Below are 57,671 nucleotides of genomic sequence, written 5' to 3'. Positions count from 1 at the left end.
ATTCTCACGCCTTCAGATTTAACAACACTAATAGCAGTTAGCCAAATAATCTTTATATCAAATAAGAAGGAAAAATTTTCCAAGTAATGATGATCGTACGCTACTTTCTCCTCATCCGAAATCAAATCCCGGCCTTTCACCTGTGCATAACCGGTCAAACCTGGCTTTAGCACATGAACCCCTGCTTTCTTACGCGCTGCAATCAGCTCGTATTGATTATATAAAGCAGGACGCGGACCAACAATCGTCATGTCTCCATTGATAATATTCAAAAGCTGAGGTAGCTCATCCAAAGACGTTTTACGCAAAAAGCGGCCAACTTTCGTAATATATATAGATGGATCACCAAGCTTGTCCGTTGACACATTCGGCGTATCCGTCCGCATCGTTCGGAATTTATATATCATAAAGTAACTTTCATTTTCGCCTGCACGTTTCTGTTTAAAAAAGACTGGTCCTTTTGAATCCATTTTGATCAATAGACAAAGGATGAGAAATAGCGGTGAAAAGATAATCAAAGCTCCAAGAGATAAAGCTAAATCTATTATTCTCTTAAAAAAGTTATACATATTGTGTGCACCTTATCCATGTTATTTATTTACGAAGCTCACTCCGCCGAATTGCTTCTTTTAAACCCCACACATGATAATTCAACTCGAAAGCAGAAAGCTCAGACTCATAAACTAGGTTACCAAAGACCTTATTGACAATTGATTGGTTCCTTAACACATTCGATAATATTATACCAGATAACTTATCTAATTTGATTTTTTTTCCATGGATTTCAGCAATTTCTTTTACCATTTCTGATGTACATATATATTCTCGATCTTGAGGATGAAAAACCCCTGATAACTCTCTTTTAATCAGAATTCTGATAAACTCGCATAGGTTATCAATGAAGATCATACTGCGTACATTTTGAATGTCCGGAAAAATTGGCGTTTTTCTTGCCAACTTACTAAGGAGTTGATAATTCCCTGGACAATCTGGACCATAAACCATTGGTGGACGCAAAATAACGACTTTAAAATGAGTATCTTGCATATCCAACAATGCATTCTCCGCAGCCTTCTTGCTTTCCCCATAAAATGTTTTAGGGGATAATGTCGTATCGGAGTCAATCACCGTCTTGCTTCCAACAGATCCCTCTTTACCAAAAACGGACATTGTGCTCAAAAATATAAACTGGCGCACACCCGCTGCCTTTGCTTTCTCAGCCAATTGAATTGAGAGCTCATAATTAGCTTGCATATAATCTTCCTTAGTGTAATTTCTTTCTTTCTTGTGAACTAAGGCTGCCGTATGCACTACACAATCGCAGTTCTCAAAATTTATTTCATTTAACGGCTTATTTCTTATTGAAACTTTTTCAATTTGAAAAGTTTTATCTTTAGTAGACAACCATTGATCCAATTTTTTAGAAATGTATCCCTTTTCTGAAGTAACAACAACCCTCATGATAATCGTCTTTCCTTTTCAACAGAATCGTTTTCTAAAAATTTTCGATAAATAAACTCATACTCTTTAAGAACGTTTGACATTAAATAAGGTTCAACCAATTCAATAGACTTTTTAGACATCTTATCTCTTAATTGATCATTTTGAAGAATTTTTATGAATGCATTTATTAAAGTCTCATCATTATTAAGCGGTACAACATAACCGTTCTCGTTATTTTTAATTAAATCTCTGGAACCTCTAATATCAGTTACTACACATGGGACTCCTTGGCTCATCGCTTCCATCAAGCTTTTTGGAAGTCCTTCCCGTTTAGAAAGTAAAGTGGCTACCTCAGACATAGACAAGATAAAATGCACATCGTTTCGATAACCCAGAAATTGAATGTTTTTTAACTTTTCATCTTCAACATAGGCTTTCAACTCTGATTCTTTATTTCCCTTACCAAGAATAAGTAGCATTACATTAGGACACTTTTTTAAAATGTTTTTCCAATTCCTCAATAAGTATTGATGGTTCTTATTATTATTTAATTCTGCAACAAAAGAAATTATTTTTTGATGAGGTTCAATATTTAATTCTTCTTTTATCTTCTGAACATTCAATTCATGATCAGTCAGAAGCTTACTGCCTACACCTACACCATGAACCATGAATAATTTGTCTTCTTTATATCCTAATTTTAATGCATTTGAATAATCTTCATTATTCATCACTAAAATTCCATCCGTCCATTTAACAGACATCTTTTCAGCATTATAATAAAGAAGCCAATTTAATTTAGAAGCCCCTTCATAAAAATGAAAACCATGTGCTGTGTAAAGCACTTTTTCTTTTTTTCTTTTTCTTAAAGCCATTCGAGTTAATAAGGCGGCAACCGGAGTATGAACATGAACAAGATCAAATGAGTATCCTTTAAATAATTTCTTTAATAATTTGAGTGCCCTCATATTATCAAGAGAGAGAGGAGAGCGGTCAAAGCTTATATCATGACAGCTCACACCTAAGTCGGATATCTCTTCTTTCCTTCCCATTGAGGGACTAGCCGCAGCATGGACAGAATAACCCATGTCCTGTAGCAGTTTTATAAAGGGCTTATGAAAAGCAGCTAAATGATCATATACTGAAGCAATAAACAATACGTTTTTCAATTATTACTTTCCCTTCTCATTGACAAATTTTTTCCGAAACCCTTCTGGATTTTTCTTCTGCCATCTCCACGAATCGCGACACATATCTTCTAATGTTTTCTTTGCTTTCCATCCAAGCTCAATTTCTGTTTTAGTCGTATCAGCATAACATTCCGCTATGTCACCTGGCCGCCGGTCTATAATCTCATATGGAACACTTATGCCTGTCGCGGATTCGAAAGTGTTAATGACTTCTAAAACACTGTATCCCCTTCCTGTACCCAAATTGTATGCTTCAATACCCGTTGATTCGTTTAATTTTTTCAATGCCCTAATATGACCATGAGCCAAATCAGTGACATGGATATAATCACGCACTCCTGTCCCATCTATTGTAGGATAATCACCACCAAATATAAGTAGCTTGTCACGCTTACCAATTGCTACTTGTGTAATATAAGGCATCAAATTGTTTGGAATGCCATTGGGATCTTCCCCAATTTCTCCACTCTCATGTGCACCAAGCGGGTTAAAATAACGAAGAAGGGAAATGCGCCAATTTGGATTCGCTGTGTGTATATCTTTTAAGATTTCTTCAATCATGAGCTTCGTCCGGCCATATGGATTCGTTGAATAAAGAGGTATGTTTTCGACAATCGGTACCTCATCGGGTACACCATATACTGTCGCCGATGAACTGAATACAAGCTTTACCACATTAAATTTTTCCATTACTTTACAGAGGGTTAACGTGCTGCCAATATTGTTTTCGTAATAATACAGTGGCTTCTCTACTGATTCTCCTACTGCTTTTAATCCTGCAAAATGAATAACCGAATCGAATTCATGATAAGAAAAAAGACGATCTAGTGCTTCCTCATCACGCAAATCTAGTTCTACAAACGAAACCGGACGACTCGCTAGCATTTCTATTCTTTTTAAAACTTCCGGACTGCTGTTTAAAAAATTGTCTGCAATCACAATTTCATACCCAGCTTCCAACAACAAAAGAGCCGTGTGACTTCCAATGAAGCCGGCTCCTCCTGTGACTAAAACTTTCACAATATCCCTCCTTTTCTTTGTTAGATATGGAAATAAAAAATTTTCTTAAAAGTTAGATCATTAAAAATTTAGTTATGGATATAACTTTTTATTTCTTTTTTTAGTTGCTCTCTAAGCTTCAAGTATTCATTCATTTTGATTCTGAGTGTAGTAATATATTTATCTTTATTTATTTCCATTGACTTAAATTTTTCAATCAGAAAATCCGAGCTTAAATTTTCAATAGAAATTTCATAGTCATCTAAACCTAACTCTTTCATAATCCCTTTACCTTTGTTACCGCCATAGGAAACGGCTATGGAAGGTACTTCAGAAGATAACGAAAATATTACTGAATGAAACCTTGTACCAACTACATAGTCCATTGAAGCATAGATTTTCTTGATCTCTTTTGCATTGAGAGCTAGGTCGGATATAATTGAAAAACTACCCTTATCATTAATTTGAGAAGCGATTAAATTAATTGCTTCATTATCATCCTCGTTATAACTGGGGCCCATCGTTTGAGCAATAAGAATTGGAAAATAACCTTTTTCCGTTAAATAATTTATAAATGTCACAAAGCTATCAATATAATTCTGATAAGCTTTTTTGGGGTTTGGATGTCCATCAAATCTATATGGCCTTACAGTAATCCCTACTTTTTTATTATACTTAAGTATATTTTTGTTCTCCAAATAATTATCAACTTCGAATGAATGGTCAGGTTCCATGAAAAAACCCAAATCAGGGTAAAATGGAATGTTATCACTTAGGAGGTCACTTAGCACTGTTTGTGAAATTTTTTCTCTAACTGTAATTACATCTACTTTACTTAAAACTCTTTTAACTAGTTTTGTAGCCCACTTATTTTTGAACGGTCCAAAAGAATTGGGCATAAAAATTACACTTATATTATGTTTTTTTGCTAACATTGCATAATATAATAAAAAAAACATAATGTATGGATCGGTAATAGATCCATAGCTATGAATAAACCCACCTCCTTTGAAAATAACAGCTTTTGATTCTTTAAATATAACGTATGTCTCCAAAAAATCTTTTGGAAGTATCTTTAAAGCCAATCTATTTAGCATTTTATTTTTCGATAATAATAACAATCTTGGAGCAGCATCAGCTATAGCCTGTATACCCCAAGATACATACTGATACTTTGAATAATACTGATTGTTTTTTTCCTTCTCACCTCTTCCCGGATGTTTAATTAGTGGTGAAACAAATTCATACCCCATTTTTCTAGATTGAAAGGATTGCTTTGTTTTCTCTTCTTCAGTTTCACCTGTGTTAATCAAGCGAAAGTCTGCTTCAGAATCAATTTCTTTAATGATTTTAATTGATTCCCATACAAGTGCCTGATCTCCTCTATTTAGATCAGTATTTGTTGGCACGATCATATAATTATTCAAAGTATTTACCTGCCTTAATTATGATTCAATTTTAATTTATACAATTAAGTATTTTATACTATTCGTTTTTAAAAGCCTTATTAGCAGGGAAGCCTATGCTATTGAAGATATTAATCCTTATAAGCCTATTTTCTCTGATAAACCTAAAAGTATATTTGAATAGTTTTGAACTAACTAAAAACTATAGGTACCTTTAAATTTCTCTCAATACTTAATTTAATAGTTATGATTAAATCCTTTATAAACATATTACTCTAAAATGCATATATTAAATTATAAGTTTAAAACACATAAAGCATTTTAATGATTAAAGAAACAGATTATTAATAGTCTAAGGGCATCATTCATAATTGAACAAAAAATATATTTAAATATTTTATACTGAAAGAGATACCCCTTCATTTTATATTAACTTAAGTTCTTAAATTCCAGAGTTTCAAGTTCTGAGGAAAGATCTACAATGTTTATACTTTAAAACTACTCAATATTTAAAGGTTTGATGATAGAAATAAAAAGAATGCAGCCTAAGCAATAATATTAAAAGTTGTTTAATATTATATTGTTGTTTAAAATACTTTTAATGTTGCTTATTAATAATTCCCCCCCACCATTCTCGGTTATCAATATACCATTCAATGGTTTGAGCAATCCCAGTGTCAAAGTTGTAGGTTGGCTTCCACCCTAATTGTTCTAACTTAGTCGGATCAATTGCATAACGTTTATCGTGACCTAAACGATCTGTTACAAACTCTATTAACTCTTCTGATTTTCCAAGTGTATTAATAATAGTTTTTACCACCTCTAGATTTGTCCGCTCGTTATGCCCACCCACATTGTATACTTCCCCATTTAATCCTTCATGCATAACTAAATCAATAGCAATACAATGATCCCATACATGCAGCCAGTCACGAATATTTTTCCCATCACCATATACTGGAACTTTTTGATTATTTAAAACTCTAGAAATCGTTAATGGAATTAGCTTTTCAGGAAAATGATACGGTCCATAGTTGTTTGAGCAGCGAGTTATATTGACTGGAAGATTGTATGTTTCGTGATAAGAACGAACTAATAAATCAGAAGAAGCTTTACTTGCACTATATGGACTGTTTGGTTGTAGCGGTGTATCTTCTGTAAAAAAAGTTGTCGGATCAAAATCCAATTCTCCATATACTTCATCAGTGGAGACATGAACAAACTTTTCAATGCCGAATTGGCGTGCAGCATCTAACAATACTTGTGTTCCCATCACATTTGTTTGAACAAATATGCTAGGGTCAGTAATCGAGCGGTCTACATGACTTTCCGCAGCAAAATGGACAACGAAATCAAATTTCTTTTTTTCAAAAAGATGATTGATCCCTTCACGATCTGCAATATCTCCTTTGGCAAAATAATAATTATGTTTTGTTTCTATTTCCCTATGCTTTGACAAATCACCTGCATATGTTAATAAATCTAAATTGTAAATATCATAATTTGGATACTTATCGACCATGTATTGCACAAAGTTACCGCCGATGAACCCTGCTCCACCTGTTACAAGCACTTTTTTATAAGTCATTTATTTCACCCCTTCTGATAATTCATTTACATACCTTTTTACAGCATCCTGCCAATCCGGTAAAGGGTTAAACCCGTTATCGATTAGCTTTTGTTTCGACATACGTGAATTTTTAGGACGGACTGCACGAGTTGGATATTCTTCCGTTGAGATGGCATTCACCTTTACATCTTTGCCCATTTTTTCAAATATCTCTTTAGCAAATTCCGCCCAACTGCAAAACCCCTCATTGGAAGCATGGTACACCCCGTATCTATCAGTTTGAATCATATCAATTAATAACCGAGCTAGATCAAATGTATATGTCGGAGAACCAACCTGATCTCCAACAATGTTCAATTCTTTCCTTGTTTCTGCCAATCGTAACATCGTCTTCACAAAGTTATTTCTATTTTTACCAAACACCCAAGAAATACGAACAATAAACCACTCAGTTAACAGTTGTTGGACAATTTCTTCCCCTTCATATTTTGTTTGGCCATAGTAACCAATCGGATTTGGAGTGTCTGTTTCTTTCAAAGGCTTTAATCCCTCTCCATTAAAAACATAATCTGTACTAATATACATGAACTTAGCTTGAATATTTTTCGCTGCTTGAGCTAAATAGGCTGTCCCCTTAACATTCACATCGTGGCATTTTTCTTTATCATCTTCTGCCTTGTCGACTGCTGTATAAGCAGCGCAATGAATAATAACGTCTGGACCCACACTCTTTATATACCGGTAAACGTCTTCTTCATTTGTAATGTCTAAATCCTGCGAACTAATCCCTTTTATATTCAATCCTATTTTTAATCCATATTCAACAACATCATACCCAAGCTGACCAGAATAGCCTGTAACCAAAATTTTCATAAATTTATTCTCCAAAGATGAAATTGTTTTCAGTATCTCTTAATAACGGAGCTTTCTCATCCTTTTCTGAAAGGACAGGCCCAATATCAATCGGCCATTCAATTCCAATATCAGGATCATTCCAAATAATTCCCCGGTCATTTTCAGGCGAATAAATCTCATCCACCTTATATTGAACTTCAACATTATCTGCCAAAGTCATAAAAGCATGCGCAAATCCTTTTGGAATCAATAATTGCTTTTTGTTTTCTTCACTTAGTTCAATACCGAACCACTTTCCAAATAAAGGACTGCCTTTGCGAATATCTACTGCTACATCAAAAATTGCCCCCTTTGTGCAGCGGACGAGTTTCGTTTGAGCTTTTGGATTTAATTGATAATGCAAGCCTCTTAATGTTCCTTTTTCCGCTGAAAATGATTGATTGTCCTGAACAAATCTCAAATCCATTCCATACTTCAAAAAATTTTTATCACTATACGTTTCCATAAACCAGCCCCGATGATCTCCAAATATAGTTGGCTCTAAAATAAGTACACCATTTAAATTGGTTTTTGTGACCTTCACCCTAGAATCTCCTCTTTTTTTAGTATTTGTTTATTTTGATTAGCTAGTCTGATTAGATATTGCCCATATTCATTCTTTTGCAGCGGCTCGGCTAATTTTAACAACTGTTCTTTGTTTATATAACCTTTTCTGTAAGCTATCTCTTCTAAGCAAGCAACTTTTAAGCTCTGGCGTTTTTCAACAGTTTCAATATATGTGGATGCTTCAAGTAAAGATTCATGAGTCCCTGTATCAAGCCAAGCAAATCCACGACCTAATAATTCAACATTAAGAAATCCCTCTTCTAAATAAGCTTTATTCACATCTGTAATTTCAAGTTCACCACGTATTGAGGGTTTTATTTGCTTAGCAATTTCTACGACTCGATTATCATAGAAGTATAATCCAGTTATAGCATATGTTGATTTCGGTTCTTTTGGCTTCTCCTCAATTGAAATAACTCTGCCCATTTGGTCGAACTCAACTACACCAAAACGCTCTGGGTCTTTAACATTATAACCAAATACGGTTGCACCATTATCTCTAGAAGCTGCACTTTCTAATAACTTTGTAAAACCATGCCCATAAAAAATGTTATCGCCTAAGATAAGCGCAACACTATCATTTCCTATAAATTCTTCACCTATAATAAAAGCATGAGCTAACCCATCTGGAGAAGGTTGAACAGCATAATTTAATTCTATTCCTAATTCAGCTCCATCTCCTAATAACTTTTTAAAAAGTGGAGTATCATTTGGTGTTGATATAATAAGTATTTCTTTAATTCCTGCTAGCATTAAAATTGACAATGGATAATAAATCATCGGTTTATCATAAACAGGAATTAATTGTTTAGAGATAGACCGTGTAATTGGATAAAGCCTCGTACCACTTCCTCCAGCTAAAATAATTCCTTTCATTATACAAATCTCCTCCTTATAAAATATGTGTTACTACCCAGACAAAAGATCTATATATTAACGTCTAAGTCATTTACACAAGACTTCAGTAAAAACTTTCAAATTAAAAAGATCTATCTTTTATAAAAAAGAATATCAATCTTAATATACTTATATTTAAAAATATATAAATATTTTACAATCACTTACTTAGTAAAGTTTATTTATTAGTGATGTATTCAACTAATATCAAACTGCTTCTCAATAACATAGTCCGGATCCATCTTTTGAATAGTGGATTTATTTGAAAACCTGTTTTAATTTCAATTTTAAAATAGTGATACAAATTTTATAAAAACTTAAATATCAATTAAAAATAGCTCAGTTGAATGCTTTCTACTGAGCTTACTTTTAATAACTCTTGTCTTTATGATACGCAAACCAAATTGACGCTTATTCTGTAAAGAACACCTATCAATACACAAATTTGCAAATGTAAATAATTAAAAAATATTAATTTACACTTACCCACTTTCAAGGAAATTTTTTATTTAAATATGCCTCTATCTTTCATTTCACTTAAAGAAACTTCATAATTATCTTCGATTTCATTTTGTGTTAAAGTCCATTCTACAAACTTCTTAATGCCCGTCCTGAAATCGACAGTTGGCTTGTATCCCAATAACTCCTTGGCTTTACTAATATCGGCAAAATTATGTCTAATGTCTCCAATTCTGTAGTTACCAGTCACTTCAACTTTAACTTTTTTCCCATAAGACTCTTGTAAAGCTTCTACAACTTCATTTACAGAAGTCATAACGCCACTTCCAACATTGAATGATTCATAAGCAACTTCCTCACTTTCAATTCCCGCAATTGTAGCATTGGCTACATCATCAATGTATACAAAGTCTCTGGATTCTTTTCCATCCTCAAAAATATTGATTTCTTTTCCATTTCTAATTCTTGTTGAGAATATTGAAAGAATACCTGTGTAGGGGTTTGATAATGACTGTCCCGGCCCGTAAACGTTTTGATAACGGTAAGATATTGCGGGAATTCCTAAAGCTTGACAAGTAACCATCACTAGCTGTTCTTGGACTTGTTTAGTGATTCCATAAATCGAAGTTGGATGAATTAAAGTATCTTCTTTAGTAGGGCATATTTCAACATCTTGACAGCAAATTGGGCATTCTACCTCATATTCTCCTTTTGACATATTTTCATTAGTTCTTGATATAGGATAGACGACACCATGATTTTTGCATATGTACATCCCTTCACCATAAATAGCTCTAGACGCTGCGACAATTACTCTTTTTATAGAATGATCTTTATTTGTCAATATATCCATAAGTTTGGCGGTACTTCCAATATTAACTTCACAGTAATGATGAATTTCATACATAGATTGACCTGTTCCAGTCTCTGCTGCTAAATGAATTATAGCATCCTGTCCACCAAGTGCTTTCATCCAATCTTCAGTATTTCGTACATCTCCCTTAATAAACTCCACTTTTCCTAATAATTCTTTTGGAAGAGAAGCATTCTTGCCATGTATTTGTGGCGAGAGATTATCTAGAATTCGTACTTTATATCCTTTATCAACTAATTTAAGTGCAATGTTTGATCCAATAAATCCAGCCCCGCCCGTTATCAAAATACTTTCAATAGAATTGTTCTTTGCCTTATTTAACATGTAATTTATAGCTCCTTTATGGAAAAATCTAATTTGAATTTTAAAACTAAAAATACAATAAACAGATTAATTAATGTGTTATACATTATCTAATATGTCTTCTTTTAAAATTAACCTTTCCAAATCCCTTTGAAAATTATTCTCTAGCAATCTTAACCTCTTTGCAGCATAATTTGGTTGGGTAATGTCTATACTTAATATCGCTTTTGCTATACTACCTGAATCATCATTACAGAAATACAATAAATCTTTTACTTTACTTTCTGTTATACATTTATTCTTACTTGAAACTACAAATAGTGAATGTCCTAAATATGCTAAAATTTTTGATGGAAACGCTGATGTCGAAATATCATTTGAGTTATCCATTAAGCTTATACCTATATGAAATTTTTTTAAAAATTTTGTATATTCATCCCCCGTTTTAGTACCATAAAACTTCACTTTTTCAATACCAGCTGTGGAATTTACATTCGATATTAAATCATGCATCTTTTTTATATTTGATTCTTTGCCAAACCCCAATATATGTAACGAGTAATTATCAGGCAACAGAGACATAGCAGAAATCACTTTAAAAGCACCACGTTCTTCGTTAATAATCCCTGTATACACGACCCCTATTTGTTTAAGATTTTTTGGCACGTTTTTCTTCTCATCAAATATAGAATAATTCCCATAAGAAACTGCAAATGGTTTACCTAATGCATATTTATCAGGTAATATATCATTTACAAAAAGATACTTATCTGCTATAGAAATGGATTTTTCCTCTTTCTTCAATTTTCCAACATTAATTTTTTTATTATTCGCTAGAGAATAGATTTCCTCCACTTGAATTATCAGTTTAAACTTAATAATCTTTTTTAATAAACTTATAATAGGATAAAGTGGTAAAGCATGATATACAATGACTGTGTCTTCCTTTTTTAAATTTCTTAGCCCCCACATAAAAAGGAATATTACAGAAATTTTTCCCGGAAACAACCTTCTTTTAAAAATCTTTATATTTAGAACAGGTAAATAGTAAAATTTTTCCTTTTCATCTACTTTTATTTTCTCCTCAGGATACCAACCGGCTTTAGGAGGAATTGTTATTGAAATTACTTTCACAGAATATCCTATATTTTTAAGAGATTTAATAATAAAATCCATCTTCATAGATCCAGCAAGATTACTGGTATATTTTTTTCTTTTAACAGATTTTTCTCCATTATAAAACCCTATATAGTAAATGCTTTTCACATCCATTTATCATCACGTATAATATTTAAAAATATTATACTTGCTCCCTTCTGGAATTTTTTTTATGCTTTTTTACTAACGTACAGTGTCAACTTCTTTCACTTATTTTCTTAATAGGAATTCCTACATTGACAGAATAAGGTTCTGTAAATCCTTTAACTAAGCTCATAGCACCTATAATTGATCCATCGCTTATATAAGAGCCTTTTAGAACTTTGCTTCCTGCTCCTATCCACACATCTTCACCAATATAAATTTGCTGAGATTCTAATTCTTGTTCCCTAATTAAGTACGAACGTTTCATTCCATGATCACTATCAATGATATAGCATTGCCCTGCGATAGAAGTATTATTTCCAATATGCATTGGCTTATGAGCAAAAATAATTGTGTCTTTACCTATTGCTACATTGTCTCCTATGGTTACTATTCCATCTCCCCATATTTGTACTCCAGAATATAAAGATACATTTTTTCCAAATACAATATTATGATTATCTAGCTGCACTCTTCCATATACATTAATCAAATTATTAGTTTTGTATTTTTTTTTAATTTCATATAAATACATTTTATTTAGTATTTTTTTATTTATTTTACGGATTAACCTAAAAATCATTTTATATCATCCTTATTAAATAGTTTAAATCTGTGTCTAATATCAAAAAACTCTATAACAATATAAGGGATTAGAGCTATGTTATTTGCAATAATAAGTGTTATCCATGAGCCAGTTATATTAATTAATAAAATAGATAACCCAACTTTAAGAAGCGTAGTAATTGTTAATGCGTATGTTTGTACTTTTAATTTCCCCAAACCTGCAATTATATTTGTATCGATCCCTACTTTAATAAATAAAATATTATATAATGCAAATAAAAAACAATATAAAGAGTTAACCTCTATAGCGTTATTTCCTAACCAAAAATTCAAGATATTAGGCATTAATATAATAAGAATGATTTCAAAAAGTACTAATATTAACAACATTAAATTTAATTTGTGGTAGAGGCGTTTCACCCATAAATAGTCATTTTTTATACGAGCTTCCGTTACCGCTGACCAAACCGGTGTTAAAGCTAAATTAAAAAAAGTACTTAAAATTGAAAATAATTTATTATAAATCTGGTATGTTACAACTTCTTTTGGATTTACTAACCAAGAGATAAAAAATTCATTTGTACTAAACATGATCATAGTTAATATTTGCAAATAAAAAAAGTTGCCACCTAATTTTATAATTCTTTTTGCATAGGACTTTTTAAAGTAATATATATTCGGTTTACATTTTTTTAGCAATGTTGAAAAAAGAAATAAAGTTGCAATCAAGTATGGGATATTAGCAGTAAGCGCATAAGCAATTGATAATGATTTTATATTGTAGATAATATTGTCTGTTTTTGAATATAAAGTGAAAAGAAGCATAAGAAAAGAAGAACATAATAAGAGAAAACTAGGCATCGCTGCTTTTTGTAATGCGTAAAAAATGGATGTTATTAACTTTAACCAAAATTGTAATAATATACCTAAAATCAACATGGTAGTCATGAATTGTAAAACATCCGGACTTATTTTATCTTTCGGAATATTAAAAACTAAATTCCAGTTTAATAAAGGAATAATTATCATGCTAATTATAGATAAAAATATAACTAATAAGCCTACTAAAATATAAGCCGAGGAGATGTTTTTTTTAATTTCTTCTGTATCATTTTTCATGAAAGGTTCTACCAAATAATTTCTTAATCCGTTACCTATCCCCAAATCAAAAGTTAATATCCATGACAATACTGAAATAGCTGTAAACCAGATTCCAAGAATAGTTTGATCCGAAAAAAAATTCATATAAGCTGGTAACGTAAATAAAGAAACAATTATTGCTGCACCTCTAATTAAAAATGAAAGTACAACATTTTTAAATAAAATTATACTTTTCACATCAGCGTTTTTAATATTGACTACTAAACTTTTAAATGCATACATTCTAATTCCTCGGTTTTCTTCAGTTTTTCAACATCATCAAAATTATTAATATTTTTTTCCAACCATTCTTGATCCTTATTCCACCACTGCAAGTTAAGCAAAAAATCTATATCTTCATTATTAAATCTATATTTAATAATTTTTGCTGGTACTCCTCCAACAATAGCATATGGGGGAACTTCTTTAGAAACTAAGGCTCCAGCGGCTACTATGGCTCCATCCCCTATGCGTACACCATTTATTATTTTTACGTTTTGACCAAGCCAAACATCATTTCCAATCTCACAAAGATATTTTCCTTTTTCGTCAGCATAACTATACTCTTTAAATTCATTTTCATGTCTGTAAGATAATCCTGCAAAGGTTTTATCACTATAGAATACTGGATGTGTTGAAATATACTTTGATGTTGGATGATTACCCGCAATAATACTCACATTTGGTCCTATCGAACAATACTTTCCTATTTTTGTTTTGTAAAAAACACAAGATGGCGAAATATATGTTGCGAATCCAACTTCAGACTGAATTATAGTAGTTCGAGAATATATTTTATTTCTACCTTCAAATATTGAAAAATTATCTATATTTGATTTAAGTGAAATATCACAATTGAATTTTTTGTTTAAATTATTAATAATTAAAATTTTTCTTACTTTTCGCATCACTTTTTTTATCATGATAACTTCTCCATATTTTTTGTTATCCTCCATAAATATATTTTGTTCTCTTTTTTAACTTAATCTTAGAATCTTCAACATAGTTTGTAGGACTTTATCATTTCTTTAAAAGCATGCGTTAATTATTAAAATTTTATTTTTAATAAAAATCAAATAGATAATAACATTTGTCCTTAAATTATCAATTTCGATATACCCAAAAATTATTCGCTAATATGCTTTTAAAATAGTCTCTACTCAAATAGAAGGAATTCTATAAACATAGACACTATTCATAAATAAAAAATCTACATTTCCCAAAAAAATTGATAGGGGGTTATTTGAAATCCATCGATAGTTAGAAACCAAAAATACAATATAAATGTAAAAATAATTAAGATATATGTAGACATTATCACCATAAATTTATCTCTTAGAGCAGTTATTATTTCAGGGATGAATATAATTACAAACATATAGTAATAGTCAGCCACCCTCATTACATTCGTTCCTACAGAAGCAAAAATCATTAGGGATGATCCAACAATAAGCAATATATATAAAGCGTTATTATCTTGTGAAAATGATACTACCTTTTTATAAACTAATAACCCGCAAATTACTATAAAACTACATAATAACATCCATGTAAAAGATGAAGACTCCGCTACCTCATATGCTTCATAAAACAATCTACTTGCAACTTCATAAATTCGAACACGAAAAATAAAAATAAAAGTGTTAATCAACAAAATAATACTAATCGTTACCTTATTCAATCTTAATTTAACTAAAAAATAAGCAACTAAAAATACTAAAGCAGATTTATGAAATAATGACGCCAATAGGACACATATAGTGAATTTAACTGGTTTTTTATCTTTAATAAAATCATAACTATTAAGTATAATTGCATAAGCTATTGCCTGTCTTAATCCTGAAAAAACAAATGAATAATAATTAAAAGAAATATATAAAGCAAAACTTAAAAAAGGCATTTTTGAATTTTTATAGATAAATCTACCAACAGGAACTATGCTAAGAATTGCAAGAACACTCAAGAAAATCTGTTCATTATTTGTAAATAAACTAATAACCTTAACAAGAAATTTAAACCCTATTTCCCAATGATGATGTAAAATTTGTTCCAAGTTATACGTTGAAAAGGTATATTTAAAGTTATTAATATAACCAGCGACATCTACCCCTATTGTAATTTGGCGAAAAGATAGAATCAGTATTAATTGAATGGTCGCAAGTGATACAAAAAACTTTTTTAATTTATGACTATTTTTGAAGTTCGGCCTAATTGTATTATAACCAATAGAGTATAGACCTATCATTATCAGGTTCATAATATAAATTGTCATTCACTATGTTCTCCTATCCCAAATCCGCTTAGGTAGTTATTCGCTCCAACCATTGACTATATTTTATCGCTTGTTCATTTATAGAATATCCCTTCTTCCCTACATCAACTTCTCTTGATCGACGTGACAAAATTTTAGTCTCCGATACTTTATTAGCCCAGATAACAGCGTTTTCTATGGGGAGAAATTCAATCAAATTAGTGACTGCTGTTTCTTTAGTAACTCTATCCGAAGCAAGGACACCTAATCCGGTAGATTGAGCTTCTATTGTTACTATACCAAAACCTTCATGTTTAGAAGGAAACAAAAAAACGTCAGCTGCATTCATAAGCTCCATAACATCATTTCTTACTCCTAAAAATATAACTTTATCTTCAACATTTTTTTTCTCTACATGCTTTTTAACAGCATTTTTGATAGGACCGTCTCCCGCAAAAAGTAATATATACTTATCATTGTTCTGTTGTGATAGGTACTCAATAATATCAATCATAAATAAATGGTTTTTTTCATTCGAAAAACGTCCAACATGTAACAGTACTGTTTTATTTTGGACATTCAGTATTTTTCTATAGGTCTCACGAATTTTTAAATTGTAAGAAAATTTTTTTGTGTCTATAGCATTGTTTATAATTACATTCTTCTCACTTGGATACCATTTTTTCCCGTGAAGCCATTTACCTGCATCAATACCACATGATAAGAAGTAATTAGCCCAAAATTTATTTATTAACCGCAAAAAATGATTTCTGATCAACTCTTTAAAACTACGTGTTTCTTTATAACCATGGGCATGAGAGATACGTATTGGCACTTGATTTTTCTTTGCTAGAAATAGAGTAGAGAAGTTAGAAAAATTTTGATGACAATGTACAATATCATACTTTTCATTCCGTAAAATTTTATTTATTTCTAATATGTTTCTAATAAAAGAAATCTTTTTAGGGACAACATGAAAAATCTTTGATCCTAGTGAGTTAACTTCCTTTTCCAAAATACCAATACTATCTCCATGAACTATGAAGTCGAACTTTATTTTCTGTCTATCCATATGCATGTAATAATTGTACAACATACTTTCCACTCCACCACCGTCAAGTGATGAAACTACGTGTAGCACTTTAATCATTTTTTAGCTACTCCTTTTTTGAATGTTTTATAAAATGAACTTCTTTTCTTTCCTAATAATTCTTTATCATATTCTTTTGCTTTCTCAAAGCTATATATCGCCTCTTTCAGCATAGTTTCTTTATCCATTTTTTTGAGCAAATTACATAAATGATCAACCGATTTATTATTAATTGTAAATTCCTTATTTATTAACTCAGGTATTCCACCTGCACTAGAACCTATACAAGGGCACCCCCTACTCATAGCTTCTACTAAAGAGCGTGGTAACCCTTCTGTTTTACTAGGTTGTATGTATATGTCGATATTATCTAAATAATCAAATACCTCCCTGTGAGGCAATGGACCTAGAAACTTAACTTTATCAGTAATTTTATATTTCTTGGCGACTGACGTTAAATAACTTGTGTCTCCTCCCCCAACAAGATGATATTCAAAATTAAAACCTTGATCATTAAGCTTTGATACAGCTTTAATGACATGCTCTTGGTTTTTATAACTGACGTCAACTGCTGCAGTAGTTCCAATCACAATAGGTTGATTTGAAGTTATGTTTTTAATTTTAACTAATCTTCTTTCTAATATGTTTTGATCCAAAAAAGGTAATTCCACATCAGAACAACCGATCGTTTGTCCATTACATGGATACCTTTTTTGTAAAAACTCATTAGTAACATAATTAGTGAACGGTGCATGCTTAACTGAGTACTTTGTCATTAACCACATAAAAGGCGCTATAATCTTCCCCTTTAAGCTATGGTTCCAAAATGCATCCCAGGGACAGCCAACTATCTCAACTAAATATTTTTTTTTGAATTTTCTAGCATATCTTATAGCTATTATTCCATATAAACTTGGCATTCTTATAATAATATAAGTATGATTATAAACTTCCTCTTTTATTCTTTTATTCACATTTCTGAAATTCAATATACTCTTTCTCATATTCACCAGATTGAACTTTATATTAGTGACTTCATTCTTTTTATTAATAAATTTTTCATCTTCTTTTGTTGCATATCGTTCATTTGCAAATACAGTTACATCCTCAAACCAGTCAAGATATCTTTGAAAAACATTATTATTTAAAGAGCCACTTGTGTAATGTTTACCGTCTTTATTTATAAATTTATGGCCATGAAAGAAAATCATATTACTTCCCCTTTATTTGAAATATTGATGAGACCAGAAATTTTCAGTTAATTATAAGTTTTCAACCCACTATTTCGATAGCAAATACTATTTAACTAGTTAAGTTTTGATTAATTATTAGTCTAGTATTACGCTATTCAGAATTAATAAATCTTACCCAATTATAGAAGTTTTTTTATTATCGGAACATTACTTCGAATACTGAAAAATTGTCAAACGAGAAACTTTATACAATGATTACGGTCTCAAGGTCTCAAAAAATCAACGCTGTATAAATACCATATGTTAGGGTATACACACTTCTCTAAACAAGACTTGTAACTAAATTTAAAACATAGTATTTTTTGTTTTTAGATCCAAAACTTCAATCGCTTGTAAATATTCAACGCAAATAAAAGTTATGACAGTAAATAACGTGATTTATTATTTCTACCAATACCGCAATTGCTTTTTATATCGTTCTCTTTATGCTAATGTTTTTCTTCTTAATTTATATAGCCGCTTCTTCCATAACGGACCTTAGGTTTTCTTTCGTATTGGAAATTTCAATGAGGTTATCCCGTAGCTCACCATTTTCTTTTTGCTGTAAACAGTTGACAAACTTCCAGAGAATTTCTCCTTCGACCACCTCAGCTTTTCCAATATGAATCTTCGGAAAGATCTGCTCGGGATGTACTTCGTTTTCATTAAGTAATTCTTCGTACATTTTTTCTCCTGGTCGCAGTCCTGAAAATTGAATACTAATTTCTTCTTCAGTGTAGCCTGAGAGCTTGATTAAGTTGCGGGCAAGGTCAATAATTTTAACGGGTTCGCCCATGTCGAGTACGAAAATTTCACCACCGCGTGCAAGTGCGCTCGACTGGATGACAAGCCGGGAAGCCTCGGGAATTGTCATAAAGTAGCGAGTCATGTCTTCGTGTGTGACAGTTAATGGGCCGCCTTGTTCCAACTGCTTTTTAAACAGCGGAATGACCGAGCCGCGTGAGCCGAGTACGTTTCCAAACCGGACGGCGGTAAACGTGGTATCAGATTCCCTGTCGAGCTGCTGGATGACCATTTCGGCAACGCGTTTGGTGGCACCCATCACGTTCGTCGGGTTAACGGCTTTATCGGTTGACACAAGCACGAACCGTTTAACACCTGCCGCCGCTGATGCTTCGGCAGTGTTTTTGGTACCAAAAATATTATTTTTAACCGCTTCTTTCGGGTTATACTCCATAAGTGGTACATGTTTGTGCGCTGCCGCATGGTACACAACATGTGGACAATGTTCAGCGAGTACGTTAAACATGCGCTCGCGGTCTTGCACGTCAGCAATAACGGGTACAATTTCAATTGTATCTTTATGACGGTTACGCATTTCCATATCAATTTGGTAAATGCTGTTTTCCCCATGCCCAACGAGGACGAGTTTTTTTGGCTGAAAGATGCTGATCTGCCGGCAGATTTCTGAACCGATCGAGCCGCCTGCGCCTGTAACAAGCACAGTCTTTCCTGTTACCGTTTCGGCAATCGATTCAATGTCGAGTTCAATCGGTTCACGCCCAAGCAAGTCTTCTACCGCTACGTCACGCAGTTGGCTGACTGACAATTTGCCGGTCATGACGTCTTCAATCAGCGGCATAATTTGCACTTTCACGTCTGTTTTAGTGCATTGTTCGTATATGTGCTTGATCTGCTGGCGCTTCAATGAGGGGATCGCAATAATAATATTGTCAATCCCATGCTCTTCCACTAAGTAAGGAATATTCCGTGTTGTGCCCATTACAGTCACGCCGTGAATTTGTAAGCGGAGCTTGTGCAAATCATCATCAACAAACATAACCGGATTGAACTCAGAGTCGTTCGATAACAGCTGGCGTACAACGGTAGAGCCTCCTGCACCAGCGCCGACGATCATTGTGCGCTTCCGATCGTTTTGTGCTCTTTTTATGTAGCGATCGCGGTATAATCTCCATGAAAAGCGTGATCCGCCAATTAAAATAACGTGCAGCATCCATGTCACCATCAAAACACGGAAGTAAATATCATGGAAGGCCACCATTTGAACAATCGCTGTTGCAGCGATCGAAAAAGAAACCGCTTTGACGATGGCAATCAGCTCCCGCACGCTCGCATATTCCCATGCTTTATGGTAAAGCCGGTAAATGGCCGCAAACAGATGATGGCTCACAAGCAATGTCAGCGAGCTGATGAGAAGTGTACTCGGACTATAAATGTTCATGTATGGATGTAAAATAAAATAGCCGATATAAATTGAAAATAAAACGATGGCTGAATCAAGTCCAACTAAAAAGGACATTCTCCGCGGATAAGCCAACAAGTTTCCCCTCTTTCTTTAAATGAATGGTCTAAAATATAAAACAGCTAATGAAAAAGCATTTTTTGGAATGCGCTTTCATTAGCTGTTTTTCCCTTATTTTTAAAAATGAAGAGTGGGCATCGAACCCGCCCTCACACCACGCGCTTGACGACAAGCGTCTAAGCGTTCCGTTTCCCGGAACACCACCGCGCGGCCGAGTGCCTCCGCTGATAAAGGTATGGGAGACATGACCTTAGAGATTCACAGGATCAAAACACAGGTTCCCGTTACTCGTGAGTATTAAAAAATGCCGAGAAATTTCTTCCGCCTTGCAACGTACTGCGGTGGCTCCTTCTCTATATATTTGCCGGAAAAAATCGCTTCCGCATTTTCTTGAAAATACGCAGCGTAGTCCGGATGGATTTCGTTGTAGGCTTGGGCCAGGCAAAAGCCTCTTGATGTCGTGTTGTGGGCGTCTGTTGCGATAAAGTGTGTCAGGTTCGACTCAATAAGTTGTAAGGAGAGGGCTTTTGCTTTTTTTCCGAATAAGCCGTTTACAGAAGCGGCAGTTACTTGCGACAGCGCTCCGTTCTGGATGAGCCTGTACAAGCGGTCCGGATTTTCAGCAATGGCGGCATTGCGTTCTGGATGCACAATAATCGGTGTAATGCCGTTTAACTGCATGTCAAAAAGCAGCTGTTCCGCAAAGCCCGGAATGGAGCTTGATGGAAATTCAACAAGCATATGTGTTGAGTGGTTTATAGTCAGTAGTTTGTTTTGATGATAGTCTTCGAGCAGTTCACCGTACATACGGACTTCCTGCCCGGCCGCAATCTTGACGTCGATGCCCGCACTCGCAAGCTGCTTGTTTAAAAAGTCAACGTCCTGTTCGATTGCTTGTTTTTCGTTGTTGTACGAGCCGTTTTGGTGATGGGGCGTCGCCACGATTGTCGTAATGCCTTCTTTTTGAGCGGCTTCAGCCATCTCTAAGCTTTGTACAAGGTCGCGGGCGCCATCGTCCACGCCCGGCAGTATATGGCAATGAATGTCAATCATGGGCGTATACCCCTTTCACCAATTTGATAAACGTAGTATAGCACAAAAAATTGGAATTGCATGATATTTTTTTCCGTTTTTACACTTTTTTAGAAAAATTACGCATTTCCGTAGTAGTAGTAATACGAAGAATCCGCTATTTTTTGGTTATTCAGCACGGCTCCCAAGAGTTTTGCCTGCGCTGCCTCCAGCAGTTCTTTTGCTTTTTGAGCTGCTTCAATCTCCGTTTTGCCACTGTTAATGACCAGCACGGTGCCGTCACACTGATTCGCCAGCACCTGAGCATCGGTTACAGCGAGAACAGGCGGCGTGTCAAAAAGCACATAGTCATAGTCATTCTCCGCCTGGGCAATAAATTCCTTCATTGAAAGTGAACCAAGCAGTTCAGCTGGATTAGGTGGAATCGGCCCAGATGGAAGAGCCGATAAATTTTCAATCGGTGTTCGTACAGTAGCTTGTCCAAGTGAAGTCTGCTTGGTCAGCACATTTGTCAGGCCGATGCTGTTTTGAAGACCAAATGTGTAATGCATCGTCGGCTTACGGAGATCCGCGTCTACGAGCAGAACCCGTTTTCCCTGGTTGGCGAATACGACCGCGAGATTAGAAACGGTTGTCGATTTTCCTTCTCCTGGGCTTGTCGAAGTGACAAGAATCGAGCGGAGCGTTTCATCGACCGAAGAAAACAGAATATTCGTTCGAATCGTCCGGTACTGCTCCGAGATTGGCGATTTTGGATCGGTATTGGTAATCAGCTTCCGTTTTGCAGAACCGGGAGCCATTTTTTCTTTGTTGCGCTTAAGAGCCAATCGTTTCACTCCTTACGGCTTTCGGAGCCGATGTTTTTTTCGTTGGACGGCCATTGCTAGCAGAAATGGTGGTTACACCGCCCAGTACAGGAAGACCAAGTGTTTTCTCAATATCTTGTTCTGATTTAATCGTGTTATCGAGGTATTCAAGCAGAAAAGCAAGACCGATACCAGCCATGAGTCCAACGACCATCGCAATCACGATATTGAGAAGCGGCTGCGGCTTTACTGGCGATGGGTTCTCTCCCACTTCTGCTGCTGCCAGAATACTGACGTTGTCCACATTCATGATCTTAACGATATCTTCTTGGAACACACGCGCGGTTTCATTGGCAATGTCCGCTGCAAGACCCGGATTCTCATCCTGCACGGTAACGTTGACCACCTGTGAATCTTGTTCACTTGCAACAGTAATTTTAGAGGATAGCTGTTCCGGAGTAAGATTTAAGTCGAGATTTTGAGCGACTTTTTCAAGAATGGCCGGCGACTTCATAATGACATTGTATGTACTAATCAATTGAAGATTCGTCTGCACTTCACTAGGGTTATACAATTGCTGTTCAGTTTTTGCCTGGTTGACAAGCACTTGCGTAGATGACTGATAGATAGGAGTAAGGACAAAGTAGCTGATGATGCCGCTGATCAATGCTGCTGCGATCGTGATCAAAATGATCAATTTCAGCCTCTTTTTCAATGTTTGGGCTAGCTCTTTCAGGCTGATGGTTTCTTCCATGCTTTTCCTCCTGTTATAAAATAATGTCTTTGCCATTATATCACAGCCGTTTGTTTAATTTAATGTCATTTTCGTAAATTTTCCACCAGCAATTCCAAATTTAAGATAAAAATGTCCATAGATAGTCTGATTGAAAAAAGAAGCGGCAAACTCTTTTTGGGTCAAGGCCAGCCGCTTCTCGGTACAAAATCACCAGTAGTTCTTTACATAAAATGCTTCAAGCCTTTTACACGTGATCCTTCCTCCTTTCATAAACACTTCTTCTATGTCGCACTCCTGCCGAAAGGGAATATGAAAATCATATTCATGCCATAAGGAAAGGTTATTCCGCTGGAACGTGATGATGCGTTTTTCAAACGATGTATCGATGACAAAGCGCCTTTCCCAGCCGTTCCAGTAATAACAAACGCCGGTTTCCTGAAAGATTGCTTTTGGCACGGATCCGCGCAGGCGGGCGCCTCTTGCTTCACGAAGTTTTGCATACCGAACGTACCGCGATGCATCCAGTATCCAGATCGGCTCCACGCCAGCAAGCTTGAACTGGTCCTGCTGCTCGTACCAATCGTTGAGCGTCAGTTGTTCACGTACGTAGAGAACCGTTTGCTTTCGTTCCTCTTCCCGCGTTATATACAGTACATTTCTTTTCACATCGAGCTTCATATCAGCTTCGGGCAGCTGGCGGTGAAACCATTTATACAGAGCGTACAAGCTCATCGGCGGTGACCAAACTCATTGTGCAGTTTCGTTTGGGCAGTCTGCTGCCATTTTCGTACGGCCGCAGGTGTTACGCCGTACTTTCTGGCGATGTCAGGATTCGACAAACCTCCTAAAACCGAGTCGTTAAACCAGTCCCTCGCCCGTCCTTCAAGTATGTCTCCACACGAGTGAAGAAGAGCGGCAGTCTCGGGCGTTGGTTCCGGGTCCACTCCTTCAAACAAAGCCGGTTCACCGGTCAGGACCGTTCCGTCACTGAACACAGCGTCTTTCGTCAGCGTATTTTTCAGGCGTCCCTGAATCGTTGAATACGCAAAAGGCGCAAAGTCGCCTTTCGTTTCATCAAACCGTGTGTATGCTTCCCATAGGGCAATCATCCCTACCTGATGAAAATCCTCTTTGTTCTTGTAAATATGCAGCTTGTTCATGATGCGGTGGATCATCGGGTCATATTGCTGCGCGATTTGTTCAAATTGCATGTGTAACATCCAATCCGGCTAGCGCGCCAGCCCCGTTTACTCCTCAAGGGCATGACCATCGTAGTAGATCAATTACTGTGTGTAAATACCTATAAATAAACCAATTCTATTCTAATTTTTACAAAAAAGAGCCAAAAGACCCTTTCACTCGATTTCGGCCCGGTATCTTTGTTACAATGCTCGCTGTCGACCTGCTTGAAAGCGCATTTTCTGTCGAAATGATCACTTTTTGAGAAAGCGTGTAAATTTTTTATAAAGAAATTATTAAGTTTTAAGGAGCCTTTTGAACAAGGAATATTTTCCCACCATAACGTCAAACAAGCGCTGATCCTATCTATTAATAGTATTCTTTCTTCACTCTTAATTTTACTTTTAATACCAATTTGTAATGGACGATTCCCTATTGTATGATAGTTACGTATATACTACGAGAAAAAAAGAAAGCGGTTAAGGAGAGAAAAAGATGGCGCAACGAGGAAGAAAAAAAGGTTCTGACGGGGAAGCAAGCCGTGCCCTTCTATTGCGAATCGCTGCGGATGAATTTGCCGAACACGGCTATCATGAAACAAAAATTAGTACGATCGTTCAAAAAGCGAATGTGACACAGCCTACCTTTTATTTATATTTTAAAAGCAAGGAAGCCATCTTTGAGGAGCTGGAAGATTTGTTCCGCAAAAAGCTTTCCTCCCTTACAATGGGCAGCTTTCTTGATAAAGACTTAGACGGTGCGAGGCTGCCAGACCGAATCAAGGAAAGCCTGACGAGGGTTTTTCAATTCTTTATGGACCACCGCAGTCTCGTCCGGATCGGGTTTTACTTAGCCCCATCGGCAGCAGAGGTTAAAAGCCAAATGGCCGCAAAGATCGAAACCAATCTTCGGGAAAAAGGGGTAGCTGAGTATTTTCATCCCCATGTAGATGTGGGTATCGTCGCGAGTGGCCTCATTGGCATGATCGAAAGGCTGACGGCGACGAAACTTTGGACAGGAGAAAAAACAGCTTCTGAGCTGGCGAAGGATATTGTGGCCATTTTGCTGTTTGGATTAAAAAAAGAACCGAGTATCCAATAAAAAAAGGCCGTCTCTAAAAGAGACGGCCTTTTTTGTTTCATACTTACTTAATTTCGTCCATCAAGTTCGCTTTGATTAGGAATTCAGCAAGAATACGCGCCATTTGATCACGTTTTGTGTAATCGTTCGGATTGAATTCTTTGTTGCTTGCACCGGACATAATGCCTGCCTGGTACACTTTCAATACTTCTGCACGAGTAGAAGCACCGATTTCTTTTGCATCTTTAAAGTCAGACAGTTTTTTCTTTTTGTCTAGCTGAGACTCATCAAAATCGATAAAGTCAAGTTCGAGCGCACGGCCAATCATCGCTGCAGCTTCGGCACGTGTTACTTTATCATTTGGCGCGAATGTGCCGTTCGGTTTACCGGCAATAATGCCGTATTTTACAGCAGCCATAAATTCACCGTTTGTATTAAACCACTCGTTGCCTTTTACATCTTTAAAGCGGCCATCATAAGCAGTTGTGCCCGGCAAGCCAAGCGCACGGCTTAATAGAACAGCAAATTGCGAGCGAGTCATGTCTTGATCCGGTTTGTATGTGCCTGCTGTTGTACCAGCGATGATAAATTTGGATGCCAGGGACTCAATGTACTCTTCAGCCCAGTTTTTGCCATTGTCTACATCTGGGAATGTAACAGCTGATTCAATCACAGTATACACACCGTCTGTATTCGCAAGTGTGCGAACGACTGCTACTTGCTCATCATCTACTTCATCTACTGTTTCGAATGTTGTTGGAAGAGCTCTAAGTGATCCATCCGCTGCTACAACAACACCTGTTGCATTGTTTGTATTTACGCTGCCATCAATCGTAAGTTCTTGATTTACATATACATCACCAAACGATTTAAGCTCGCGCACTACTGTTCCGTTTTGAGCCAGTTCTACTTTTACTTTTACTGCTGGCGCTTTTACTTCAACCGTATTTACAATCGCTGCTGCTTTTGTTTCAGAAGAAGCCGCTGATGTGCCTGCTTTGTCTTCGATCAAGTCTTCCAGGTTGTCTGCTTCCGTATTTGTTAGCTCATCGATATTAATACGCAGTGAAATGCCTGAAAGGTTGCCGCCAAGACCTGTTGCCAGTGCACTGATATCTATTTGTGAAAGAGGAATCACATATTTTACATCACCTGCATCAATTACAAGGTCTGCTGCTGGTGCTTTCGCTTTGAGGGCGATTGCAAGCGAAGCAGGAAGATCAAGTACAACTGGTTTGCCGTCTTCACGGTTTGGTACTTGGATGACTAATTCCTCTGCATCTACTTCCACTGCTGATATAATTTTCCCTTGAAGATCTACTGGAATTGTTACTGTTACTTCTGTTGCACCATCTGCTGTAACTGGATTAACGACAACCGGATCACCAGGAGTAACACTGCCGCCACCTGTGCCTGGGTCACCACCGCCGCCGTTGTTAGATCCACCTTGATTGTATGCCGTATTCCAACCAGTATATGCTCCAGCTAAGGCTCTTTGAATTTCAGTTGTTGTTACAGCATCTTGACCAGTAGTCAACGAGGTTTGAAGATTTGTTTTTACTTGCTGTGCTTTTTCTTCCGTTAAAACAAATGTTTCTGCGATCTTGTTTTTAATCCGCTGATCACCAGAGGCATTTTTCATCGCCATTAAAATAGTGTCAAAAGAAAGATTAGTCGGATTTGATGTTAAATTTCTTAGCTGAGCTTCTACATTTTCAAGATAGTTTAGATAGGCTTCATCGACTTGAGCTTGAGGCGTATCTCCAAAGCCGAAATTATCCTTTGTTGTCATAATGACAGTCGTAATGTCACTTTCTTGAATTTGGCCTAACGTTAATCCAAATTGAAGTTGAAGCAAATCAATTGCATTTGCTAATTCTTGTTCTTTTGCAGGATTACCAACAACTGCTGGTTCAAGAATTGGCTCTAATATTGTTCTCCATTCTGAATCTCCAATTGCTTGGAAAGAATCTTGCACTTTAGTGATATCGGCTTGGTTAGTTGAACTACTGTAAATTAAATTGGCATAGTTGGCTAAGGAAGCTTTTGTGTCAAAATGCCAAGAAGCTGCTTCCGCTTTGTCTGCTCCAAAGAAACCTGCTGTTGTTGCAACTGGTGTAAAAGCGATTGTTGCGGCGATTATTGCTTTTGCTGCTTTTGTGCTAAACGGATACTTTTTAACCAATACCGTCACCTCTTCTATAATTTTATATAATTCTGCTAACGCAAGATGTTTATGTAATCACAGGTAAAATAATACAGAATTGTCCTACTAAAAGCAAGAGCTCGTTACATAATTGTAATAAAATCCAAGCTAATTTCACATATTATCAGACTATTCAAACGCTGTTATTTTCTAAATACTGCATGTTATACTACAAATAAGAAATTATCCAAAAAAGGGAGGCATTTACTCTTGCGAAGGTTTTTTAAAATTGCTTTAATATCTATTCTTTTTCTTGCCCTTGCCGGCGGGGGCGCACTTTACTATTTTACGAAGGTAAAAAAGTATGATGTGGCTGATGAGCAAGTAGATAAAATCGTGGAAGACCCGTATTCTATTTCCTTCCCGGAAGGAACACCCCTTCCTGAAGGTGTTCAAAAAGATGAAGAAGGCCTTGTTATTGTTGATAAGAAAGGCGACTTTGTGTTAGCAAACGGATCGACCATGTCAACGGACGAGTGGTTTAGTTCCCCGGAATATAGTAAAGCAGTTTCGGTTGGTACAAGCAGCCCAGCCGCCAATGCAGATAGTCAAACAACAGACGGAGAGAATGCTTCTAATAATGAAGGATCCGGCACGACTGGCACAACCGCTTCAACCGGCGGCACTGCTAATTCTAGTAATTCTGGCAGCACAGCTGTTTCCAGTGGTGCTGCTGGTTCTTCCGGCGGTTCAAGCTCAGGTGAATCTGCGTCCAATGGTTCCGGCACAAAAACTCCGGCTTCTGAAGGAGAAACCGGCTCAACTGGCCGTACCACAGCAGCAGCGATCAAATCGCGCTACTCCGGTTCATTTGACAGCCTGCAGGGGCAGGCACAAAGCCAGCTGGGAGCCTTAGTCGGCCAGGCACAAAGTGAATACGCAGCGAAAAAAGCATCAGGTGAAACGGTCAACCCTGCTTATTTCTATCAAAAATACAGTGGTGCGGCATCCAGCGTAGAAGCGAAAACCGATTCTGCTTTTAACACCCTTTACAATTCGATGACAAGCGAACTGAAAGCAAACGGCCTCAGTACATCCGCTGCGGATGAGTATAAGGCTCAGTATGAAGCAACTAAAGAAGGTCTTCGTAATGAATTAATGAGTAAAGTGACTGGTGGATAAATTTTAAAAGGACCTGCAGACGCGGGTCCTTTTACTATAAACTGATGCATTTAACGTTTTCACCTTACATATCAAATAGTTTGACAATCAAGGCTCTAAAAAAATCTGGCAGGCTTTTTCTACTCTCCCATCTTTAATATATTCAGTGTATGTTTCTTCTTTATTTAGAACTTAAAGAAAAAGAAAAACATGGGAGTTAACCCAGAATCATGCTATAATTCTTGTACTATATTTCAAAGGAGAATGTGTTCATGACGTTTAAAAAGAAAGCTGCGGCTGCTGCTTTAACGCCTGTGCTGGCCGCTTCTATTTTTGTTTCTTCTGTTTCTGCCGCCCAGTTTCTGGACGTAAAAACGAGCCACCGTGCTTATGAAGCGGTGGAAGCAATGGTTGAAGCAGGAGTGATTTCAGGCTTCCCGGATGGCACATTTAAGCAATATCAATCTGTTACGCGTGCCGAGAGCGCCATTTTAATTGGACGCGCACTTGGTATTAAAACAAGCACATCTACTAAGACCTTTACCGACCTTCCATCTACTTCACGTGCTTATCCGTATGTGGCCGAGTTGATGAAGCGCGGTATTTTCAGCGACAGCAGCCGCTTTTATCCAGAGCGTCCGCTTTCCCGCTCTGAAATGGCGATTATTTTAACCCGTGCATTTAATCTTCCGGCTTCATCCACCATGCCGTTTACAGATGTATCGCCTACGCATGGTGCCGCTTCTTATATCCGTGCGCTGGCGGCAGCTGGTATTACAACGGGCGTTGGCGACGGGAAATATGATCCGGCTGGCGTCGTAACGCGCGGCCAAATGGCGATCTTTTTAAACAATGCCCGCAAGTTTGAAGCACCTGGCGAAGATGTAGAGCCGACTCCAGGCGGAGAGACACCTGCTCCAGGAACGCCGGTACCAGGCACTCAAACAGCGGCAGAAATTAAAGGAGAATATGCAGATGATTTTGCAGCTCTGCAAGCTCAAGCAAAAGCTGAGTTGGACGTTCTTGCCGGCCAGGCAAAAGCCGAACTTGATGCTGGCGCCGACTTGATGACTGTCTACAACAAGTACTTTCCACTTGCTTCAAAAGTAGAAGCTGAAACAGACGCGGATTTTAATACACTTTACGCCCAACTCACAACAGCTTTAACAAAAGCCGGCTTCAGCGCCTCTGAAGCAGAGTCATTTAAAACAGCGTACGAAGCAGCTAAAAAGCAAATGAAAGAAGATTTGATGAACGAGATCTTGAAATAAGAAGAACTTTTGATATGGAAAGGAGCCTGCCGATATGGTGGGCTTCTTCTTTTATAATCTTGAACACAAATATAAAATGCCGTTTCTTTATCATTTAGCCAGATAAAAAGTCTGTAAATATAAATTTTACAATTAATAGTTTTTTATTCAAAATGCATTTATTGGGATATTTTGTCGTTTTTTCTGCTTCTAATGGAGTGATTTTCTTTTATTTTCTTGATCTTCTTTCGTTTGCTTTAACGTATAATGTACCTATCAACCGTAAAGGGGAATAAAGGATGAACAAGAAGAAATTAGTGTATTTTGCTTTTGCTTTCATTTTAGCGGTTTCTGCCCTGTTTGGATTTCATCCTGCCCGGTCTGAAGCGGGAACGAGTGCAAAGATCGGCTATGTCAGCATTACGAGCGGCGTTCTGAATGTTCGGAGCGGTCCGGGAACTAACTACAAAATCATTGGTACACTGAAAAACAACGTGTCGGTGTCTGTTTATTCGCAGTCCAAGTCAGGCTGGAGCGAAATTGGCTTTAAAGGCAAGCGCGGCTACGTTGCGTCGAAATACTTGCGCATGTACAGCTACTTGATGGACAAAACGAAGGTATACACGTACAAAGCAAATGGTGTAACATTTAAAAGCTCTTATATTGGCAAGTACAATGGATGGGATGAGTGGCAGGAAACATCCCCTGGCAGCACTTATCTTGTATATGAAAACAACAAAGGACTTTACATTGGCTGGCGGGAGTCCGAATACTATATGGAAATCGCTTATCCAATTAAGGTAGGAAAAACGTGGGATGATGGCCTTGAAGGCAGTGGAGTGACGTACAAAATTACTGGCACCGGCGGCATTCTGACAACCGCAGCTGGCAGGTTCAGAGGTGTTGTCACCGTTAAATCAAGCGTAGGCTATATCATGTATTATGCACCTAATACGGGAATCATTAAGCAAACCTACAACGGAAAAACGATTTCTGAATTGATAAAAGTCACAGCAAAATAAGTAAAAGGAGCTGTCCTCATTTTTCAGGACAGCTCCTTTTATTTATTCAATTAATGCTCACCGCTTATTGCTTCGTTAAAATCCGATACAAAATCGCGCTTGTTTCGGCACGTGTCGCGTCTGAAAGCGGGTCAAAGTTTCCGTTGTTGCGGCCTTTGATCAAGCCGGCACGGGCAGCGATTTGAATTTCCTCTTTGAATCTTGGACTAATGCCACTCGCATCTTTAAAGACAATCGGCGGCTCGGTACTTTGAATCACGTCCGGATTTTCTACTTTCATGGCCCGAACGATCATAGCAGCCATTTCCTGGCGTGTGATCACCTGGCCCGGATGGAAGGTTCCGTCCGGGAAGCCGCTGACAATACCCGTTCTCTCTGCTGCTTCAATATAAGCGGCAGACCAGGCCTGGCGTTCTGTCACATCTTTGAATGTACCTGTTAATTCGGTAGTCGGGATATTCAGCATCCGGGCAAGCAATACAGTGAATTGTGCACGTGTCACGGATTCATCCGGCGAGAACTCTGTGTCTGATGTTCCATAGACGATAAAGCGGGAAGCCAGCTGCTCAATCGGTGCCTGTGCCCAATGTAACTGAATATCATCAAATGTCCGGCTGTTTTGGAGGAGAGCGAAGGACGTAAGCTTTCTTGTTTCGATCACCCAGTCGCTGCCTTCAAGCTTGCCTCCTGCATACTGCCACTGACCAGTTTCTTCATTATATGACGCACCAAATTGAACTTGCTGCACAGCGGCAGAAGCATTGTCCGCCATACTTATCGCAATACGGATCGGGTCACTGGCAGATGGTACTGTTTGATTTGTTCGGCTGTCTACAACCTCGATGCTCAAGATATCTGATGTAAATTCGGCATCTGTTTTCTCATCTTTCGCTTCTTTCATTTCAAGGGTCACGGTAGTGTTGTTATTTGTGGCCTCGCTGATGGCAAGAAGGCTTTTCACTGGAATTATGACAGCAGCTCCGTTTATGTTCAGCGTTACATCTTTTTCAGCCGCTTTAATAGCGTCCCATGCAGCAGGTGTAAATATGAACTTAGCTCCAGTTGCTGCTTCTGGGGCTGTCAGCTTGATTGTATCACCCGCTGCATCCATTGTATCCTTTGTCACTTCTATTTCTGGTTTTCCCGGCGCTGATATTTCTCCCGTTACTGGTTCCCAGCGGGCATATAAAGTAAGATCTCCTGTCACTGGCTGTGTGAAGTCAAAGGCATTTTGTCCCTGTTCATCCGTATACCAGCCGGCGAATGTGTAGCCTTCTTTTGCTGGATCAGCTGGTTTTACCGCTGTTTCCTGATCACCGACCGTTTGTGTTTGAACAACGGAGCCGTTATCTGTATAAAAGCTTACTTCATGCTTTACTTCTACTTGCCCGTCATTGTAGTGCGGCACGGTTTTTTGGGCCGGGTTCCAGCCTTCAAAAATACGCGGCACAGTCAATTCGCTCGCTTCGGCTGCAGTTAATTGCTTCGACCAGCTGACGCGGCTTTTGGCATTGGCGCCTGGTCCCGTACTGTTATACTCCGCATAGCTCGCCTGCTCATGGTTCAGTTTACCGGACCATTCTGACCAGCCCTGCGCCATAATGTGAGAATCCATCCACGTATTAATAAACGTGGTATCGGCATAATTTTTCCACGGTCTTCCTAAGTACACCTTTGTCGCGGAATCCGCTTTTGTCAGGCGGGAGTTTAAAAAGACAATACCCGGATCGCTTTCTTTCGCCTGAGCCGCAGCTGTTACATATCCGTTCGTTCCTACGCTGCGTATTTCACTTCTGTCGAAGACAACGGCCGGTGCCTCGCCGAAGATAAAGTCTACGTCTCCTTCGATATAAGCATCCCGGTAGTATTGTCTGCCGCTGCCTGTATATAAGGTATCCTGATGGCCAAGGATATTGACTTGCTCAAATACCGCCTGGTCACTTTTCACCGATAGCGCGACCGCCGTCCCGTATTCAGAACGAGGCGCCCGGCTGTTTAAAATCGTCAGGTTGGAGGCCGTAAAATAATTGCCCGTTACGCCGACCGTCTGGCTTTTAAACGTGCTGCCGACATTTCCGGACTGGCCGTTTGTGCCGCCGTAATCGTCCCATTCAATTACGGTCCCGGTGCGGCTTTCCCCGGCAAAGCTTACGTACGGCTGTGTAACAGATACTTTTTCTTTATAAAGGCCGTCTTTAATGGAGATGACCACACGCTTTGCGTTGTCCGCTGGAATGGAATCAACAGCGCCCTGGATTGTGTCAAAATCGCCTGTTCCGTCTTTCGCCACCTGGATTACCTGAGCGGCTTCCGCTGCCTGCTCATCAGCTAGGCGGCTTTCTCCTTTTTCATTCGATGCCGATACAACATAGTAATACGTTTTTCCTTCTACGGCTTCAGGATCTGTATAAGAGGAAGAAGTCAGCTTTTCGGCTACCGTTGTATACGGTCCGCCGCTCGTTTCACTTCTTTTCACCGTGTAAAAAGACGCTCCTTCACTTTTTCCCCATGTTAATTCGATGGATTGATCGCCCGTCTCTGCCTGGAAGCCAGCTGGCGCTTTTGGCGCTCCGGCCGTTTCTTTCTCTGGATTTCCTTTTACCTGGTCTGAAATCATGCTTTCGTTTGTTCCATTAACGGCTGTTACAACGTAGTAATAGCGGCCGCCATTTTGAACATCTGTGTCCGTAAAAGAGAGCGAGCTCGTTTTGCCTGCCGTTGTATAGGGTCCGCCGTCTGTTGTGCTTCTTTTTACGATGTAAGAGCCAGCCGATTCAGCCGGACTCCAGGCCAGGTCAACCCGCTGATCTCCAGATTGAGCCGTCACGTTTGTCGGCTGCAGCTGCGGGGCGGCCGGCGTCACAGAGATGATTTCTGAATCAGGTCCCTGTCCGCCTATCCCATTTGCCTGCACTTTATAATAGTAGGTTGTTTCGTTATTAAGCCCTTTTTCCCAATAGAACGGTGTTGTAACGTTTGAAGCTGCTTCTGTAAATGGGCCGTCCGGTGACGTACTGCGCTTGATTGTATAAGAATCCGCCCCCTGCACGGCTTCCCATGCAAGGTTAATAGATGCATTTCGTGATAAAGCGGAAATGCCTGCCGGTGCTTGCGGCAGTGGAACAGCAGAAGAAGGTGTTACGCTGACCGCAGCCGACCCCGCCCCTTCTCCGACCGAGTTTACGCCGCTGATTTTATAATAATAGGTTGTTTCGTTCTGTAAGCCTGTATCCCGAAATGTCAGATCCGTTATATTCGACTGAACCGTCGTATAAGGCCCGTCTGGCGATGTACTTCTTTTCACCGTATAGAAAGAAGCATCACTTGCCGGATCCCAGGAAAGCTTCACCTGCGTATTGCCTGCTTCTGCGTTTACCCCTGCTGGCGCCGCTGGCACAATGGACGGGTTATATACTTGAATATTGTCTACGTAAAGTGTTGAGACCGAACTGTTTCCGGTATTTATATCGATGTTTCCAAAGTCCGTGACTTTCTGGTAGAATGGCTCGCCGCGCAGTTCGGCTGTGCCTCCCCCGCTCACAAACACGCTGTATACTTCACGTGTCATATCTACTTCGAGTTTTACGTGATACCATGTGCTGGCCTGAACCGACGGCAGCAAAGAAGCGGTTGTTCCATCTGCTTTTCGGTAAACGAGTCCTTTTCCATCCAATTCAAGGGACGCAAGGGCGGTGTTGATCCCGGCGTTTGTTAAGCGGAACCGGGTGCTTGAGCCCACTTTTTCCGCCATAAAATCAAACTCCGTGATGACCGTTTTCCCTGCTGTTTGTGGAGTAAAGCTTCGGTTATAGATGCGTGTTGCCCCGCCTTTATCCGCTGCCCCGTCCTGATTGTCGTACAGCTTGATCGCATGATTGCCTTCGCGCAGCGGATCGCTTGTAATCTGTGCGTAATTGTCTTGTGCATTATAGGCCCATGCTGCCCCTTTATTGCTGCTCACTGATACATTGTAGGGGCCTAAGCTGGCAGTTGCCACATCTGTCGGATTTAAAGACCAGGATGCTCCTTCAAAATCATCATTCATCAAATAGGTGTCGTCAGCCCGGGCTGTTGTTCCAATATTTCCGGATATAGCTGATGCCACTAAAATCACACTTATTGACCATCGTGATACTTTTTTCATTATGTTACCTCTCTCCCACAACTCAGCTTCTATCTTTTGAGCATGAAAAGAGTCTTCTTTTTAATGGAATTCTCTTCACTTACTGGCTGGTTATATTATGTATAAAGAACAAATTGTTCTTTCAAAAAAATGACAGATTAATAGTATCTTATAAAGAACAAAACGTCTATACTTTTTCTTTATTTAGAACAAACTGGCTGTTATCCCTTGTTTTGTTTTTCTTTTATGAAATTGTTAAAAAGTCTTCTACATACCTTTATTTCCTTTAAAAGGAAAAACACCTAACCATTCATTGTTATTATTTTTTCCTTTTTTTCATTTTTCTGAGAAAATTCGATTCTACCATAGTATAATATTCCTATTACCGATAAAGGAGAATGAAGAATGAAAAAGAACAAATTTGTTTATTTTACTTTGGCCTTTATTTTGGCTCTTTCTGTTGCACTCGGCCTGCAGCCCGCCAAATCAAATGCAGCCAGCGCAAAAGTTGGCTACGTCAGCATTGACAGCGGTGTGTTGAACGTCCGAAGCGGCCCGGGAACGAACTATAAGGTTATTGGTTCACTGAAAAACAATGTGTCGGTGTCGGTTTATTCACAGTCCAAGAGCGGCTGGAGCCAAATTGCCTTTAAAGGAAAACGCGGCTACGTTTCATCGAAGTACCTGCGTATGTACAGCTACTTAATGGACAAAACGAAGGTGTACACGTATAAATCAGGTGGTGAAACAACTAAAAGTGTTTACAAAGGTAAATACAGTGGCTGGGATCAATGGAGCGACAGTGCAGCTGGCGGCACATACCTCGTCTATGAAAACAATAAGGGGCTTTATATTGGCTGGCCGGAGTCTGAATACTACATGGAAATTGCTTACCCAATCAAAACCGGCAAAACGTGGACCGATGCCTTTGATGAAAGCATCGTTTATAAAATCACAGGAACCGGCGGCACGTTAACGACAGCAGCCGGCAAGTTCACGGGTGTTGTGACGATTAAATCAAATGATGGCTATGTCAGCTACTATGCGGCGAACGTTGGCTTTATTAAGGGCACTTACAATGGTAAAACGACTTCTGAATTAATCAAGCTGACAAAAAAATAAACGAAAAGGAGCTGCCCTATCCGGGACAGCTCCTTTCGTTTATTCATTAATAAATATCGACTACTTCTAAATCCTGGATCGCTGGCTGCTGCTGCGCTCTATGGAAGAACACCGCAAAGTCGCCGCGTTTAACCGGATCCGTTGTGCCGAAAGCGGTCGCTGTTTTGCCGTTTGTAATGCCGTTGGCAACCATCGCTTTCACGGCCGCTTCATAGCGTGCCGGCACATCCTTAAATGCAAGTGTTGTGGAATCCCCTGACAGTTTAAGCGCACGCGTTAAAATAATCGCCAGTTCCCCACGTGTCAATGTTTGGTCGGCACCAAACGTTGTCGCTGTTTTGCCGGAAAGAATGCCCGCTTTTACAAGCGCGTTGACTGCTGCCTGCGCACGTTTTGGCACGTCTTTAAATCCTGCACTTGGCGCAGAACCTGTCTCAAGCTTTAATGCTTTTGCCAGCATCACAGCTGCATCAACCCGTTTAATTTGCTGATCGATGCCAAACTTACCACCGCCAACACCGGATGTAATCCCCTGGTCGACCATTGCCTGCACTGCTTCCTGGTAGCGGTCCGACACATCAGAAAACCCAGCTGCTTTGATGCTTGCCGCAGCGGTTGTGCCGGTTGTCGTTGTGAAATCCATTTTTACCGTGTGTTTGAGCGGTATGCCGTTTGCGCCTTCAATGCCTTTACCGATGTAAAGCGTGTATGTTACGCCTTTTTGGTATGGCTGAAGCGGAGTCAGCGTGATTGATTTTGTTTTGTCGGAATACGTAAAGGTTGTTTCTACAAGGCTTCCCGCTGCATCCATCACAACAAGGTCCAGTGTAGACAATGTGTCTGCATCCAGGCTTTTGCTGAACTTGATTGTCCAGCTCTTTGTCAGCGCGACGCCTTTTTTCGCTGCTTTTTCCTTCACGGTTTTATCCGCTTTGATTTCCGCTTGAACCTCTTTTTCAATTTGGCCGATGGATGCAAGAACCGCTGCTACGTTCTTCTTTAAGGAATCAATGCGGGCTTGTCTTTCCGCTACTGCTGCTGCATCTGCTCCTTTTGACGCAAGAGATGCGACCTGCTTGGAAACAGCGTTCAAACGGTTTTCGAGTGCGCCGAACTTCCCGCGGTAGCCTGGCTGACCTTCAAGGTCTTTTTCTACCTGTTCTTCTTCTGTTCCTTCTTCTACCGTTGAATCGTCATCGCTGTCTGTTTCTGTTTCTTCAACGGAATCAGCGCTTGTTGTCACGGTTTCATCTGAAGCTGGTGTCTGCTCTTCTGCTGGTGTTTCTGTCGGTGTTGGCATTACCGGCTGAACAACGGCTTCCGTTTCATCGCTTTCCTCTTGCTTTTCTTCTTCCTTGATTTGGTTCATTTTCTCTTTGTATTGAAGCAGCTTTTCTTCGATTTTATCGAGCTGCTTATCAATTGATTTAAATTGCTGCGCTTGTCCCTGATTTTCTTTTTTGCTCGCAAGCACGTTGTACGGCGTGCTCTCCGCCTGGGCTGCAAACGTGATTCCTTCTCCTGAAAACATAACGCCTGCTGCAAGCACGGCTGCAACGGCTGATGTCCATTTTTTCTTCATTCCCTGTTCCTCCTTCTGTCTTTAGGGCATGGCAGCTGGCTGGCCTGGCTTACCGCTTTAGCCCCTGTAGCTTTGTGGCACCGCATTTCTACGGCTGTACCCTAACAGGTTTATCGGCAGATTTCTTATAAAATGAAATAGATAAACGAAAAAAACAACCGGAATATCGCTGATTTATGAACTGGTTGACTTTTACAAATTCATGGGACGGGGTATTGTTTTATAGGATAATACATAAACAAGAAACGGAGGGAATAAAATGAAGAATAAGTTAGCTACTTTGTTGACCGGACTGCTTTTGACAGGCTCATTTTGGAACCACTCAGCAGACGCCGCTGCCTTCCCGGATGTACATCCTAATGAAAAAGCGTACGAAGCCGTAGAAGAAATGGCCACCCGCGGGCTCATTGCCGGTTTTCCTGATGGGACATTCCGCCAAAACGATCCGGTAACACGAGCCCAGAGTACGATTTTTTTAGGGCGTGTTCAAGGCATTGACGGCTATGAAGATGCGAAACTTCCTTATTCTGATGTTGCCCCAAGCCAGGCTGCTTTTCCGTACATCGCCTACTATGCTTACCAGAACGTATTCGAACTTGGCAATCGTTTTTATCCGGATACAAAAGTGACACGCGCGGAGCTTGCCCGCACTGTTGTAAGAGCTCTTGGGTTAAGCGGAACGCCTGATGTGCCATTTACCGATGTACCCACTTCTCATCCTTACGCTTCTTATATTAATGCGCTGGCAGCCAATGGCCTGACAAGCGGCGTTGGCAATAACCAGTACAATCCAGACGGCATTGTATCACGCGGACAAATGGCCATTTTCATGCTCAATATTGATAACTTTTTAGGAACGGATGAAAAACCGGACTACACGATTGATCCTTCCTTTGTGCCGAACGCCACTGAAAAAGCGATCGGACAGCTTGTAAACGAGGAGCGGGCGAAATACGGTCTGGCCCCTGTTAAACTGGCAAATGACGTCAGCTTTGTTGCACGGACGAAATCAAAGGATATGCACGACCGGGGTTATTTTGACCATAACTCCCCGACATACGGCAGCCCATTTGATATGTTAACAGACTTTGGACTTCGTTACTCAGCCGCCGGTGAAAACATTGCCGCTGGTTATGCGGATGCAGAAGCTGTGATGGAAGGCTGGATGAACAGTCCCGGACACCGAAGCAATATTTTAAATCCGGATTTTAAAGAAATTGGTGTTGGGGTTTATAACCGGTACTATACACAAATGTTTATTACAAGGTAAGGGACCGAAAACCTCCTTGTTTGGGCCGGAAAATAAAAATATGGGTCGGAAAAGCTTGCAGGATGGCCGGATTCTCTTTTTTCCGGCCATTACGGACGATAATCCGGCCCTGATCCGCTTTTTCCGGCCATAAAAAAGAGGGCTGTCTTAAAGACGCCCTCTTTATTCGTTGGTTGGAAGCCACTTTTCGCGCCATTCCAGCCGTTCTTGCTCTTCGATTTGTTTTTCAAGCGTTTCGTCCCAGCGCTCAAGATGCGTGTTCCAGACACGCGCATAAAAAACGTCCTGCTCCTTGTTGTACAGCCGAAACTCCAGGCAGGAAACGTGTGAAGTAAGCTGCTCTTCAAACCCGGTTACTGCTGATACCGGTGTTTGAAATTCTTCGTCTGCCCGTTCCGTATCTTCTTCAGTGAGCACCTGTAAGAGACGCTCTGCCGTCATCTCCCTTTCGGTCAGGTAGCGGTAAATCGGCTCGCTTGCTCCCTGCTCCTCGGCTGCCGTCCAAAACTCATCGTGAACCGGACTGTAGGTAAGTGATGTTTCTTCTTCGCCCATTTCCTCTTCGACAATGCCTTCTGCCAGCTGTGCCTGGCCTCGTTCTGTCAGCTTGTAGCCTTCTCTTTCCATCCGAATAGAGCCGCTCCTGAGCATTTTCTGAATTAAATCTTCAATAAACAGCTCTTCGACGAGCAGCATTTCAGCCAGGTTTGCGGCCCGGCGGATATCGGTCTGATTAAACGCGAGCAGCAGCATTTTCATTAAAATATCCATCTTTAGCCGCTTCACCCGTTTAAACGTGACGGCATAAGTGATGACCGGCAGCTGCCACACGGCTGACTCTTTGATTTCCACTGCCGGGTTTTCGAGCAGGTTTGCGCGCAGCTTTTCGATTGTTTTCTTCATTCTGCTTATCCTCTGCTTTCTTCAAGCACGCGTACACCGTTTTGCCGTTCAGCTGTTTCTAATACGTGCTTATACATCTTTCTTGTTGAAACCTGCTTCGTTCGCTCGGTAAACATTTTCGTGCTGCCGACTAAAACGAGCAGCTCCCTCGCTCTAGAGAGGGCGACGTTCAGGCGGCGATAGTCTCGGGCAAAGCCAATATCGTCATGCTTGTTTTGATGATTCCGAACCATACTTAAGATAATGACGTCCATCTCCATGCCCTGGAACCGGTCCACCGTTCCCGTCCGGATCGTTAAGTGCTGCAGCCCTAATTCCTGCTCAATAAGACGGTTCAGCTTTTTCACCTGTTCGCCGTAAAAGCTGATCACACCGACGCTTTTCTTTTCCTCCGCGTTCATTCGGCCGGCTTCTTTGGCCTGCGCTGTCGCTTCATCCAGTTCTTTCAGCAAAGAACCGATTTCCCGTAGCTCCGCCGGGTTGTACAAGCTTTTGCCGCCTTTCATGCGTTCCTCGAAAAATGCTGGCTCATTCGGCATATCGAGCCACAGCAAATGATTGTCTCGGCGGATAAGCGGCGATTCCAAGAGGTGATCACGCGCTGCATCCGAATCGGTCAAACCGCATTGAAGCCGGTCTTTTTCACCTTCATAAAACGGCGTAATGGTTTCCATAATGTTTTCGTGCATGCGGTACTGAATGGCAAGCATCGTTTTGTTCGTGTCCGGCACGCTTTTAAACAAGCGTTCAAACAGCGATTCCTCAAGCAGCCCTTTCAGCTCCGCTTTTCCGGCAAACTCTTTGTTTTCTTCCGCCAGCTCCTGCAACGTTTCTTCCAGTGTGTCGTTTCCTAAAAGCGGCGGCAGCTGGTGATGGTCACCGACTAAAATGACTTTCTTTCCTTTCAGCATCGGCAGCAGCAGCTCCGGCGGCGTCGCTTTTGAAACTTCGTCGATAATGACCACATCAAAAACGGGATAGCTGTCGATAAAATCCTTGCGCGCGGATGCCACACAGGTTGTGCCGATTACGTTCGCATGCTTCACATACAGCTTGCGAATTTCATCCAGGTCGTGGTCGCTCGCTTCTTGAAGAAGCGACAGCCATTCTCCTTGAATCGATTGAAAAAGCGGCAGGCGCTGCCGCTCCTGCTTGAGTGATTCCCGTGTAAAAGAAAGACTCGCCATTTGCTTTAGCAACTCTTCATGTTCTGCTTCTGGATGGGTATCCAGGATCGCTTGAAGTGGTGCCAGCTCTTCTTCTTTTTCTCGAATCGTATTTTGCAGTGCTTCCATTTGCGCTTCTGTCTGCATACGGCTCTGGGCTGCTACTTCTCTTTCAGCGGCTTTTTGCGCTTGTTCGCGCTGGTCTTCTTCGATCCGCTGCTTCGTTTCTTCGAGCTTCTGCTTTTTCTTTTCTAAAAGAAGTGCTCTTGTTTCCTGCTGGTCGAGTGTTTCTTTCGCATTCGGAATCGGCTTGCCCAGTGACACCATCTGCCTGTATTTTTGTTCAAGTACTTCAAGCTCTGTCCGCTGTCCGTGGAGTGTTTGGCGAAGTGATTCATAAGCTGCTCTTTCCTCTTCTTGCTTCCGGCTCAGCTGCTCGATCACATTTCTCTTTAAAAAGAGGAAAGTATCCTGTGCTTTTTGCTTGTATTCCTCATAAGGCTTCAGCCGTTTCGCTCTTCGCCAGATGAAATGGCGGCGGACATAAAGCCCTTCTAAAAACTCTGCACCCCGTCTCGGATCGATGTTCGGCCCGCTTTTTAACACCGCTCTTAACCGATTTAAAAACCCATCGATTTCCTCCGCAGAGTGAGAAGAAGAGGTTCGGCCGGCACGCTGCTGCAGCTCTCCAAAAGGTATGTTGTATCTTGCGAGCAGCCCTTCCATATAAGAAACAGCTTTGTTTAGCTGGTCATTGTACGCCTTCAGCTTCGTCAGCTGATTCATTTCTCCACGAAGATGATCGAGTTCCTCCAACAGTTGCACAATACGTGGAGACCGTTCAATATTTTGCTCGAGCATCATCCACTTTAACGCATCGATTCGTTTCACATCAGATGCTTTCGCATAAACGGCTTCTGCTCGTTGCTGTACCTGGAGGTACCGTTCTTCATCAGCCGCTGCTTTCTGGAGCGCTTGTCCTTTTCGCTCCATCTCTTCCTGGAGTTTTTCACAAGCCACTGCATGATGGAGTGCTTCGATTTCTTTTTGAAGAGCTTCCCACTCACGTTGAATGTCTCCAAGACCCGGTTCGCTTGCCAGAAACACTTCATCTCTTTCAATCGACGCCGCTAATAGACGGAGAGCCTGTTCTATTTCTTCTTCGCGCTTTTGCAGCGCCTGGAATTCGGCTTCCGCTTTCCGAAGCCGCTGTTGTTCGTTCTCAAGAAAGGACTGGCCTTCTTCGTATAAGGTCGCTGCCTGTTTTTTTTCGGCAACGGCTGCTTCTGCTTGAGCCAACAGAGGCTTTAGCCGTTCCTGCTCCCGTTCATTTTCCGCCCATTCCGCTTCAAGCTCTGCTTCTCTTTTTTTTCTCGCTTCAAATTGAGCGGATACCTCGTGGAACGTATGATCCTTCCAGTACTGGCCGACGTTTTCTTCAATAAACTTTTTGCCTTCTTCTTCAATGCTTTCCGTTCGGCCGACCCGGAGAATGCGAATATCTTTATTAGCTAACAGCCGTCCTAACGCATTGTCTACCGCCAGGTTAGACTGGGAGGCGACCAGCGTGCGCAGACCTGCCCGCGCGTTTTGCAGGCAGATTTCCGAAATCACGGTTGTTTTCCCGGTTCCCGGCGGCCCCTGAATCACATACAGGTCTTCCGCCTCCATCGCTCCTGTGACCGCACGTCTTTGAAACTCGTTCAGCCGGTTATGAAACTGCAGGTTACCAAGCTTTTTCGGCGGCTTGAGCGGCGGCTTTTTCTCAAATAAAATCCGCTCCAAATCTGGATTGGCCGCAAGCCCGTCTTCTAAATGCTTAAATCCCTGCCGCAGCCGCTTGACCTGGCTGAGTGTGGCAAAGTTGCTGAACACTACTTCTTTCTGCGCCGTAGTAAACTGCTGCTTCCGTGCGCGTTCCGCCATCGGGCCGCTCAATTCAATTTCGACCGTCCCAGCGCCTCGGTTTGCCCTCAGCACCTTGCCGGCATCCTGGTCCATCCCTCTAAACTTCACACTTAAGTCTTTGAGCAGCTTCCATTCCTCTTCCTTGAGTCGGCAGCCAGTCAGCGTCACCCGGCTAAAGTCGCCGTTAAATGTCATTCCCGCATAGCCCGCTGTGACATCCGGAATATCGGCGTCCCGCTCCTGAATCGTCAAATAGCCTTCCCAGCTCGCAATCCGCTTTTTTACATACTCCGAGCTTTCCTTTGCGACTGGCATGTCGTGAATGGCACGAAGCAGATCAAGCGGCATTTCCTGCCGCGTTTCTTGAAAGGCAATCGAAGCCGGGCGGCGCCAGTTCGTCTGCACCGGTGTATGAGGGGCACGCGCCGTTACATTTGTTGCAATAAACCGGTCTTTCTCCGCTACACAGTGCAGGACAATGACCGCATTGCCGCTCGCTGCCGCCAGCTGTTTATTGGCATGGTTATCAAAAAACAACGCAACAGACAGAAGCCGGTCCGCAGACGGCGGATACTTTTCTATATAAACGGTAAAAGACGCGTCCAACGAAAAAAACGAGTGCTCCCCCAGCCCGAGCTCCCGCATTTTATCTTTTGCTCTATTCGTCAGTGTCAGTGGACATCGATACGTTTTCAAGCTCGTTTGCACTATGTGTTCACCTGCTTACTATATTCCTTCAAGGTTATCTTGCCTGCCTTTGAGCAAAAAGAAGCAGAGAGCTTTTGTTTGGCTCTCTGCCTTCCTTGCTTTGCTGCTGAATGGAAGCAGCCTTTTTACAATTTCAATCTATTTATACTTGCCTGTATGGATATGATCATTCAAAAACAAGGATAGCTTTTGATCCCTGCTTTATGTATTTTACCATACTTTCTTCTTTCCTTCTTTGTTTTCTTGAGACAAAAAAAGCGGGCTCCTTGGCGGAACCCGCTTTTTGACTGGCAATTATTGAATTTTGATCAGCTCTACTTTTGTAATTCCTTCAAAAATCACTTTAATTAAACCAACATTTCGTGCATAATAATCTACTCCGCCATCATCCGCGGTTACTTCAATCACATTGCGGAACGTTCCGGCCCTTGTTATGATCGTTTTTGTGGTAGACGTAATTTCATATGTATGCACAAACCCTTGATAACCAATACTCCATTTTTGGCCCACTTTAACCGGATATTTTAACATCATCCATGATTCTGATTCAGGATAGCCAAAGTAATAGCCTTTGCTGTCTTCTTTCTCTACAATGGAGTAAGTGTTTTTGCTTCCTCCATATACATCCCACAGATTCCACTCAAAGTATTTTCGGCCTGAGAATTTATAAGAGTAGCTGCCCATATCATCGGAATCATAATAGTATGTTTTGCTTTTATCCTTTAAATAGCTTACCGGGGCAGGCGGTAGTTCTACTTTGAAGTCATCGTTTAACGCTCTTGCCAAAAAAGCAGAAAATTGAGCGCGCGTGACTTTTACATTTGGACGAAATGTATTGTCTTCGTAACCGGACGTCAAATTTTCAGCTATAATTCTTTTAATATGCGGATAGCTGGCCATAGAAGAGGATACGTCTGTAAAAGGAGCCGTTGCTTCTTTCGTGAGACCGAATGCTCTTGATAAAAAGATCGCCATTTGTCCCCGTGTCACCGCTTCGTTCGGATGATAGCTTCCGTCCGGATAGCCGCTGATAATACCGCGGCTCGCTGCCGAAGCAATATAGCCACTCGCTTTTTGATCGACTCCTACATCTGAGAATTGGGTCGCTTTCTGAGTTCCATCAAGCCCTAATGCCCGCCCGATCATAATCGCCGCCGCAGCTCTGGTTACCTGTCCATCGGGCTGAAACGTCCCATCCGGGTAACCGGAAATAATTGCTTTACCTTCTAAATACATCATTTCTTTGTAAAAGCGCTGGCTTTCACTTAAATCACTGAATGCCGCCGCCTTTTTCCCTGCCTGTTTAATTCAAACGTATTCTTCAAATTAATCCCATTTACTAATATTTCTCTAAACAATTCTTCTTTCTAGGGTTGCACTTAATATTACAATTCGTCAAATATAAAAAGCCAATAGACACTCCCCTTAATAGACTGTACCTACCGGCTCAGAAATATTAATTATATTTAGGTAACTGCATTATTAATAGCTTAATAATATACTTCTTTATTCCAACTGCAATATAGAAGTTTTCTTTCACTATAATTATCCACTTGAATCTCCTATTCCTGAATTCTCTTTAACCACACATAGAGTAGACACTTTTCAACTTTAATAAGATTGAAGCAGGGAAGTTATAGACATTATTTTAATGCTATCTCAAATAGTAAAAATGAATAAGCTAAACCACTTTACATGACATTATGTATATCAATTCGGTGGTTAGAGAATATCGAAAATACAATACTTTTCTAAAATATGATTTTTCTTATCACTGATCACCTTAATGCTCTTTTTTTAATAAAATTATTATCCACATGGATTATAGATAAACATCCCCTCAATATACCCTGATTACTTATTCAATATGTTATCTCTGCTTTAAAAATCTATCTTTACCGACTTCATTGGTAATTTTCTTTTAAATAATATATAAAAAACCTCATTATCTCTTTTCATAAAAAATAAGAAGCCCTTTAAAGGGCTTCTTATTTTCGAAATTTAACACCTTAGTGTGAACGGAATGCTCTACCGCTACTCTACTGGGTTAAACTTATTTTACTGTGTTAACAGTGATTGTAGTGCTTGCAGTAAGTTTGTTACCTGCTGCATCTTGAGTATCCATTACTTGACCAGTTCCACCAGTTTGATCAGCAGTTGGAAGAACTTTAACTACCAATGCTTGAGCAGTATTTACCTGGTTAGCAGTAGTAGTGAATGCTGCTACTACTTTTCCACCAGAAACTGTTACTGTGTCAGGTGTAACTTTAGCACCGTTTACAGTGAATTCAAAATCATTAGCTGCTGTAGCTGATACGTTTTCACTGAATGTCAATTCAACGCTTTCTGCGCGGTTATTGGTATCAGCATCAACGAATTTACCAGACTGTAGTACTGGTTTCACATTGTCAGTAAGTGTTACAGAACCACCTTCAAGTGTATCATCGGCATTTGCTACATATTGACCAGCAGTATTTACAACATTTTTAGAAATTTGCAGGATGCCTGCTGTTGATGTAGACACTGTTTCAGTTGGTAAAGTAATAAGAACTGTCTTTTTATCACCAGCAAAATCAAGAGTAGTACCAGTTGGAAGTGGCTTACCATCTAATGTATAGTTAGATGCTGACGTAGCACTTGTAGTCAAGTCAGTTGTAGAAGCATAAGCAACTTGGAACTGGTTAGTAGCAGGTGTTGTTACTGTCGCAGCAATCTTAGTTGAGTCTGTGTATGCTGCTGTTGTTGCTAAAGTAACATTATCATTACCCGAAGCATCTTCGACTGCCCCTGGCTCTAGTCGTACGTTGTAAGTAGCAACTGTGCCAGCTTCTGTAGATGGAAGTGTAATAGTAAGAGTATCAGTAGGACCAGTTACACTTGGTGTTGCAGATAGCAAGATACCATTTTTGTAAACTTTTACTTTAGATGCATCTACAAGTGAAATATTTTCATCAAATTTAACAGAAATAACTCCACTAGCAGAAACTGTATTCGTATTTGCACTTAGAACTTTTGGTCCTACTGCATCTTTAGTTAAAGTAACAGTACCATTATACTCTGCACCTGTAAGATTTGAGTTATCTTTAATATTTGTAATTTTTACAGAAAGAGCAGCGGTATTTTCATTAGTGCCATATAAATTGTAGCCACCTGTACCAGTTGTTGGAACAGTTACTTCGTAAGTTAAGCCTGTTGGATCATCTGGATCTACTGCAACATTAGTTGCTGTAATTGGGAAGATAACTCCACCTTTTTTAACTTCAAATGTTGGTACTACAGCAAGCTTCTCACTTACCTTTACATCAAATACATTTGAAGATTCAGGTGTTACGCTTACTACAGAAGGTGCTACTGTGTCAGCTAATACAGTGTATTGAGTCGCTGAAACTTGTAAAGTATTACCGTCGCCGTCTGTTGCACCGTATACAGTTACACTATGATTACCTGCTTTTGAAGTGTCTGTTGTTGCAGGAACTTCAACATAGTACTGACCATCTACATTAGTTGAAGATAGAGTTGAACTTGATGGTAACACTACACCTCCGTCTACCTTCAATGTAACATTAGTTACTGGTTCATTGAAATAGACACGTACATTAGAACCGTTAAGCTCAGACGATACCACAGTTGGAACAGTATTATCAAAATAGTTAAGAGTTGCAGTTTTGAAATCTACTACTTTTGAAAGATCTTTTGAAAGAACATTTTTCACTTCAACAGTATAAGCGTTACCGTTTGTGAAAATGTCTGCTCCACCAGCAGCGCTTAAGATAACTGTGCGGCCATCTGCTTGAAGATCAGCAGTAAGACCTGATACTGGTGCAGTTGCTCCAGTAATAGCTACTGTGTAGTTAGCCGGGTTTTCAGCAGTTGTTTTGTCCACGGCTTTGTTAAATACAACTTTTACTTCTTTAGCATTAGCCGCATTTGCACTTACTACTTCAGCATTAAGTGCTGTTACAGAGAAGTTGCCTGCTTTTACTTCAGATACTTCTTCGCCTTCGATCGCACGCACTTCATATACGTAGTTGCCCACAGGAAGATTGATAGTACGAGTGAAAGAACCATCTTCAGATACAGTTACATCTTGATCATAAACTTCTTGGCCATTGCTGTCTAAAATAACGATAGAAGCTGTTGATGCATTCGCAACTTTACCAGAGATTGTTACTGCTTCTTGTCCAGCAACCGCACTTGCACTTGTTACCGCTGGAGTTTTTTCGATAGGAAGTAGTTCTGCACGATGCAAGAAAATTGCGAACTCACCACGTGTGATTGCATCAGTTGTACCAAAAGTAGTGTCTGTTTTACCTTTAGTAATACCAGCTGCTACTAGTGCTTCTACTGCATCTGCATAACGTGAAGAAACGTCAGAGAACTGCTTGTCAGAAGTTCCATTCAAATCATATGCATTAGCAAGAATCAAAGCGATCTCACCACGAGTAATGCTTTGCTCTGAACCAAAAGTAGTGGCAGTTTTACCATTGATAATGCCTTCTGCTTTAAGTGCATCAACATAAGCTACTGCACGCTCTGGTACATCTGTGAAACCAGAATCTGGACGGTCAGCGATTTCAATTTCAAGTGCTTTTGCAATCATCACTGCTGCATCAACACGTTTGATTGATTGAGTTGTACCGAATTTATCCTCAGAAACACCAAGCGTGATTTTGTTATCTACTAGGTAGTCAACTGCTTCTTTATAACGCTCTGGTACATCTGTGAAAGATGCTGCAGCGCCTGTTTCTGCTGCGAAAGCAGGTGTTACTGCAGTTGCTACTAGAGTAGCTGTTGCTGCTGTGGCAACGAATTTACGATAAGACTTTGGTTGGTAAGCCATGTAATTAGTTCCTCCCGTTTTGTGTGGTTGTGGTTTTTTTATGAAATCAAACAGCAGGTAAGCTGATTGTTCCTTATGACATAAGTCTGAGTTATTTACTGTTTTTCTCACAGGATGAAATATTATGTACTGCAAGGAGAATTTAACATGTTTGTAACTCAAGTAACATTCTATCAAACAAGAAAGTTTTTTCAACCTGTTTTTCTTTATTTCCATAATTTATTCAAAAAGTAATATTTGATAACTTATTGTAAAAACAATGAAAATAAATTGTCGAATAAAACCAGTTTGTTTCATAGCTTATTCATTATATACCATATGCTAGGTAAAATTAAAGTTTTTTCCCCTATAAGATTTGTCATTTTTGTTGCATATCTCCTTTGAAACCAGGCGGGGCATAGGCTGAGAGATTACAGCGATGTTGCAATTCTCTTAAACTTCTGCATATGGTTCTTTGTTATTATCGGCACGTTTTCATGATTATTTAGTTATATTTTTACGACATCAAAAAAAGCTTTTTCGTCCAACAAAAGCCTCGCCAAATCAGCTTTTTTCCCATAAAAAGGTTAAAAATCTAATACTTACATAAAATAAACTTCCATGCCCTTTAACACTGTAAAGCAGGCCGACTAACAGCCGCTCTCCAAGACTTTTATCGGTCAATATGACTTCTACGTATCCACGGTCAATATCTGCTTGTGTCATTAGTCATGTGGTCGTTTCGTACTGCGAACAGATCTGTTTAACTCTTCTCAATCGCGGTTAACAGCAGCTTCTATATCAAGCAGCTCTCCGCCCGTTACCTTCTTAAAACGTCGGTACTAAGGTGTATATTTACAAAACCATTAAGGAAAACCGCAAATTTACTGCGTGTGATCTGGTCTTTCGTTTCGAATAAATCCTTATCTTCACTGAATATGATTCCGCTTTCAACAATGGACTGACAGCCGCTAGCAGCAGTTTAATACATCGGTAAGCCTCTTTCTTTATGTTGTGCCAATCACATATGCTCTCGCCAGCATAGGGCTGCTTCTCTTCGTGTTACGTTTTGCTGTGATGCCAATTGTTTCACTGATTTCCCTTTGTAACAAAACCTCCTTTTTCAAATTTATGAAATAACCTAAATACTACGAAAAAATAACAATTACTTTACAGCATATACCCTATTATTACAGGTAAAATAAACATAATGAATTAAAATAAACTATAATTACTCGTTTATGGAATTTATTAGTTTTTACTTCTATACAATTCCTTATTTTTCTTTCCTGCACTTAATCTATTTGACAATCCGTTCAATATATTAGACAGAACACGTCCCTGCTTTTTTTCCTATTTTCAGAAAACCTTTACTGCCTTTACAACAAAAAATTTTTCATAAAAAAAGCCCTGTCCCGTTAAATGGGACAGAGCAAAATATTACAATTCTTTAAAAATAGAAATTAATTTAGGCTGAACAGCCGATTCTTCGTATTCAAGCGCCGTCTGATACGCTGCTTCGGCGACTCGGTCGCGCTCCGCCTGCTGGAGGTCGTCAAACGCAAGAAGGGCTTCTTTCAGCTCTTCCGGGTTGCCCGGCTCGAACAGCCAGCTGTTTTCGCCTGGCTTCACGTAATCTAGAATGCCGCCGATCGCGCTGGCGATAATCGGCGTGCGGCACGCCATTGCTTCCAGGCCGACAAGGCCGAGGCTTTCGCCCTTACGCGTCGTCGGAAACACAAAGGCTTCCACGGCATTATACACATTGGCAAGGCCGGATTGCTTCATTAATGGGTAGTGGATGACCACATCCCCGATGCCAAGCTCGGCCACAAGCTCTTTAAAAGCCGCTTCATCTTTGCCGGAGCCGACTGCGATAAATTTCGTTCCGTGATCCGGTTTTTCATCCACATACCGCTTAATGGCATGCAAATAATGGTCCCAGCCTTTGCCGACGTCCAAACGGCCGACATAGCCTATGTAGCGGTAAGAAGGATCCAACTGGAGCTCGGACAGCGCCTGTGCCCGCTCCTTCGGATGAAACACGTCTTTGTTTACGCCGCCGGACGGGAAAACAGCCACGGGTGTCTGCACGCCGTACTTTTCTTTTACAAGTGATTCGTAATAGTGAGACGGCGTAATAATGAGCGCAGACTGCTCAAGCAGCTGCTTCACATATGGCTGGTATTTTTCCTGGGACGGCACTTCCGGCACGACGTCACTTCCGTGAACGTTCGTCACAATGCGTACTGAAGGCTTTAACCGCTTTAAAAGCAGCAGCGGCAGTGCGTTGTGCGACGCATAGTGAACATAGATAGCATCATAGCGGCCGGACATGCCTTGACGTACGAGATTCGCATAATACGATGCGTAGCCAATGGCTTTCGCCGCTTTTGATGTCTTTTTTTCAAGCACAACCCGGTCGACTTCAAAGCCGCCGTTTTTCAGGATGCGCTCGGTGTTTTGCACGAACACGCCGTAGCTTGGAAACTGGGCATTCGGGTACATGTTCGCGGCAAGCAAAATACGCTTCATTTCCGGTACTCCCGCAGTTTTTGTTCCATATAATCAAGCAGTCCTTCCCGAAGGTCCGGACGCTGGAGGGCGAATTCAATCGTCGTTTCCACAAAGCCCTGCTTTTCACCGACATCATAGCGATTTCCGTCAATTTCGTAGCCGTATACAGACTGAATCGTATTCAGCTTTTCAATGGCGTCCGTCAGCTGGATTTCTCCGCCTGCACCGATTTCAAGCTCGCCCAGGTAATTGAAAATTTCCGGCGTAAACACGTAGCGGCCGATAATCGCCATATTAGATGGCGCTGTGCCCTGCTTCGGTTTTTCCACAAACTTGTTTACTTTGTAGCGGCGGCCAACCTGTTCAGACGGGTCGATAATGCCGTAGCGGTGCGTTTCGGACGGCGGCACTTCCATCACGCCAATCACGGATGAGCCGGTTTCTTCGTATTGCTCGATCATCTGCCCGAGGCACGGTTTGTCCGCCTGGACGATATCATCCCCCAACAGCACGGCAAACGGCTCGTCACCGATAAACTTGCGTGCCGTCCAGACGGCATGGCCAAGGCCAAGCGGCGCTTTTTGGCGGATGTAGTGAATATCGACTTTGCCCGAGTCCTTTACTTCCTGCAGCAGCTCGAACTTTTGCTTTTCTTCCAGCTTATGCTCGAGAAGCGGCGCGGAGTCGAAATGATCTTCGATGGCACGCTTGTCTTTGCCGGTTACGATAATAATATCTTCAATGCCGGATGCGATTGCTTCATCGACGATATATTGAATCGTCGGCTTGTCAACAATCGGCAGCATTTCTTTCGGCATCGCTTTGGTTGCCGGCAGAAAGCGGGTGCCGAGCCCCGCTGCCGGAATAATGGCTTTGCGTACTTTTTTCATGACGAACTCTCCCTTTAGTTTTTCGAATCGCCGAGCACGTACACGTCAAAGCCAGCCGATTCCCACGTCGCGCGGTCAATGCAGTTTTTCGTGTCGATGACGATTTTGTTTTTCATATTCGAAAGTGTTGTCGGGTAAATCTCTTTAAATTTATTATGGTTGGTCAGGATTAGGATCGCCGATGCATCCTGCAGTGCTTCTTCCTGCGACTGCACCTGCTCCGGAATATTGTTTTCTTTAATATGCGGATCATAGGCGCTCAACTCGATGCCGCGTTCGCGCATTGCTTCAATCACATCCATTGACGGGCTTTCGCGCATATCGTCAATGTTGCCTTTGAAGGCAAGGCCAAATACGGCCACTTTCGGATCTTTAATGCCTTTCGCGTCCAAAATGCTCGCTGTCATTTGAGCTGTGTAGCCCGGCATGCCGTCGTTTGTCTTACGTGCAAGATGAATCATTTGTGCGGTTTCCGGCGCAAGCTCGACTAAGAACCACGGATCAACCGCGATGCAGTGGCCGCCAACACCAGGACCTGGCTCATGCACGTTTACACGCGGGTGGTAGTTGGCAAGCTTAATCGCTTCCCAAATGTTAACGCCAAGAGTCTCTGCCAGTTTTGCCAGCTCGTTCGCAAACGCAATGTTAATGTCACGGTATGTGTTTTCCATGACTTTCACAAGCTCTGCCGTTGTGGCATCTGTTTCGTGCATTTGCCCTTTTACAAACGATTTGTACAGCTCTTTTGTCTGGTGGGCCGATTCCGGCGTGTAGCCGCCGATGATCCGGTCATTTGACACAAGCTCTTCAAACACGCGGCCAGGAATAACGCGTTCCGGTGAGTGAGAAACAAACAATTCTGTGCCGATCTCAAGGCCTGACTTCACAAGCTCCGGTATCATCACATCCTGCACCGTACGAGGCGGAACCGTTGATTCCAAAATCACCAGGTTGCCTTTTTCAAGGTATGGCACAACAGAAGCGGTCGCTTCGCGTACGTATTCCAGGTTCGCCGTTTTGTCCGGCATAATTGGAGATGGTACGGCAATGATAAAGACGTCTGCTTTGCGCGGCTTTGTAGAAGCCGAGAACAAACCTGCATCGATCGCTTTTTCCAGACGCTCCTGCAAGCCGTTTTCTTCAATATGCAATTGCTTTTCGTTAATCATATTGACTGCTTTTTCATTTACATCTACGCCATAAACCGTATGGCCGTGGTTCGCAAACATAACCGCTGTCGGAAGCCCAATGTAGCCCAGGCCGACAACACAGATTGATTTTTTCATGACTTATCTCCCTTTAGTTATTAACACGCGCACTAAAAAGCGCGGTAAATTCATTTGGCGTTTGATTCGTTTCGGATCAGAGCCGAGACGGTACAGCCATTCAAGCCCTGCTTTGCGGAATGCGGCAGGTGCACGCTTGACCATTCCCGAGAACACGTCAAAGCTTCCGCCGACGCCTTGAAACACAAGAACATTCGGCAGGTTCGGCATATTGCGCTGAATCCACAGCTCCTGCTTCGGGCTGCCAAGCGCCACAAACAGCAGGCGCGCACCGCTTTCGTGAATGCGGCGCACTAGTGCTTCTTCATTCTTTTCATAGCCGTTCGTGTATCCCGCAACGACAAGTCCCGGATTTGTTTTCTTTATATTTTCGATCGCTTTTGTGACAACTTCTTCCTTCGCTCCGTAAAAATAAACCGGATGCCCTTCTTCTGCGGCAAAGTGAAGCAGGCGGGCCATCATGTCCACACCGGTTACACGCGATGTGATGCGTCCTCCCTTTAATTTAGACGCAAGAAGAATGCCGACGCCGTCCGCGATTTGAAACGTGGACGAATTGATCAGCTGCTTTACCTGGTCGTTTTGATTTGCGGCAATCACTTTTTCCGGATTGACCGCGATAATCGTCGACTGCTGCTGCTTCTCCATACGCTCGCGGAGGGATGCGATAATTTGGTCATATGTTAAAGGCGAGACATCCACGCCAAGATATGTTTCCTTCATTCTCTTACCAGCCTCTATTCCGTTTGCTTTCAATTTTCTTAGTATAGCAGATTTTCGGAAAGGGTGCATCCCGTTGAATGAACCGGTTTTTTGTCGAATAAAGGGCATCCCTTCTTTTTCTGGCAGGGAATTAGGACTTTTCGGTCGATTTTCGATTCAGCCCGCGCCGCTTCAAGAAACATTTTACTCTACACGTTACAAGTGATAGAATTTTACAAGATATATTCTCGAGGAGGAAGAACCTTTGAAAATTGTGATTTCCGGCTTCTATGGCCTTGGCAACACGGGCGATGAAGCGATTTTAAAGTCGATTGTCGATAATCTGCGCACAGAGCTCGACAATCCCGATATTACGGTGTTTTCCCTGTCACCAGACAAAACAGCGAAAGAGCATAACGTAAAGTCCTTTTACCGCGGCTGGCGTCATGACAATAAAGAAAAAGTAAAAGCGCTCCGTAAAGCCGACCTGCTCATTTCCGGCGGCGGCGGTCTGCTTCAGGATTCGTATCCGACGAAGTTTTTATTCGGCCCGCTTCCTTATTATTTGCTAATTGTCTTTTTGGCTAAACTCTGCGGGGCAAAAGTCATGTTTTTCTCTCAAGGTATTGGACCGGTTACCTCAACATGGGGCAAAATTTTAATGAAGGTATTTGCGAACATGGCGGACTTTGTAACGGTGCGTGACCAGTATTCGAAAGATTACCTTCATTCATTAGGGGTTAACCGCCCGGAATCTGTTGTGACGGCTGATATCGTATTTGCGTTTCAATCGAAGGAAGAAGATATTGCGTACAACACTCTTCCATTAAAAGGCGATGAGAAAATTGTAGCCGTAACGGTGCGTCCTTGGTTTGACCATCCGGACTACATTGAAAAAATGGCGTATGTGCTCGATGAACTGATTGAACGCCGCGGCGTTACACCGGTATTCGTGCCGATGGAAGGAAAATACGACGTGCCGGCTTCTGAAGATGTCATGTCTAAAATGAAGCATGCGGACAAAACGATGATGCTTGGTTCTCATTTTTCACCGGAGGAATTTTTAAACTTTATCCGCCGTTCGGATTTAACGTTCGGCCTGCGTTTGCACGCGCTTATTTTCGCCGCGCTGTCAAACGTGCCGCACCTTGGCCTCAGCTACGATAAAAAAGTGGAAAGCTTCCTGAAGCGCTCCGGCATGTGGGATTACTCATTCCGCCTTGGTGAAATCGACCAGGAAAAAATGCTCGAAAACGCGCTGTACCTGCTTGACCATAAGAAAGAGGCACAGGCGGTGATCGCGCCAAACGTAGTCGAGCTTCGCCGCGAAGCGTTACGGAATTTAGACTTGTTAAAAGAAAAGTTCGGATCTAAAAGGAGATCATAAACGTGAAAATTTTACTTGCTACTTCGTATGATTACCCGCATCTTGGCGGATTGTCGACGCATATGGCGACATTGAAAATTGGCCTTGAAGCACGCGGCCATGAGGTTGATACGCTGTCTTTTAGCGATGTGCCGAAATGGAAGCGTGACTTTATCGCACGCGGCCCATCATTTCTTTTAAACAAAGCATCTCTTGGCGCCGGCTATGTGTGGACGCTGGAGCGCCGCCAGGCTTTTCTAGAAGAAATGCTGAAGCGCCCGGACTGCCCGAAGTATGATATCGTCAATGCGCAGGATGTGTTCGCGACGCGCGCTTCTATTAATGCAGGCTTACCGACCGTTACAACTGTTCATGGCTACTTAACGTATGAAGGGATTTCCAAAGGCTCGGTCGCAGAAGGCTCGAAGCATGCGGACAAGCTGATGGAAGTCGAGCGTGAAGGCTACCGGAAAACACGCGCGGTCATTACCGTAGATACCCGTATTAAAAATTACGTAAAAAAAGAAGCCGGCATTGATGGAACGGCGATCCGCAACTTCATTAATGTCGATGACTTTAAACCGGATTCCGAGAACAAAGCGGCTTACCGCCAGAAGCACGGCGTGGATGCAACAGCGCCTGTTTTCTTCGTACCGCGCCGCTTAACAAAGAAAAACGGGGTTATTTATCCGATTCTTTCGTTCCCGCCGGTACTGGAGAAATACCCGAACGCTCAGCTGATTTTTGCCGGAACCGGTGAAGCGATGGACGAAATGAAGCGCCTGATCGCAGAGCGCGGCATTGAGAAAAATGTGCACTTACTTGGTGCCGTCGATCATAGTGTCATTAAAGAATATTACGCATTGGCTGATGTGGTGCTTGTACCGAGCGTATTCTCGGCCGGTGTAGAAGAAGCCACTTCGATTTCGGCTCTTGAAGCGATGGGCTCCGGCTCACCATTGATCGCCTGCGCAGTCGGCGGGTTAAAAGAAATCGTGAACCACGGCGTCGATGGACTCCTCGTTGAAGAGAAAAACGTTGAAGAATTATCTGACGCGATGATCGAATTGCTGGATCATCCGGAAAAAGGCGCCCAGTATGCGGCGGCTGCCCGGAAAAAAATTGAAGATGAGTACTCACATACGGCAGCTGCCGAAAAATACGAGTCGATTTATAAAGCTTCCCTTTAATGGGAGGCTTTTTTCATGTTTGGGCCGGAAACTTTTCATTTGGGCCGGATTTTGGTCTGCCAGGGCCGGTATTTTCTTTTTCCGGCTCAAGCGAGTTATTTTCCGGCCCAAACTTCTTTTTTCCGGCTCAAGACTGCATAGTTTATTCCCATTTCCATTCTTCCGGCAGATGATATACTCTCCCTTTTGTATCTCCGTTCTTTTCAACGGCCCACTTTCTCAATAATTTTTTAACAACTGATTCTGATTGGATGCCCGTAAAGGCTCTGATTTGTTTGTTCACCGCTTTTGTGCCGAACAGCCGCACATATTCTTTCAAAGCCGGGAGATGCGGGTTTTTTAAAGAAGTGCTGCACTTTCGGCAGAGCCATCTTCTTTTTACGCGTTCAACCGACCAGCATCGGCAATACGGGCATTGGATGCCGGTATAAAGGTGTCCAAGCTCAATCTGAAATTGTTTCATGATATCCGGATCATAGGGCTTGTTGTGCCGTTCAAGCTCACTGGCGATTTTGTATACTTGCGGTTTGGTTAAAATGGTTTGTTTATCCTGAAGAAAATCGTGGACTTTTGCGGGGATTTCCTGCGCATAGAGGATGAGTGAATGATCAAAGGCATCCGGAGGAGTGATTTCTATGCGGACGTTTGGGTGGGTTAGCACGACCGCAGCCATAATAGGGATTGGCTGATCCAGCCACTGCTCTAATCCGCGCTTGTGGCGAACCACCTGTGTAATGGGGTCATTATATGTGACATTTCCTCTTCTCAGCTGCCTCGTTAAACGGTCGAAAACAAGGCGTCCGCTAAAATGCTTGGCGTCCAAAATGAAGATCATTTGCTGTGTAATTACGACGGTATCCATTTGGAGATGGGTATAACCCGTGGAAAAAGGAAGGCGTATATCATGAAGAACTCTGGCAGAGCCTTCGATTTCGGATAGGTAATACAGCAATTTTCTTTCTCCTTCCAAACCAGCCTCGCATCTTGCCAGCTCTTCTTTTACTTCTTTTCTTGGCCGGATCAGGCGATTATCCAGCGCCATTAACTTTGCGTGTAAAATCGATTTTCTCATTTCTCTCTCCTTTCTCCTTTATCATACATGGTTTTCTGATCATGCGATTCGTATTTACAATTTCTTTACAAAGTTCGTCTTTTTGGGCCGGAATTTTTTCATTTAGGCCGGATTTTCATCGGTCAGGGCCGGAATCCTTCTTTTCCGGCCCTGGCAGGTATTTTTCC

General features: G+C 40.9%; 43 protein-coding genes and 1 riboswitch (1 of these 44 running past the window's edge). Of the genes, 8 read left to right on the top strand and 35 right to left on the bottom strand.

Features of this window, described 5'->3' with window-relative positions:
• The 23 genes from M3221_RS10830 to M3221_RS10720 form a co-directional block, all read right to left on the bottom strand.
• On the bottom strand, window positions 1-569 hold the 5' portion of the coding sequence (locus M3221_RS10830) for a sugar transferase (RefSeq protein WP_251271738.1). It extends 10 nt beyond the left edge of the window; the window shows 569 of its 579 coding nt (coding positions 1-569); the start codon lies at window positions 567-569; its stop codon lies beyond the left edge, outside the window.
• Window positions 570-594: 25 nt separating this feature from the next.
• Complete coding sequence (locus M3221_RS10825) at window positions 595-1,461, bottom strand: NAD-dependent epimerase/dehydratase family protein (RefSeq protein WP_251271736.1); 867 nt, start codon at window positions 1,459-1,461, stop codon at window positions 595-597.
• A complete protein-coding gene (locus tag M3221_RS10820; RefSeq protein WP_251271734.1) occupies window positions 1,458-2,612 on the bottom strand; it encodes a glycosyltransferase family 4 protein in 1,155 nt (384 codons plus the stop codon). Before M3221_RS10820 ends, M3221_RS10825 begins: the two co-directional genes overlap by 4 nt.
• A gap of 3 nt (window positions 2,613-2,615) precedes the next feature.
• A complete protein-coding gene (galE, locus tag M3221_RS10815; RefSeq protein WP_251271732.1) occupies window positions 2,616-3,653 on the bottom strand; it encodes a UDP-glucose 4-epimerase GalE in 1,038 nt (345 codons plus the stop codon).
• A 68-nt stretch (window positions 3,654-3,721) separates the two neighbouring features.
• A complete protein-coding gene (locus M3221_RS10810; RefSeq protein WP_251271730.1) occupies window positions 3,722-5,059 on the bottom strand; it encodes a polysaccharide pyruvyl transferase family protein in 1,338 nt (445 codons plus the stop codon).
• A 577-nt stretch (window positions 5,060-5,636) separates the two neighbouring features.
• Window positions 5,637-6,626 carry a dTDP-glucose 4,6-dehydratase gene (gene rfbB / locus M3221_RS10805; RefSeq protein ID WP_251271728.1) on the bottom strand — a complete coding sequence of 330 codons (990 nt, stop codon included), beginning with the start codon at window positions 6,624-6,626 and terminating at the stop codon, window positions 5,637-5,639.
• Window positions 6,627-7,481, bottom strand: a complete 855-nt coding sequence (rfbD, locus tag M3221_RS10800; protein ID WP_251271726.1) for a dTDP-4-dehydrorhamnose reductase — start codon at window positions 7,479-7,481, stop codon at window positions 6,627-6,629. It lies immediately after the preceding gene.
• A 4-nt stretch (window positions 7,482-7,485) separates the two neighbouring features.
• On the bottom strand, window positions 7,486-8,046 hold the full coding sequence (gene rfbC / locus M3221_RS10795; RefSeq protein ID WP_251271724.1) for a dTDP-4-dehydrorhamnose 3,5-epimerase: 561 nt from the start codon (window positions 8,044-8,046) through the stop codon (window positions 7,486-7,488).
• On the bottom strand, window positions 8,043-8,945 hold the full coding sequence (gene rfbA / locus M3221_RS10790; RefSeq protein WP_251271722.1) for a glucose-1-phosphate thymidylyltransferase RfbA: 903 nt from the start codon (window positions 8,943-8,945) through the stop codon (window positions 8,043-8,045). The genes rfbC and rfbA overlap by 4 nt, the downstream gene beginning before the upstream one ends.
• Window positions 8,946-9,471: 526 nt before the next feature.
• Window positions 9,472-10,623: an NAD-dependent epimerase/dehydratase family protein gene (locus tag M3221_RS10785; protein ID WP_251271719.1), complete on the bottom strand. Its 1,152-nt coding sequence runs from the start codon at window positions 10,621-10,623 to the stop codon at window positions 9,472-9,474.
• A 78-nt stretch (window positions 10,624-10,701) separates the two neighbouring features.
• The gene (locus M3221_RS10780; RefSeq protein WP_251271717.1) at window positions 10,702-11,874 is read right to left on the bottom strand and encodes a glycosyltransferase family protein; all 1,173 of its coding nucleotides are present in this window, start codon (window positions 11,872-11,874) and stop codon (window positions 10,702-10,704) included.
• A gap of 82 nt (window positions 11,875-11,956) precedes the next feature.
• Entirely contained in the window at window positions 11,957-12,487 is a 531-nt protein-coding gene (locus tag M3221_RS10775; protein ID WP_251271715.1) for an acyltransferase, read from the bottom strand.
• Complete coding sequence (locus tag M3221_RS10770) at window positions 12,484-13,854, bottom strand: lipopolysaccharide biosynthesis protein (protein ID WP_251271713.1); 1,371 nt, start codon at window positions 13,852-13,854, stop codon at window positions 12,484-12,486. The genes M3221_RS10775 and M3221_RS10770 overlap by 4 nt, the downstream gene beginning before the upstream one ends.
• The gene (locus tag M3221_RS10765; RefSeq protein WP_251271711.1) at window positions 13,833-14,534 is read right to left on the bottom strand and encodes a CatB-related O-acetyltransferase; all 702 of its coding nucleotides are present in this window, start codon (window positions 14,532-14,534) and stop codon (window positions 13,833-13,835) included. Before M3221_RS10765 ends, M3221_RS10770 begins: the two co-directional genes overlap by 22 nt.
• 287 nt (window positions 14,535-14,821) lie before the next feature.
• Window positions 14,822-15,883 (bottom strand): EpsG family protein, encoded by a 1,062-nt coding sequence (locus M3221_RS10760; protein WP_251271710.1) that lies wholly within the window; start codon window positions 15,881-15,883, stop codon window positions 14,822-14,824.
• Window positions 15,884-15,911: 28 nt separating this feature from the next.
• The gene (locus M3221_RS10755; RefSeq protein WP_251271708.1) at window positions 15,912-17,012 is read right to left on the bottom strand and encodes a glycosyltransferase family 1 protein; all 1,101 of its coding nucleotides are present in this window, start codon (window positions 17,010-17,012) and stop codon (window positions 15,912-15,914) included.
• Window positions 17,009-18,163, bottom strand: coding sequence for a glycosyltransferase family 4 protein (locus tag M3221_RS10750; protein WP_251271706.1), 1,155 nt, complete (start codon window positions 18,161-18,163; stop codon window positions 17,009-17,011). The genes M3221_RS10755 and M3221_RS10750 overlap by 4 nt, the downstream gene beginning before the upstream one ends.
• A gap of 490 nt (window positions 18,164-18,653) precedes the next feature.
• Entirely contained in the window at window positions 18,654-20,483 is a 1,830-nt protein-coding gene (locus M3221_RS10745) for a polysaccharide biosynthesis protein (RefSeq protein WP_251271703.1), read from the bottom strand.
• Between the two features lie 282 nt (window positions 20,484-20,765).
• On the bottom strand, window positions 20,766-21,521 hold the full coding sequence (locus M3221_RS10740) for a tyrosine-protein phosphatase (protein ID WP_251271701.1): 756 nt from the start codon (window positions 21,519-21,521) through the stop codon (window positions 20,766-20,768).
• Window positions 21,522-21,619: 98 nt separating this feature from the next.
• Complete coding sequence (locus M3221_RS10735) at window positions 21,620-22,300, bottom strand: CpsD/CapB family tyrosine-protein kinase (protein WP_251271778.1); 681 nt, start codon at window positions 22,298-22,300, stop codon at window positions 21,620-21,622.
• A 16-nt stretch (window positions 22,301-22,316) separates the two neighbouring features.
• A complete protein-coding gene (locus M3221_RS10730) occupies window positions 22,317-23,060 on the bottom strand; it encodes a YveK family protein (protein WP_251271699.1) in 744 nt (247 codons plus the stop codon).
• Window positions 23,061-23,249: 189 nt separating this feature from the next.
• Window positions 23,250-23,774 (bottom strand): hypothetical protein, encoded by a 525-nt coding sequence (locus M3221_RS10725; RefSeq protein ID WP_251271696.1) that lies wholly within the window; start codon window positions 23,772-23,774, stop codon window positions 23,250-23,252.
• Window positions 23,771-24,253: a sigma-70 family RNA polymerase sigma factor gene (locus M3221_RS10720; RefSeq protein WP_251271694.1), complete on the bottom strand. Its 483-nt coding sequence runs from the start codon at window positions 24,251-24,253 to the stop codon at window positions 23,771-23,773. Before M3221_RS10720 ends, M3221_RS10725 begins: the two co-directional genes overlap by 4 nt.
• A 463-nt stretch (window positions 24,254-24,716) precedes the next feature.
• On the opposite strand from M3221_RS10720, the gene M3221_RS10715 reads away from it, so the two are divergent.
• On the top strand, window positions 24,717-25,322 hold the full coding sequence (locus tag M3221_RS10715) for a TetR/AcrR family transcriptional regulator (RefSeq protein WP_251271692.1): 606 nt from the start codon (window positions 24,717-24,719) through the stop codon (window positions 25,320-25,322).
• Window positions 25,323-25,365: 43 nt separating this feature from the next.
• Here the strand turns inward: M3221_RS10715 and M3221_RS10710 are convergent, their stop codons facing one another.
• Window positions 25,366-27,486, bottom strand: coding sequence for an S-layer homology domain-containing protein (locus M3221_RS10710; RefSeq protein WP_251271690.1), 2,121 nt, complete (start codon window positions 27,484-27,486; stop codon window positions 25,366-25,368).
• Window positions 27,487-27,717: 231 nt separating this feature from the next.
• Between M3221_RS10710 and M3221_RS10705 the strand changes: the two genes are divergently transcribed.
• The 3 genes from M3221_RS10705 to M3221_RS10695 all read left to right on the top strand — a co-directional run bounded on the left by M3221_RS10705 (window position 27,718) and on the right by M3221_RS10695 (window position 30,880).
• Window positions 27,718-28,629, top strand: a complete 912-nt coding sequence (locus tag M3221_RS10705; RefSeq protein ID WP_251271687.1) for a hypothetical protein — start codon at window positions 27,718-27,720, stop codon at window positions 28,627-28,629.
• 251 nt (window positions 28,630-28,880) lie between these two features.
• Complete coding sequence (locus tag M3221_RS10700; RefSeq protein WP_251271685.1) at window positions 28,881-29,879, top strand: S-layer homology domain-containing protein; 999 nt, start codon at window positions 28,881-28,883, stop codon at window positions 29,877-29,879.
• Between the two features lie 278 nt (window positions 29,880-30,157).
• Window positions 30,158-30,880 carry an SH3 domain-containing protein gene (locus M3221_RS10695; protein WP_251271682.1) on the top strand — a complete coding sequence of 241 codons (723 nt, stop codon included), beginning with the start codon at window positions 30,158-30,160 and terminating at the stop codon, window positions 30,878-30,880.
• Window positions 30,881-30,944: 64 nt separating this feature from the next.
• On the opposite strand, the gene M3221_RS10690 is transcribed toward M3221_RS10695, so the two are convergent.
• Window positions 30,945-35,024, bottom strand: a complete 4,080-nt coding sequence (locus M3221_RS10690; RefSeq protein WP_251271679.1) for a pectinesterase family protein — start codon at window positions 35,022-35,024, stop codon at window positions 30,945-30,947.
• A gap of 384 nt (window positions 35,025-35,408) precedes the next feature.
• On the opposite strand from M3221_RS10690, the gene M3221_RS10685 reads away from it, so the two are divergent.
• Window positions 35,409-36,125 (top strand): SH3 domain-containing protein, encoded by a 717-nt coding sequence (locus tag M3221_RS10685; RefSeq protein WP_251271677.1) that lies wholly within the window; start codon window positions 35,409-35,411, stop codon window positions 36,123-36,125.
• 46 nt (window positions 36,126-36,171) lie between these two features.
• Here M3221_RS10685 and M3221_RS10680 read toward each other — a convergent pair whose 3' ends face one another.
• Window positions 36,172-37,707 carry an S-layer homology domain-containing protein gene (locus tag M3221_RS10680; protein WP_251271675.1) on the bottom strand — a complete coding sequence of 512 codons (1,536 nt, stop codon included), beginning with the start codon at window positions 37,705-37,707 and terminating at the stop codon, window positions 36,172-36,174.
• Window positions 37,708-37,734: 27 nt separating this feature from the next.
• A riboswitch (cyclic di-GMP riboswitch) is annotated at window positions 37,735-37,818 on the bottom strand.
• Window positions 37,819-37,966: 148 nt separating this feature from the next.
• Between M3221_RS10680 and M3221_RS10675 the strand changes: the two genes are divergently transcribed.
• Window positions 37,967-38,977, top strand: a complete 1,011-nt coding sequence (locus M3221_RS10675) for an S-layer homology domain-containing protein (protein ID WP_251271673.1) — start codon at window positions 37,967-37,969, stop codon at window positions 38,975-38,977.
• Between the two features lie 162 nt (window positions 38,978-39,139).
• On the opposite strand, the gene M3221_RS10670 is transcribed toward M3221_RS10675, so the two are convergent.
• The 8 genes from M3221_RS10670 to M3221_RS10635 all read right to left on the bottom strand — a co-directional run bounded on the left by M3221_RS10670 (window position 39,140) and on the right by M3221_RS10635 (window position 53,897).
• Window positions 39,140-39,880: a hypothetical protein gene (locus tag M3221_RS10670; RefSeq protein ID WP_251271670.1), complete on the bottom strand. Its 741-nt coding sequence runs from the start codon at window positions 39,878-39,880 to the stop codon at window positions 39,140-39,142.
• A 5-nt stretch (window positions 39,881-39,885) separates the two neighbouring features.
• Window positions 39,886-43,662 (bottom strand): DEAD/DEAH box helicase, encoded by a 3,777-nt coding sequence (locus tag M3221_RS10665; protein WP_251271668.1) that lies wholly within the window; start codon window positions 43,660-43,662, stop codon window positions 39,886-39,888.
• A 294-nt stretch (window positions 43,663-43,956) separates the two neighbouring features.
• Window positions 43,957-44,970, bottom strand: coding sequence for an S-layer homology domain-containing protein (locus tag M3221_RS10660; RefSeq protein ID WP_311316133.1), 1,014 nt, complete (start codon window positions 44,968-44,970; stop codon window positions 43,957-43,959).
• Between the two features lie 745 nt (window positions 44,971-45,715).
• On the bottom strand, window positions 45,716-48,502 hold the full coding sequence (locus M3221_RS10655; protein ID WP_251271663.1) for an S-layer homology domain-containing protein: 2,787 nt from the start codon (window positions 48,500-48,502) through the stop codon (window positions 45,716-45,718).
• 1,419 nt (window positions 48,503-49,921) lie between these two features.
• Window positions 49,922-51,016, bottom strand: a complete 1,095-nt coding sequence (locus M3221_RS10650) for a glycosyltransferase (RefSeq protein WP_251271661.1) — start codon at window positions 51,014-51,016, stop codon at window positions 49,922-49,924.
• Complete coding sequence (gene galU, locus M3221_RS10645) at window positions 51,013-51,888, bottom strand: UTP--glucose-1-phosphate uridylyltransferase GalU (RefSeq protein WP_251271659.1); 876 nt, start codon at window positions 51,886-51,888, stop codon at window positions 51,013-51,015. The genes M3221_RS10650 and galU overlap by 4 nt, the downstream gene beginning before the upstream one ends.
• Before the next feature lie 14 nt (window positions 51,889-51,902).
• Window positions 51,903-53,174 carry a nucleotide sugar dehydrogenase gene (locus M3221_RS10640; protein WP_251271658.1) on the bottom strand — a complete coding sequence of 424 codons (1,272 nt, stop codon included), beginning with the start codon at window positions 53,172-53,174 and terminating at the stop codon, window positions 51,903-51,905.
• Between the two features lie 3 nt (window positions 53,175-53,177).
• The gene (locus M3221_RS10635) at window positions 53,178-53,897 is read right to left on the bottom strand and encodes a WecB/TagA/CpsF family glycosyltransferase (protein WP_251271656.1); all 720 of its coding nucleotides are present in this window, start codon (window positions 53,895-53,897) and stop codon (window positions 53,178-53,180) included.
• A gap of 244 nt (window positions 53,898-54,141) precedes the next feature.
• Here M3221_RS10635 and csaB point away from each other — a divergent pair, with 244 nt between their 5' ends.
• The gene (gene csaB, locus M3221_RS10630; RefSeq protein WP_251271654.1) at window positions 54,142-55,263 is read left to right on the top strand and encodes a polysaccharide pyruvyl transferase CsaB; all 1,122 of its coding nucleotides are present in this window, start codon (window positions 54,142-54,144) and stop codon (window positions 55,261-55,263) included.
• A 2-nt stretch (window positions 55,264-55,265) separates the two neighbouring features.
• On the top strand, window positions 55,266-56,432 hold the full coding sequence (locus M3221_RS10625) for a glycosyltransferase family 4 protein (protein ID WP_251271651.1): 1,167 nt from the start codon (window positions 55,266-55,268) through the stop codon (window positions 56,430-56,432).
• Between the two features lie 142 nt (window positions 56,433-56,574).
• Here M3221_RS10625 and M3221_RS10620 read toward each other — a convergent pair whose 3' ends face one another.
• A complete protein-coding gene (locus M3221_RS10620) occupies window positions 56,575-57,504 on the bottom strand; it encodes a nuclease-related domain-containing protein (RefSeq protein ID WP_251271649.1) in 930 nt (309 codons plus the stop codon).
• Between the last annotated feature and the right edge of the window lie 167 nt (window positions 57,505-57,671).

The sequence above is a fragment of the Domibacillus indicus genome, assembly GCF_023715895.1.
Classification (GTDB): domain Bacteria; phylum Bacillota; class Bacilli; order Bacillales; family Domibacillaceae; genus Domibacillus; species Domibacillus indicus_A.
This window is presented reverse-complemented; position numbering and strand designations above follow the sequence as displayed.

Excerpts from the sequence above, each read along its gene's own strand:
- M3221_RS10825 (WP_251271736.1), bottom strand. The coding sequence starts at position 1,461 with ATGAGGGTTGTTGTTACTTCAGAAAAGGGATACATTTCTAAAAAATTG.
- rfbB (WP_251271728.1), bottom strand. The coding sequence starts at position 6,626 with ATGACTTATAAAAAAGTGCTTGTAACAGGTGGAGCAGGGTTCATCGGC.
- rfbD (WP_251271726.1), bottom strand. The coding sequence starts at position 7,481 with ATGAAAATTTTGGTTACAGGCTATTCTGGTCAGCTTGGGTATGATGTT.
- rfbA (WP_251271722.1), bottom strand. The coding sequence starts at position 8,945 with ATGAAAGGAATTATTTTAGCTGGAGGAAGTGGTACGAGGCTTTATCCA.
- M3221_RS10785 (WP_251271719.1), bottom strand. The coding sequence starts at position 10,623 with ATGTTAAATAAGGCAAAGAACAATTCTATTGAAAGTATTTTGATAACG.
- M3221_RS10780 (WP_251271717.1), bottom strand. The coding sequence starts at position 11,874 with ATGGATGTGAAAAGCATTTACTATATAGGGTTTTATAATGGAGAAAAA.
- M3221_RS10775 (WP_251271715.1), bottom strand. The coding sequence starts at position 12,487 with ATGATTTTTAGGTTAATCCGTAAAATAAATAAAAAAATACTAAATAAA.
- M3221_RS10770 (WP_251271713.1), bottom strand. The coding sequence starts at position 13,854 with ATGTATGCATTTAAAAGTTTAGTAGTCAATATTAAAAACGCTGATGTG.
- M3221_RS10765 (WP_251271711.1), bottom strand. The coding sequence starts at position 14,534 with ATGATAAAAAAAGTGATGCGAAAAGTAAGAAAAATTTTAATTATTAAT.
- M3221_RS10760 (WP_251271710.1), bottom strand. The coding sequence starts at position 15,883 with ATGACAATTTATATTATGAACCTGATAATGATAGGTCTATACTCTATT.
- M3221_RS10755 (WP_251271708.1), bottom strand. The coding sequence starts at position 17,012 with ATGATTAAAGTGCTACACGTAGTTTCATCACTTGACGGTGGTGGAGTG.
- M3221_RS10750 (WP_251271706.1), bottom strand. The coding sequence starts at position 18,163 with ATGATTTTCTTTCATGGCCATAAATTTATAAATAAAGACGGTAAACAT.
- M3221_RS10740 (WP_251271701.1), bottom strand. The coding sequence starts at position 21,521 with ATGATTGACATTCATTGCCATATACTGCCGGGCGTGGACGATGGCGCC.
- M3221_RS10735 (WP_251271778.1), bottom strand. The coding sequence starts at position 22,300 with ATGGCTCCCGGTTCTGCAAAACGGAAGCTGATTACCAATACCGATCCA.
- M3221_RS10730 (WP_251271699.1), bottom strand. The coding sequence starts at position 23,060 with ATGGAAGAAACCATCAGCCTGAAAGAGCTAGCCCAAACATTGAAAAAG.
- M3221_RS10725 (WP_251271696.1), bottom strand. The coding sequence starts at position 23,774 with ATGAGCTTGTACGCTCTGTATAAATGGTTTCACCGCCAGCTGCCCGAA.
- M3221_RS10720 (WP_251271694.1), bottom strand. The coding sequence starts at position 24,253 with ATGCAATTTGAACAAATCGCGCAGCAATATGACCCGATGATCCACCGC.
- M3221_RS10715 (WP_251271692.1), top strand. The coding sequence starts at position 24,717 with ATGGCGCAACGAGGAAGAAAAAAAGGTTCTGACGGGGAAGCAAGCCGT.
- M3221_RS10700 (WP_251271685.1), top strand. The coding sequence starts at position 28,881 with ATGACGTTTAAAAAGAAAGCTGCGGCTGCTGCTTTAACGCCTGTGCTG.
- M3221_RS10695 (WP_251271682.1), top strand. The coding sequence starts at position 30,158 with ATGAACAAGAAGAAATTAGTGTATTTTGCTTTTGCTTTCATTTTAGCG.
- M3221_RS10690 (WP_251271679.1), bottom strand. The coding sequence starts at position 35,024 with ATGAAAAAAGTATCACGATGGTCAATAAGTGTGATTTTAGTGGCATCA.
- M3221_RS10685 (WP_251271677.1), top strand. The coding sequence starts at position 35,409 with ATGAAAAAGAACAAATTTGTTTATTTTACTTTGGCCTTTATTTTGGCT.
- M3221_RS10680 (WP_251271675.1), bottom strand. The coding sequence starts at position 37,707 with ATGAAGAAAAAATGGACATCAGCCGTTGCAGCCGTGCTTGCAGCAGGC.
- M3221_RS10675 (WP_251271673.1), top strand. The coding sequence starts at position 37,967 with ATGAAGAATAAGTTAGCTACTTTGTTGACCGGACTGCTTTTGACAGGC.
- M3221_RS10670 (WP_251271670.1), bottom strand. The coding sequence starts at position 39,880 with ATGAAGAAAACAATCGAAAAGCTGCGCGCAAACCTGCTCGAAAACCCG.
- M3221_RS10655 (WP_251271663.1), bottom strand. The coding sequence starts at position 48,502 with ATGGCTTACCAACCAAAGTCTTATCGTAAATTCGTTGCCACAGCAGCA.
- M3221_RS10650 (WP_251271661.1), bottom strand. The coding sequence starts at position 51,016 with ATGAAGCGTATTTTGCTTGCCGCGAACATGTACCCGAATGCCCAGTTT.
- galU (WP_251271659.1), bottom strand. The coding sequence starts at position 51,888 with ATGAAAAAAGTACGCAAAGCCATTATTCCGGCAGCGGGGCTCGGCACC.
- M3221_RS10640 (WP_251271658.1), bottom strand. The coding sequence starts at position 53,174 with ATGAAAAAATCAATCTGTGTTGTCGGCCTGGGCTACATTGGGCTTCCG.
- M3221_RS10635 (WP_251271656.1), bottom strand. The coding sequence starts at position 53,897 with ATGAAGGAAACATATCTTGGCGTGGATGTCTCGCCTTTAACATATGAC.
- M3221_RS10620 (WP_251271649.1), bottom strand. The coding sequence starts at position 57,504 with ATGAGAAAATCGATTTTACACGCAAAGTTAATGGCGCTGGATAATCGC.